The following is a 57,671-nucleotide window of genomic DNA, read 5'->3' as shown; positions in this document are numbered from 1 at the left end:
TCAAGACAAGGAGAAGGGAATTTTGTAAAGAGTAACTTTGAAAATAATTTATTCGAGCCATTATCAATAATGTTTATACTTGAGAAAAGTGACCCTATGGATATATTAGAGCTTAGAAAAATAATAGAAAAAGAAACTGCTACTTTAGCAGCTACAAGAATATCGGAAGATGAGCTTGCTGAATTAAGAGATTTAATAGATAAATTTAAAAATCTTGATGAAGATGAAGAAATGGTAAAAGCTGATAGAGAATTTCATTATAAAATAGCTCAAGTTTCTAAAAATTTTTTAATCCTTAGCATATTAAATGCAATATCATCCTTGATGGAAATTTTTATAGAGAATGCTAGAAGAAATATATTAATAAATACAGATAATAAAGAATTATTAGTAAAGCAACATGAAGATATATATATAGCTTTAAGTGAACATGATCCACAAAAAGCTCTAAAGGCTATGAGCATACATTTAGACACTATAAATGAATACATGTCAAAATAAGAAAAACTAAGTGTGTTGTTATAAAAATAACAATGTACTTAGTTTTTTTATGCGAAATAATAAAATTTAAAATTTTCAGAAATAAATTATGTATGAATAATTCTTTAAATACAGGACTCAAAACATTGTTTTCTCTAATATGAAAATAATGTTAATATATTAACTATTATAGAAATATTTCGAATATTGTGATACTATTATAGCATAACTGGTAATACCATATTACCACAATACCAGTAAGGGGGATTAGAAATGAATGAATATTTATTATTTTTAGTTGCACTGATACCCATAGTTTGGCTTGTGATATCTTTAGGCGCGCTAAAAATGGAGGGGCACAAAACTTGTTTTCTTACTTTATTAATTACTTTAATACTGGCTATAGTTTTTTGGAAGATGCCTGCCTTAGATGCAGCAACTGCAGCATTGGAGGGAGTAGCTTTAGGACTTTGGCCAATAATGTTAGTTATCATAGCCGCAGTATTTACTTATAATGTATCTGTTCATACTAAAAGTATGGAACTAATAAAGAAAATGATGATAAATATTTCAACAGATAAAAGAATATTAGTTTTAATTTTAGCTTGGGGTTTTGGAGGCTTTTTAGAAGCCATAGCAGGTTTTGGAACCGCTGTAGCAATACCAGCTAGTATAATGGCTTCATTAGGCTTTGATCCAGTATTTGCTGCAATAATATGCTTAATTGCCAATACAACTCCTACAGCTTTTGGAGCTATAGGCATCCCTGTAAGTACTCTTGCTCAAATTACATCATTAGATGTTAATATTTTAAGTTATGCCGTTACAATTTTCTTAACTCCTCTCATAATACTCATTCCAATTATATTAGTGATGTTAACAGAAAAGAGCATAAAGGGAATAAAAGGTGTAGTAGCAATAACTTTGGTATCTGGAATAAGTTTTGCGATTCCTCAAATATTTATAGCCAAGCATATGGGGGCAGATCTTCCAGCTATTGTAGGGAGTGTATCCTCTATGATATGTACCATTATTATGGCAAAGGTATTTTATAAAGACAAATCTTCTCAAGGTGATAAAGATATTACATTTAAAAGTGTAGTATTAGCTTGGTTACCATTCATATTAGTATTTCTATTTATAATTTTTACTAGTCCATTATTTCCAAATATAAATAAATTTTTATCTACCATACAAACATCTTTATATATTTATACTGGGGAAGGAGCTAAACCCTTTACGTTTCCATGGTTGGCCACTCCTGGAACATTAATAATTATAGCTACTTTTATAGGTGGAGCTTTACAAGGAGCAAAATTTAAAGATATGTTTCACATTTTAATGAAAACCTTTAAACAGATGAGCAAGTCATTTATAACAATATTATCTATAGTAGCTTTAGCAAAGGTTATGGGATATAGCGGCATGATTAAATCTATAGCAACAATACTTGTAAAGGTAACAGGAAAATATTATCCGCTGATATCTCCTGTAATAGGTGCAATGGGTACTTTTGTTACAGGAAGTGACACCTCGTGTAATGTATTGTTTGGAGGTTTACAGGTAGAGGTGGCTAAAAGTTTAAATTTAAGTCCTTATTGGCTTGCAGCTGCAAATACCGGTGGAGCAACTGCTGGGAAAATGATATCTCCTCAAAGTATAGCCGTAGCCACAGCAGCTACAGGACTCATAGGTGCAGAAGGTAAAATTTTAAATAGAACATTTAAAATTTGTATATTCTATGTAGTTGTTTTAGGTTTAATAGCATATTTTGCTTCGCCATTAGTTAATATAATTTAAAAATAATTTAAGAGGTGATTGATTTGATGGAAATAAAAATACCTTATTGGAAAAAACATTTAAGTGTCAATATACCAGATAAAAATTTAGTGGCTATATTAGAATCTAAGGCAGATTCTTATATAGTGGAAAAAAGTCAACAGGAAATAGTTAATGAAGCATTGGATAATCCTATAGAAAGCCCTTTATTGGAGGATTTAGTAAAAGGGAAAAATGATATGGTTATTATAACCAGTGACCATACCCGACCTGTACCAAGTAAAATAACTATGCCTATATTACTAAGAAGAATTAGAGCAGTTAATCCAGATATAAAAATAAAAATACTTATAGCAACTGGATTTCATAGACCAACGACTAAAGAGGAACTCATAGATAAGTTTGGAGAAGATATTGTTAAAAATGAAGAAATAATTATGCATGTATCAACGGATAAAGATAGCATGATTAAAGTAGGCATACTTCCTTCAGGAGGAGAGCTGTATTTAAATAAAGTGGCAATGGAGAGTGAACTTTTAATAGCAGAAGGATTTATTGAATCACATTTCTTTGCGGGGTTTTCTGGAGGAAGAAAAAGTGTATTGCCAGGAATAGCAGCAGCTCAAACTATTATGGCAAATCATTGCTCTGATTTTATAGCAAACCCTAATGCTAGAACTGGAATTTTAAATAAAAATCCAATTCATGAAGACATGCTATATGCAGCTAAGGTGGCAAAGCTTGCTTTTATACTAAATGTAGTGATAGATAATGATAAAAAAGTAATACATGCAGTAGCAGGTCATAGTGAGTATGCTCACAAAAAGGGATGTGAATTTGTAGAGGAATTATCTACAGTAAAGAAGGTGGAAGCAGATATAGTAATTACAAGTAATGGAGGATATCCTTTAGACCAAAATGTATATCAATCTGTAAAGGGAATGACAGCAGCAGAAGCTACTTGTAATGAAGATGGAGTAATCATTATGGTTGCCTCTTGTAGCGACGGACATGGAGGGCAGGCTTTTTATGATAATCTAGCCAGTGCTAAATCTCCTAAAGAGGTTTTAGATAAGGTAGTTAAAATACCAAGAAATAAAACTATTCCAGATCAATGGGAGATTCAAATATTAGCAAGAATTTTAAATAAGTTTACTGTAATAATGGTTACAGATATGTGTGATCCAAATTTAATAAAGAGTATGCATATGCAACATGCATTTACTATGGAAGAAGCTTTAAAGAGAGCTTTTGAAATAAAAGGAGAAAATGCTAAAGTAACAGTTATTCCAGACGGGGTAGCAGTAATAGTTAAATAATATATTTTACTATAAATAGAGAAAATACAAAAATTATCGCAAAATTTATAATATAGGGGGTAATAAATATGAATATACTAGTGTGCATTAAACAGGTTCCAGGAACTTCAAAAGTAGAAGTTGACCCAGTTACAGGGGTGTTAAAGAGAGATGGTGTAGATTCAAAGATGAATCCCTATGATTTATATGCACTTGAAACTGCATTAATGCTTAAAGAACAACATGGTGGTCAGGTCAATGTAATAACTATGGGTCCTCCGCAAGCTGAAGAAGTGATTAAAGAAGCATATGCTATGGGGGCAGATAGGGGAGTTATTTTATCCGACAAAAGATTTGCAGGGGCAGATGTACTTGCGACTTCATATACCTTGTCTCAAGGTATAAAGAAGATGGATGAGTTTGATATTATAATTTGTGGAAAACAAACTACTGATGGAGATACAGCACAGGTTGGACCAGAGATAGCAGAATATTTAAATATACCTCATATCGCAAATGTATTAAGAATATTAGAAGTAAATGGGAAGTCAATAGTTGTAGAAATGGATATGCCAGATACTATAGAAGTTTCAGAAATTAAATTCCCTTGTTTGCTCACAGTAGAAAAAGATATTTTTGAGCCAAGGCTTCCTTCATATAAAAAGAAGAAAGACACGGAAAATAGAGAAATTAAATTTTATTCATTAGACAATTTTGAGGATAAAGATGAGAAAAAGTACGGGCTTAGCGGTTCTCCAACTCAAGTTGAAAGGATTTTTCCACCTGCTGTAAATGATCATAAAGAAATTTGGCAAGGAAGTGCAGAGGATTTAAGTGATAGGATATTTAAGGCGTTAAAAAAATCCAAATTCATATAGTTTAGAAGGGGGAATATACATGGGAAAATTAGTAATAAACCAGAACAAGCTAAATAATAAAATTATAAAAGAACTTATAGAAATATGTCCATTTAGAGCTTTTGAAGAAGATAATGGAAAACTTTCAATAAATGCTGCCTGCAAGATGTGTAAACTATGTGTAAAAAAAGGACCAGAAGGTGTGGTTGAATTTATAGAAGAGGAAGTTAAAACTATAGACAAAAGTAAATGGAAAGGTATCGCTGTTTATGTGGATCACATGAATGGAGAAATACATCCTGTTACTTTTGAACTCATAGGAAAAGCTAGAGAATTAGCAGGAAAAATAAATCATCCTGTCTATGCAGTGTTTATAGGGGCAGATATAAAAGAAAAGGCTGAAGAATTATTACATTATGGCATAGATGAAGTATTTGTATATGATAATAAAGAATTAAAGGATTTTAAAATAGAACCATATACAGTAGCTTTTGAAGATTTTATAAACAAAGTAAAACCTTCTTCTGTATTAGTGGGAGCAACTACAGTAGGAAGATCTTTAGCCCCTAGAGTAGCAGCTAGATTTAGAACTGGTCTTACAGCGGATTGTACAGTTTTAGATATGAAAGAAAATACTGATTTAGTCCAAATAAGACCAGCTTTTGGTGGCAATATAATGGCACAAATAATAACTCCAAATAATAGACCTCAATTCTGTACTGTAAGGTATAAAATAATGGATGCACCAGAGAGAACAAAAGAAAAAAAGGGGAAAATTACTTTGTGCAATATACATGAAACAAAATTAAATTCTAATGTGAATGTTTTAAAAGTAACTAAAAAAGAAAAAGAAGTTAGTATATCAGAAGCAGATGTAATTGTAGTAGCTGGAAGAGGAGTAAAATCAGAAAAAGATATGAATATGGTTGTGGAACTTGCAGACTTATTAGGAGGGCAAGTAGCCGCTACTAGGCCTCTAATAGAAGCAGGTTGGGTTGATGCAAAGAAACAAATAGGCTTAAGTGGCAGAACTGTAAAACCAAAGCTTATCATTACCTGTGGAGTATCTGGATCTGTTCAATTCGTGGCAGGAATGAATAACTCGGAACAAATATTTGCCATAAATAAAGATCCAAATTCTTCGATATTTGATGTAGCTCACTATGGAATAGTAGGAGACTTATATGAGATAGTACCTAAACTCATAGAAAATATAAAAGAACATGGAAAATTGGCTTAACAAGTAAAGGAGGATTTATTATGAAGAGCTGTAATAATTATAAAAGAATAGATAATAAGGATTTAGAGTTTTTAAAATCTATAGTTGGTAAAGATAGAATATTTATAGGTAATGATATAAGTGAAGATTTTAGCCATGATGAGCTTGGTGGCATAGAAAATATGCCTGAGGTTTTAGTGGAGGTTTTAATTACGGAAGAAGTCTCTAGAATAATGAAATATGCTTATGAAAATAATATACCGGTAGTTGCTAGAGGATCTGGCACAGGACTTGTTGGAGCGTCTGTTCCTATACATGGTGGAATAATGATAAATCTTTCACCTATGAATAAAATATTAGAGCTAGATGAAGAAAATTTAACTCTTACAGTAGAACCAGGAGTTTTGCTGATGGAAATAGCTAAATTTGTAGAAGAGAATGATCTTTTTTATCCACCAGATCCAGGGGAAAAATCCGCAACTATAGGAGGAAATATAAACACCAATGCTGGTGGAATGAGAGCAGTTAAATATGGAGTAACTAGAGATTATGTAAGAGGTCTTGAGGTAGTATTACCGGATGGCACTGTTATGGAACTTGGAGGGAAAGTTGTAAAGAACAGCTCAGGATATAGTTTAAAGGATTTAGTATGTGGTTCTGAAGGAACTTTAGCTATTATTACTAAGGCTATATTAAAACTTTTGCCACTACCTAAAAAATCTATAACCCTTTTGATACCTTTTGAAGATTTAAATAAGGCTATAGAAACTGTTCCTAAAATAATAAAATCAAAGTCTATTCCAACTTCCATAGAATTTATGGAAAGAGATGTTATTTTAGCAGCAGAAGAATTTTTGGGTAAAAAGTTCCCGGATAACTCAGCTCATGCATATTTAATATTAAATTTTGATGGAAATAGTAAAGAGGATATAGAAAGAGATTATGAAAATGTAGCACAAATATGTTTAGAAAATGGAGCTATAGATGTATTAATGGCAGATACCGATGAAAGAAAAGAAGCTATATGGTCTGCCAGAGGGGCTTTTTTAGAAGCTATAAAGGCTTCCACAACTGAAATAGACGAATGCGATGTATGTGTTCCAAGGAATGAAATAGCGGAGTTTATAAAGTATACCTATGAGCTTCAGGAGAGATTTAATGTACGTATCAAAAATTTTGGTCACGCAGGGGACGGAAATTTACACATATATATATTAAAGGATGATTTGTCAGAAGAACAATGGAAGGATAAACTAGATAAAGTATTCCAATGTATGTATGATAGAGCTAGAGAATTAAATGGACAAGTTTCAGGAGAACATGGTATAGGATTCGCAAAGAGACAGTATTTATTCCAGTCTATAGGAGAAGAACAAAGGGAGTTGATGAAGAGAGTAAAATTAGCATTTGATCCAAAAAATATATTAAATCCAGGAAAAGTATGTGAATAAAATTAAAAAAGGTAGATCACGTTGATCTACCTTTTATTTTATTACTGAACTTCTTTTAAAAGTTCTATACCAATTTTAATTCTTCTTAAAGATTCTTCTTTTCCTAGAATTTCAGCTATTTCAAATGCTCCACCTGGAGTAAACTGTTTTCCTGAAAGGGCAGTTCTAATAGGCCATAATACTACGCCGTTTTTTACCCCTAATTCAGCAACTAGGTTCATCATGCTATCATGAGTAGAATTAAAAGTCCATTCATTTAAGCCTTCTAATATAGGAAGAGCTTTTTCTAAGCTAATAAGTGAATTTTCATAAGTTGTCTTCATTTTCTTGTGAAGATAAAGTTCTGGAGAATACTCTGGTAATGCCTCGAAGAAATCTATATTACCAGGTATTTCAGATAATACTTCAGTTCTTGTATGAAGCAACTGACTTAATTTCATTAAGTCAATGTCTTTAGTTATAACTTTCTTATAGTATGGCAATGCCATGCTGTGGAAATCTTCTAAAGATAACATTCTTATATATTCACCATTCATCCATTTTAACTTAGTAATATCAAAAATAGCAGGAGCTTTATTGATATTCATATAATTAAATTCATCTTTTAATTCTTCTAGTGTAAAAATTTCTTGTGTAGTTCCAGGATTCCATCCAAGTAGGGCTATATAATTTAATATAGCGTTCTTAAGATATCCCATTGAAAGTAGATCTTCAAAGGAAGCATCTCCTTTTCTTTTACTTAATTTATTGTGGGCATCTCTCATTATTGGAGGACAATGTATGTATTTTGGAACTTCCCAGCCAAAAGCGTCATATAATCTATTGTATTTTGGAGAGGAGGATAAATATTCACTTCCTCTAACTACATGTGTTATATTCATTAAATGGTCATCCACAACGTTTGCAAAATTATATGTTGGAAAACCATCTGATTTTAGTAATACCATGTCATCTAATTCAGAATTATCTACAGTTATTCTTCCAAAAATTTCATCATCAAAAGAAGTAGTGCCTGTAGTAGGATTGTTCTGTCTTATTACATAAGGAATACCGGCTGCAATCTTCTCTTCAATTTCTTCTTTTGAAAGGTGAGAACAGTGCTTATCATATTTATGAGGTTTTCCCAAAGCTTCAGAATTTTCTCTTATCATATCTAATCTTTCTTTTGTACAGAAACAGTGATATGCTTCACCTTTATCTATAAGTTTTTGTGCGTACTCTAAATAAATAGATTTTCTTTCGCTTTGAATATAAGGACCTACAGGACCACCTATATCTGGACCTTCATCATGGTGAAGACCAGTTGTCTTTAGAGTATTATATATTATATCAAGGGCACCCTCTACCTGTCTCTCTTGGTCTGTATCCTCAATTCTTAATAGAAAATCTCCGCCATCGTGCTTAGCGATTAAATAGGCATACAGTGCTGTTCTCAAGTTACCAACATGCATATAACCAGTTGGACTTGGAGCGAACCTTGTTCTAATTTTGTTTCCTTCCATTTTTTCCACTCCCTATTATAAATATTTTAACCCTGAAAAGGGATATTAGGCTATTCTATAAAACAAAAACCTCTCATCCTGAAATCTTGGACGAAAGGTACGGTTACCAGATAATTCTATCATATAATACTGTGAATTACCTGTCAAGCAGATGTAACAAGTTTTTTCTAATCATCATATATAAACTTTGAAAAGGATATTTTATTAACATATATTATCCCAAAAAGAGAAAAATATTCTTCTAACTGTTTTTCATAGTGTTCTCTATATTTTTTAATAGAAGATCTTTATCCATGTTATCTATATTATCTAGAGAGTTTAATAAATCAAACAATTTCTCCTTCAAAGGACTTTTTTCTTCTTCCATACCAGGAATAAAAGTATCCCCGCTACTCATGATATAAGATTTATATCCTGTACTATCTAATAGCTCTTTAAAGCTCTTTTGGCATTCTTCTTCACCATGTACTAATAGAACTGCCTTTGGTTTTTTATTAAAGGCTTCAAGCCAATTTAATAAACCATTTCTATCAGCATGACCAGATAAACCAGGAAGATTATAAATTTTAGCATTGACAGCTATTTCTTCACCAAATATTTTTACTCTTTTTGTTCCATTCAGTATATTTCTTCCAAGGGTGCCTTCTGCTTGAAAACCTACGAAAACCACAGAGCTTTCTTTTCTCCATAAATTATGTTTTAAGTGATGCTTTATCCTTCCAGCTTCACACATGCCGCTAGCGGATATAATTATAGCATTACTTTGAATTTTATTTATCTTAGCAGACTCTTCAGGAGATTTTGTAAAAAACAATCCATCAAATTGGAATGGGTTATCTCCATCTTCTATCAGTTTTGTAGCTTCTTTATTATAATATTTAGTATATTTATTAAAAATTCTTGTAGATTCAGTAGCAAGAGGGCTATCTACATAAACTTTAATATTTTTTAAGATATCATTTTCTACAAGTTTGTTTAGAGCATAGATCACTTCCTGAGTTCTACCTACAGCAAAGGAAGGAATAATTACATTACCACCTTTTTTGAATGTAGATTTGATTATATCTACTAGCTCATTTAGGTTAGTATCGAATTTTTCATGGAGTCTATCACCATAGGTGGTTTCCAGGATAACATAGTCAGCTTCTTCGATAAAGGTAGGATCTTTTAATATAGGTAATCCTTTGTTGCCTAAATCACCAGAGTACACTAGTTTAATATCTTTTTCCCCTTCATTTATAAGTATTTCCACTATAGAAGAACCTAAAAGATGACCAGCATCTTTAAATCTAATCTTAAATCCATCGAACAATTCTACCCAATGGTTATAGGGATATCCTTTAAATAAATACATAGATAATTGTGCAATTTTTGCAGTGTACAGTGGCTCTACAGCACTCAAGCCCATTCTAATTCTTTTTCTGCTAGTCCATTCAGCTTCCATCTCATGAATACTGCCACTGTCTTCTAGCATTATACTGCATAGATCCTTAGTGCCTTCTGTACATAAAATGTCTCCTTTAAAGCCTTGTTTATAAAGTAAAGGAATTCTGCCACTATGATCTATATGAGCGTGGGAGAGAATAACATAATCTATATTTTTAGGGTTAAAGTTAAAGTTTTCGTTTCCTCTTTCTTTTTCATCTTTCCCTTGATATAGACCACAATCTAATAAAATGGTTTTATCTTTTACTTTAAGTAAATGACAGGAGCCTGTAACACATCCAGTAGCACCGTAAAACTCAAGCTTCATGATATAATCCCTCCTAATATAGTAGTATATATAAATTATATCACTATAGATAAAAAAATTAAAATTTCTATGGTATAATTTTACTATGTATTTATGAAAGTGATGTGAAAGATCTTATGAGTAGAAGTTTTAAATTTATTCATACGGGAGATATACATTTAGGCAATATAATGAATATCTCTGAAAAATCAGATAATAGTTTTAATAATATATTTGAAAGTTTTAGTTATATATGTAACTATGCTCAAAACAACAATGTGGATTTTATTCTTATATCGGGAGATTTATTTCATAGCAAAGGAAGGGACATAAGGGTAGATAAATTTTTTTACGATCAATGTAAGAATATAAGTCCTATAAAGGTATATGTTATATGTGGAAATCACGACCCAATGAAAAATAGATATGAGATATTTGAAGCTCCTTCTAATTTAATTTTTTTTAACAGTAATGCTCCTCAAGTAGAGGAGATATATAAGGATGAAAATATTATATGCAGAATCATTGGACAATCCTATCAAAATACCTTTGAAAAGAAAAAGATTCATCAAAAATACAAAGAGTATCTGGAGGAAGATGGTACTTTTAATATTGCTCTTTTACATACTCAGCTAGGAGATGATAACTATATTCCGTGCACAATAGGAGAGCTTAAAGAGATAGAGAATATAGATTACTGGGCATTAGGACATATTCATAAACCTCAAGTGTTAAACATAGAGAAGCCATTTATAGGCTATCCTGGAATACCACAAGGATGTGACTTTGGTGAGAGAGGTTCAGGAGGCTTTTATTTGACAGAAGTTAGCGAAAGAAAAATCTCTAATGTGAAATTCATCCACTGTTCCTCTGTAATTTGGGAGAGGATTAATTTAAATATAGATTTTAATAATGCCCCTAATAACATTGAAGAATTAGAGGATTTGATGATTAAAGCAGGAGAAGATTTTCTAGATAGATACAATAGCAATTTACAATTAGGAATGGAAGAAGAGGATGAAATTGAGAATAAGACTTTTATTGTAAGATGGATAATTGAAGGTAGGGGAGAGATACACAACTTAGTAAGGGAAAAAGAAGAATTTCTTATTTCATACCTTAAAGAATCTTTAAATAAGAGATTATTTTACAGTGGTTTTTCCATATGGACTGAGGAGATAAGTATAAATACTAAACCTGCATTAGATTATAATCTTTTAGAGAAGAATCCTTTTTATGAAGAAGTTAAAAGGATCTATGAATTATGCTTAAGAGATGAAGAAATTAAAAAAGATATAATAAAATCCTTAGGGAAAATTTGGAGCTATGGCAATGAAGAGTTTATAAATGATTATCAATTCTCTTTGCATGAAGAAGATTATTTAGAGTTGATAAAAAGGAGTTTAAATTTAATTGAAGAGAAACTTTTAGAAGGTAGTGAGTAAATTGTATATAAAAAGACTATATATTGGAGATTTTGGAATATATAAAAATGAAACTATTAAAGAGCTAAATAATGGATTGGTAGTAATAGGAGGAGCTAATAGAGCGGGAAAGTCTACTTTACTAAAAATACTTAAAAATTTACCCTATGGATTTGGTAAAGGAGAGGATTTACCACCGGCAAATGATAAGTATTATATAGAAACTACTATCAAAAAGGATAAGAATGCGTATAATTTAAAATTGGAAAGTTATAAGAAACCAATTATAACACCTAGTATAGAAGAGGATTTATATACTATAGATAAGTATACATATAATGAGTTATTTACTATAGACTTAGAACTTTTAAATAATAACTTAAAAGAAAGAAAAGATATACAAACCATATTATTAGGAGCTGGTTTTAAAGAGGTTTTAAAAGTTCCTAAAATAATTAGAGAGATAAAAAAAGAAGGAAATAAAATAGGAGGCATACAAGGAAACCCAAGTTCTAAACAGTTCAAGCCTTTTTTTAATGTAATCAATAGAGATATAAAAGATAGGGAGGAATCCTTAAAAGAAAAAGATATATATTTACAAATAAAAAAGGAACTAAAAGAATTAGAAGATAAAATTGAAGATAGTATTTTGAAAAAAGAAGAGAAGGAAAATAAGTTAACTAGATTAGAGACAATAGTAAATAATTATGATGATTATATCAGACTTAGGGAAATAGATGAAAAAATTAATAGAGATAAACACATATTAGATAATTATAATGGATTTTCTAAGGAAACCATTGAGGTATTAAAAAATGAATATGAAAAAATTAAGAATGAGTTGAAGGAAAAAACTCTAATTTATGAGAATTTATCCAAAGGAGAGCAGGTAAATAAAAAAAGTTTGTTGAATAACTTAAAAGAGTTAGAGTATTTAAATAAGGAGGTTTATGGACTAAGAGAACAAATAAAAAGCTACAGTACTTTAAAAAATGAAAATTACAATGAAGAAAAGAATATCATAAATTTAATCAATAATTTAAATAGCACATTAAAAGGAAATATGGACTATCTAATGAATTTAAAGTGTGATTATTTATGGATAGATGAATTGCGAAATCTAGATCAAAATTATAAAGAATTGAAAGATAAAAAAGATAGCAGTGGAAATCTAAAAAATAGAAATTTAATATATGTTTTTTTAATAATCATGACTACTTTTATTTCTTATTTATTTATGATAAGTGTAAATAATAATTTATATAAATTATTATTTATAATTGCTGAATTTTTACTAATAGGTTCATTTATTTATATAATAAATAGATTGAATCATAATAACGGAGAAGATTATAAAGAAATTGGAAACATAGAAAGCAAGTTTGAAGAATATAAAGGTATACTTAAATTAGAAAGAGAAGTAACACCGGAGGGTATGATTCAATATATAAAATCAACCTTGACTATTAAAGAAAGAATAAACAATTTTTTATTACAAGAAAAAAAGGCCCTACAACTTGAAGAAGAGATAGGGATAAAAAGAGAAAATATAGTAAAAAAAATAAATCAATGTTATATGGATGAAGATTTAAATTATAGTGAAATTAATTCAATAGATTATATTATAGAGAAATTAGAAAAATTGATTCAGTTAGGCTTTAAGCTGAAAGAGGTTGAAGTTTATTTAGGAAATTTAAATAGGTGTGAGGAAAAAATATTAAGATATTTAAATATAAGTAACCAGAATGTAAGAGTACAAGAAGTACTAGAAGAACATCGTAAAAATATCCAGTTGTACCATGAGCTTTTAGCATTAATAAATGAAAAGGATAAAATAATATATAAATTAAATTATTCATTTTTCAGAGAAGAACTACATGAGAAGGCTTATACTAATATAAATAATATATTCCAAGAAGAATTTAAAAATTATGGATCCATTGATGAAATGAAAAGAGAAGCAGAGGAGTTACTTCAATATAGTAAAAAGATAAAAATTACTATAGAAAGCCTAAAGGAAGAAAAAAATAAGTTGTCTCTAAAATTAGAAGGATTACAAAAATCCTCTATCTTAGAAAAAATAGAAACTCAAATTTCTAAAACTAGAAGTGATATGAAGCCTTTAGCTGAAAAATATGCACTATATAATTGTGCATCCTATATATTAGAAAGGGCTTATAATGATTTTATTGATAGATCTAAAGATGATATATTAAATGAAGCTAGTAATGTATTTTCTAAAATTACCGATGGTGAATATGATAAAATTCTCTTAGGAAATGATTTGTTAGATATGGATTTTAAATCTCACTCAAGTAATAATGATTTAGAAAATACAACAAGAGAGTTAAGTAGAGGTACAAGGGAACAACTATTTTTATCTATAAGGCTTAGCAGAATACTTAATTTAGATCCATTGCCTATTATAATTGACGATTCTTTAGTTAACTTTGATTCTTCAAGTCTAAAATCAACATTACATATTATAAAAGAGTTAAGCAAAAGAAACCAAGTTTTCCTTTTAACCTGTCATTCTAAGCTAATTGAATGTATTGAGGATTTAAGCATAGATAGTCAATATTTTATATTAGATAAAGGAAGTTTTACACCTACAGATGGAAAAACTTTAATCAACCATTTAAGCTAAGAAAAAGTTTTTATTATATAAAATATATATTAAGTGCAACTATAGTTTAGGGGGGATTCATTTGGAAAATAAAAAAAGCGCTCATGTATTAGCTATGCTATTGATGGTTTTATGGGGGCTATCCTATCTGAGTATAAAGCTGGTGGTAGAAGAAATAAATCCTGTATTATCTGCATTTTATAGGTTTTTATTAGCTTCAATTATTTTATTTGTATTTTTAAAAGTTAAATATCCAGAAGAGAAGATATTAAAAGAGGATAGATTAAAAGTTGCTTTAAGCGGTCTTTTTGGAGTTTCACTTTATTTTTACTTTGAAAATTACTCTGTGTTATTTACATCTGCATCAAATGTAGCGGTATTGATATCTTCAATACCAGTATTTACTCTCTTATCTCAAACGTTAATATTTAAGGAGAAGATGACACTAGGTAAAATGGGTGGAGCAGCTTTAAGTGTAATAGGTATATTTATAATAATTATATCTAAAGAAAAAGTAAGTTTCTTCTCAAGTGGAACTATTGGAGATATCATGGCATTGATGGCTGCTCTTTGTTGGGTGGTATATACAATTATAACAAGCAAGTTTAAGGGTAATTATAAAAGTATAACTATAACCACTTATCAAAACTTATGGGGATGTTTGTTTTTAAGTCCATCAATTTTTGTATTTAAAGTGAGCATGCCATCAACTAAAGTCATATTTAATATCATATATCTTTCAATATTTTGTTCTTGTATAGGTTATGCCATATATATATATTGTCTTAATAAATTAGGGGCCACCGTTATCACTACATATATAAACTTACAACCTATTGTAAGTTTAATTAGTGCTAAAGTGCTACTAAAGGAAAAAATAACCCTATGGCAAGTATTAGGTAGCTTAATAATAATAAGTGGAGTGCTTTTAGTTAGCTTTAGTGAAAAAATTAGCTTGAATAATTTGGAAGAAGTGATATAGTATTAATATATTTATTTTAGGAGGGATAATTCATGGCAGATCAAAGACTAAATAAATTAGCCAAGCTGTTAGTAAATTACTCAACAGAAGTGAAAACTGGAGATTTTGTATTGGTTCAATGTGAAGAAGTATGCATACCTTGGATGGCAGAAGTGGTAAAGGAAGCATTAAAAGCTGGAGCTCATGTAGAAACACTAATAGATTCAGCAGAAGTGGATAATATTAAATTAAAATATGCATCAAAAGAACAGCTAGAAGAGGAGAAATTTATTCAAAAACAAGCTATAGAAAAGGCAGATGTATGGTTAACCGCTTGGGGAACGGTAAATACTAAAATAAACTCTAATGTAGATTCAGATAAGATAAAATCTTCATCAAAAGGAAGCTCAAGCTGGAGAAAGATATACTCAGAAAGAATGGGAGATGGGTCATTAAGGTGGTGTGGAACTCAGTTTCCTACTAATGCAGACGCTCAAGAGGGATCTATGAGTTTAGATGAATATCAGGAATTTGTATATGGAGCTGGTCTTTTAGATAGTGATGATCCTGTGGAAGAATGGAAAAAAATAAGCAGAGAACAGGAAAGATGGATAAAATATTTAGATAATAAAAAAGAGCTACACATATTATCTGAAGGTACAGATATAAAGGTAAAAATAGAAGGAAGAAAGTGGATTAATTGTGATGGTAAAGTAAATTTCCCTGATGGTGAAATATTTACTTCTCCTGTGGAAAACGGAATAGACGGATACATAACTTTTAGTTTTCCAGGTATATATGCTGGAAAAGAAATTGAAGGAATAAAGTTAAAAGTAGAGAAAGGTAAAGTTGTAGAAGCTACAGCGGATAAAGGAGAAGATTTATTAAAATCATTGCTTTTGACAGATGAGGGAGCTTCATATTTTGGGGAAGTTGCCATTGGCACAAATTATGGAATAAAACAATTTACTAGAAATATGCTTTTTGATGAAAAAATAGGTGGTACAATTCATATGGCTATAGGGGATTCTATGCCTGAAGCTGGTGGAAGAAATAGAAGTACAATTCATTGGGATATGTTATGTAATATGAGAAATGGCGGAAAGCTATATGCCGATGGTGAATTATTCTATGAAAATGGAGAATTTATTTATGAAATATTGGAAAAGTATAATCTATAAAAAATAAAGGAAGCACATGCTTCCTTTATTTTTATAGATAATTAGATTTTCTTTTTCTTCTTTTACGTTTAGTAATACTTCTTGTAATAGATGCAATCAATAGGATGAATATTATCAAACCTATGAAAGCCCCTATGTATAGTATTAAATTAGACTTTAATATTGCTCCTTTTGATATGTTTGTATAAAGCTTATATTCTTTTACGGCTCCTCTTTCTTTTAAATTTAATGTTCCTATACTAGTATTTTCATTTATTTTCCAAGGATTTACTTTATCTAATTTAACTTCTTCCTTAGCTTCTTTTTTATTTACTTCATTGTCATAATAAAGTACATCTTCTTTTAAAATTAAAGGAACTTCAATTTCCTTGTTTGGACCAAAGAAAATCAATGGTTTGTAATTAAGCTTTTCAGTTTTTATAGTTGTATCTTTTTTGTGAAGACTAGTTTTTGTGGCTTTAAAGCTCCAGTCTATAATCTCTTTCATGTCTTCGAATACAAAAGAATCTTGACTATCATAAACAGAGTTTAGCACAACTCCAAGTATTTTTCGCCCATCTCTCTCATACATGGCTACAAGACATCTTCCGGCCTTTGAAGTATACCCAGTTTTTCCACCTACATTCCCATCTTCACCTACAAGTTTATTTCTATTCTCGATAATAAAAATTGTACCTTTAGAAGTTTTAATTGTACTATTTGTCTTATTCATAGATTCTTTTACCCAAGAATTTTTAAAGGCTTCTCTTCCTATAACAGTTAAATCGTAGGCAGTAGTATAGTGATCAGGATCATGTAATCCATTAGGAGTAATAAAATGAGTATTCTTCAACCCTAAGCTCTTTATTTTGCTGTTCATAGCTTCAGCAAACTTTTCACTATTACCTGATACGTTATCAGCAATCATGTAGGCTATATCGTTACCTGAGAACAGAAGTAGTCCGTCCATAACATCCTCAGCAGTCATAGTTTCATTAACGTCTATTGAATGTAAATTTAGATTTAGAGAGTACTCAGGTTGAGATTTTGCGGATTCTGTATATTTAAGTGCATCTCCCTTATCGAATTTTTCTGCAAGTAGTAAGGCTGTTAATAATTTAGTTGTACTTGCAGGGTACATCTTGCTATCTACAGATTTAGCATAGATTATTTCACCTGTATCCATATCAATTGTAATAGCAGATTTTCCATAAATATTAGGTTTATCATCAGCTGCAAACGCAGAGGTGCAAAATGAAAATATTAATACAATTGTTAATAATAATGAAGTACATCTCTTTTTCAAAGTTCATCTCTCCAATTTCTTTATGTTTTATTTTCAGTATTTTATCCATTAAAGTATAACATGGGGAAGGTGTTTTTACAAATGAAGAAAATATTAAATTTAAAAATAATAATTGATATAATTTTTGATATAATATAATTTGAAGTATATAGTTTTGGTGGTGAATATATGTTAAATAATATCATGTCCATTTTTGCTAAGAGAAATAAAGGAATAATAGGAGATTATGAAAAGAGTTCAGTAATAATTTTTTTGATATCAGACAATGAGAATTTAGAAGTTCTATTTCAAGTAAGAGCTTTTAATTTACAACATCAACCAGGAGATATATCTTTCCCTGGTGGAAGGATTGAAAAGGGAGAAAGTGAAGAGGAAGCTGCAATTAGAGAAGCCATTGAAGAGTTGAATATAAAAAGGGAAGATTTTAAGATGATAGGAGAAATGGATTCTTTAGTAACTCATTATAATAGAATAATATATCCATTTATTGCATTGCTCAATAAAAATGAAATAAATCCTAGTAAAGATGAAGTGGACCATGTATTTACTGTACCACTTCAATATTTCTTAGAAAATGAACCAGAGGTTTATGAAATAAAAATTACACCTCAAGTACCTGAAAATTTCCCATATCATTTAATAGTGGGAGGAAGAGATTATAAATTTAGTAAAGCAAATGTGAAACAATACTTTTACCAATATAAAGGGTATGTCATATGGGGAATGACAGCTCAAATTATTAAATCCTTTGTAGATATTATAAAAAATGAAAAATTAAAAGATTATAATGTTAGAAAATGAAAATAAAGAGTGAAGAGCGTAGATATAAATTTACATTTGATAAATTTATATCTTACTATTCTTCACTCTTTATTATATAAATTTTTAGCTAAATTAAAATGTTTTTTTCTTTGGCATAAATAAGATAATGGATGCTGCTACTACAGCTATATAGACAAAAGGAAAAATTATTGATATTAAACCAGTAGTGTACAAAAACTTGAAAAATGCAAATAGTGTGATGGAAATAACAGTCCAACCTAAAGATAGGTATTCCATCCTTTTGTTTTTTTCAGTCCATAAGTCAGCATCTTTCATCTTGCCAACTATTTTATTTCTATCTTTACTTTCGGGAGCAGATTTAATGGATAGCATTTTAAAGTATACATAGGAAATAATTGCTATTAGACCTACTCCAAGAAAAAAATAAGAAATAGATATCCTAGTTATATTCATACAAATCACCTCATGATTTTTATTAATATTATGTACTTATTCTTATACTAAAATCTAAATTTATACATATTCATTAAATCGTAAAAATTTAATGAATTATCAAAATATATATTCATTTTTCCTCTAGAGTAATGTATAATATGGGTAATAAATAACTTTATATTATTAAGCTTGGGGAAGGGGTTGTTTTCCATGACAGAATGTCCTTTTTTATCTTCATATGATGATAAGGTGGAGTGTTTTGCAGATTGTGCACTATTTAATTACAAAGATAATAATGGGTTATGTCCATTTAAGTCATTAGAAGCATATAATATAGAGAAGATGGAATATTATGATAGTGCTCTAGATGATATAGATTTAAAATTTATAAAAAGCTCCTACTTAGAAGGGAAAAATGAATATCTTTAAACAATAAAAAAAGGCAGTTAACTGCCTTTTATTGTTCATCGTCATATATGCTAGAGTATTTATTTATCAAATTATGTTTTACGGACCATAATTTAGAGGATAAATCTACATAATAATTGTGAGGATTTTCAAATCTCAAAACTTCATGCCATAATTTTTCGCTTTCTTTCTCTGCAACTTTGCTTATTTCTAATACGTCAGGAGAATCATAAACTAAGTTGCCCTTATCAAATATTTTAACCATTAAGTCTTTAGCATAGAAGTTTCTAACCTTCTTTTTCTTCCAAGTGAATACTGGATCAAATAGAGTTAGAGGCTTATTTTCATCTATGATCTCATCATTTAAGGTTATTAAATCAGCAATTGCTTTATTCGTTTCCTTATCAAAAATTCTATAAACCTTTTTAAAACCTGGGTTAGTTATTTTTTCTTCGTTTTCGCTGATTTTAATTTTGGGAATTATGGTGTCTTTATCTTCTATTGCAACTAATTTATAAACTCCACCAAAAACTGGTTCGGATTTAGCGGTTATTAATCTTTCTCCCACTCCAAAACCATCGATTGTAGCTCCTTGTCTCAATACAGATCTTATTATGTACTCATCTAGAGAATTTGAAACTATAATTTTAACATCTTCGTAGCCTGCTTCATCTAACATTTCTCTACATTTTTTTGATAAATAAGTTATATCACCACTATCTATTCTTATACCCTTAGGTCTATATCCTTTAGGTTTTAAAATATTATCAAAAACCTTTATGGCATTAGGCAACCCTGATTTTAAAACATTATAAGTATCTATTAATAACACACAATTGTCTGGATATACTTTTGCCCATGTTTCAAAAGCTTCATATTCCGTAGGGAAGAGCTGAACCCAACTGTGAGCCATGGTACCTGCAGAAGGAACTCCAAACATTTGCTCAGCTATAGTGCAAGCTGTTGAATTACATCCGCCAATTATTGCAGCACGAGCACCGTAGATAGCTCCATCATACCCTTGAGCTCTTCTTGAACCGAATTCCATAACAGATCTACCATCAGCCGCTCTACATATTCTATTTGCTTTTGTAGCAATTAAAGTTTGATGATTAATAGATAGCAAAATCATGGTTTCAACAAATTGTGCCTGTATTATAGGACCTCTTACTGTTACTAGAGGTTCATTAGGGAATACCGGATTTCCCTCTGGTATAGCCCAAACATCGCAACAAAATTTAAAATCCTTTAAATAATTCAAAAATTCTTCTGAAAAAATATTTTTACTTCTTAAATATTCAATATCTTCACTTGTGAAAGATAGATTGTTTAAGTATTCAATAAGTTGCTGTAGACCAGCCATAATGCAGTAACCACCACCATCGGGTACTCTTCTAAAAAACATATCAAAATATGCTATTTTATTTTCTATTCCGCTTGAAAAGTATCCGTTACCCATAGTTAGCTCATAAAAATCTACCAACATAGTGAGATTTCTTTCGTTACGAACATTAAAATTCTTAATGTATTCCATATCAATTTCTCCTTGTTAAATAAATTTAAAGTTATTAATATTTTAAACCTTAGTTGGTATTATTACAAGAATAAATGAGATGAATTAAAATTTTGTACTTGAGAATAATATATTATTGATATGAAACTTTATGAAATAAATAAAGCGTAGTATAAAAAAATAAATCTCAATCTATAATATGCATATAATGTTTTGGATACATAAATAATTGACATATTTAATATATGTGTTATACTATATATTAAGCTATTCATTAATTCCAAAATAGTAGGAGGTAAAAAATATGATAGCTTTTAAAACGATGTGGGATGATGTAGAAAATATTATTTCAAAAGATGAAATAAAAGATGTTTATATTATTGAAAAGTATAGAGATGGATTTGTTGTTGAAGATAATTTAACTAACTACTTTGTCGGCAAGCAAGACTTTGTAAACTTTTGGTGTAATATGCTATATTTCAATGAGATATGTTTAGATGATTTAAATATAAAGGAAGAGCCCAATTTTAAGTATGTATGTGCGGTTATAAAACAATTACCATACATAAAAGTAAACTCAGATACAATTAGCTTTATGGAATAGTTTGTTGAATAAATAAAAAAAATGGTATATAATTTAAAATAATAAGCTCATATTCTAAGAATATGAGCTTTTAAATTGTAGTAAAGAGGTAGGAGAATTATGATAAGTGCAAATATAGATCCAAAAGATATGATATTTGCTTTGGATATAGGAACAAAATCTGTTATTGGTGCATTAGGAGTTGTTAAGGATAAGAAACTCTATATTCATGATGAGGTATATGTTGAGCATGAAGAAAGGGCTATGATTGATGGACAAATTCATGATATATCTCTAGTTGCTAGTGCAGTTGATAAAGTAAAAAAAGAATTAGAAGAAAAATCTAATATTGAATTAACAAAAGTTGCAATAGCAGCAGCAGGTAGGTTTTTAAAAACCATGACTGTAAAATCAGAGATCTATATAGATGAGAATAGAGATATAGATAAGGATGTTATAAGAAGTTTAGAATTAACTGCGGTAAAAAAGGCAGAAGATTTATTAGGTGAAGATGAAAATGGAAAACTATATTGTGTGGGATATAGTATCGTAAATTACTATTTAAATGGATATGTTATAGGAAATTTACTTTCCCAGAAAGGTAACAATATAGGAGTAGAAGTAATTGCAACCTTTCTTCCCAAAGCCGTTATAGATAGTCTCTATTCAGTGATGGATAAAGTAAATCTAGAAATTATAAGTTTAACCTTAGAGCCAATTGCAGCCATTGAAGCAGCTATTCCTAAGAATTTAAGACTATTAAATTTAGCTTTAGTAGATATTGGTGCGGGAACTTCTGATATTGCTATAAGTAGTAAAGATACTGTTGTAGCTTATGGCATGGTTTCCGTGGCGGGAGATGAAGTAACAGAGGTTATTGCTCAAAACTGTCTACTACCTTTCAATGGGGCTGAGAGAGTAAAAAAGGCTGCAAGCGGAGATGAGACTATAAAATATGCAGATATACTGGGGATGGAAAATGAAATAAGTCCAGAAGAAATAAAAAAAATAATTGAACCCATGGTAACAAAAATTGGAGATGAGATAGGGGAAAAGATACTAGAATTAAATGGGGGTAAATCTCCTAATGCAGTATTTTTAGTTGGAGGAGGAGCTCATACACCAGGTATCAAGGAAGCTTTATCTCAAAAATTAAATATTCCACTGCAAAGGATTGGTATAAAAGGAAGAGAAGGCGTAGATAACTGCATATGCAATGATAATAGTTTAGGAAGCGTAGGGGTGACTGTTTTAGGAATAGCATTAATTGCTATAAAAGAATTGGGATATGATTTTATTAACGTTATTTTAAATGGAGATGTAATAAGTCTTTTTAACTCACATAAGCATACTGTCATGGATGTGTTATTACAGGCTGGCATAAATCCTAAGATGCTCATAGGTAAAAACGGTAAAAATATTAGATTTATGCTTAATGAAATAAAAAGAGTGGCCTTTGGAACTCTTGCCACTAATGCAGAGGTATGGATTAATGGCAAAAAAGAAACTATTGATTGTGAAGTTAGAGAGGGACAAAATATCCAAATTAACTTTGCAAAGGATGGTAAAGATGCATCCCCAAAAATTATGGAATATATAAATCAACTATATTCTACTACTTTTTATTTAAATGATATAGTTCATACATTAGAACCTATATGCATAATCAATGGTAATCAAGTAACCATTGAAGAAGAGATAAAAGATGGGGATGAAGTGGAAATTATAAATCTATTAACCCTTGGAGATTTTATTAATTATTTTGAAATGGCTGGATACGAATATTATCTAAATGGAGAAATTTTAAAGGATAATTACGTAATAAAAGAGGGAGATAGAATATATAGAAGGAAGATTGAAAATAATAAAGAAGAGGCTATAGCGAAAGAAGAGTTAATAAAAGAAGATTTAACAAAGGAAGAACCAATAAATAATGAAGTTTTTAATGAAATAGAAGTTATAGTAAATGGGAAAGAAATATTATTAAAAGGTAAAGAAAAATACGTTTTTGTAGATATATTTGATCATATAGATATGGATTTAACTAAACTTCAAGGTAACCTAGTTTTAAAGCTAAATGGAGAGAATGCTCAATATCATACTATATTAAATGCTGGAGATAATATAGAAGCCAGATGGGAGAGTTGATATGAATTTCTATAGTGAAGCGTTAAAAATAAAAGATAGATTAATTCACTGGAGAAGAGAATTTCATATGTATCCTGAATTGGGGTACGAAGAAAAGATGACCTCAAGAATAATAAAAAACCTTTTGGAAGAGAATGGTATTGAATATATAGAAACTGCCCACACTGGAATATGTGCATTAATTAAAGGAAATGGAGATAAAACTGTAGGTATTAGAGCTGACATGGATGCTCTTCCACTGAATGATAGTAAAAATTGTAATTATGCATCTAAAGTGAAAGGCAAAATGCATGCCTGTGGACACGATGCTCATACTGCTATGCTCATGGGAGCAGCTCTATTATTGAATAATTTCAAGGAATCTTTAAATGGAAATGTAAAATTATTCTTTGAACCAGCGGAAGAAACCACTGGTGGAGCTAAAGTTATGATTGAAGAAGGGGTATTAGAAAATCCGCATGTGGATGCAATAATAGGGTTACATGTGGATGAAAATATACCCTGTGGTAAAGTTGGTATAAAAAGAGGAGTTGTAAATGCATCCTCAAATCCATTTACCATTAAAATATTAGGTAAGGGAGCTCATGGAGCTAGACCACAGGACTCAATAGACCCTATTTACATTGCAAGTAGCATAGTTATGAATATTCAATCTATAATTAGCAGGGAATTATCTCCTGTTGAGCCGGGAGTAATAACAATAGGAACTATCCATGGAGGAACAGCTCAAAATATTATACCAGAAGAAGTAATTATTTCTGGCATAATAAGAACTATGAAGGCTGAAGATAGAGAATATGTAGTAAAAAGATTTAAAGATATAGTAGAAGGAATAACTAATTCTTTAAGAGGTAAGTGTATCATTAAAGTTGACGAAAGCTATCCTTGCTTATACAATGACGAGAGTATGTATAATTTATTTATTAATACTTCTTTAAAGTTGTTAAAGGAAGAAGATGTAATAAAATTACTAAATCCTAGTATGGGTGTTGAAAGTTTTGCCTACTTTTCTAATGAGAGACCATCGATTTTTTATTATTTAGGAATTAGAAATGAAGAGAAAGGCATAACAAACCCTGCGCATAGTAGTCTATTTGATATAGATGAAGATAGCTTATCTTTAGGAGTTGCTTTACATTGCCAATTAGCAAAGGATTATTTAGATGCAGAATAAATTAAGGAGTGTTTATATGAAAATAGAAATAGGAAACAACGAAGCAGGGCAAAGACTAGATAAATTTTTAAGAAAATGGTTAAAGGATGTTCCATTAAGTCTTATATATAAGAGTATAAGAAAAGGTGATGTAAAGGTTAATGGGAAAAAATCTAAAGAAAAGTATTCCTTAGAAATTGGAGATGTGGTTGAGGTTCGAGAGGTAGTATCAAATAGGAAACCTCAAATAAATTTTATTAAGGTAGAGGATTCAGGTAAAATAAAGATAACTTACGAAGATGAAAATATGATTATAGTTGAAAAATGGCCGGGAATTTTAGTTCATTCCGATAGTAAAAAAGGGGAACCTACCCTTACAGATTATGTACTTTCTTATTTATATGATAAGGGAGACTATTTACCTGAAAATGAGGTTACTTTTACTCCAGCTTCATGTAATAGGCTTGATAGAAACACTTCGGGAGTAGTTATATTTGGGAAAAATTTTGAAGCTTTAAAACTATTAAATGAAATGGTTAGAGAGAGGAAAATAAAAAAATATTATTTAGCATTAATACGTGGCAAACTTAAAAATGGAAAATATGAAGCATATATATCAAAAGATGAAGATAAAAACATATCAGCTGTTTCTTTAGACAAGAAAAAAGATAGTAAAAAAATTGCAATGGAAGTAAAGACAGTTCAAACTTGTGGAACCTATTCTTTAATAGAAGTGCATTTAATTACGGGAAGAAGTCATCAGATTAGAGCTCATTTAAGCTTTTTAGGAAACCCTATAGTTGGAGATAGTAAATATGGAGAGGGTAAAATCAATAGTTTCTTTTTCAATAGATATGGTGTAGACTATCAATATCTATATGCATATAAATTAATTTTTAAAGATTGTCCTGAAAAATTAATTTATATGGAAAATAAAACAATTGCAGAATCCCTTCCACCAGTATTAAAGAAGATAAAAAATGACGTATTTAAGTTTTAATTAAGGAGATTAACGATGAGTGACGGATCAACTACTAAAGGTTTTGCGGTGTTGTCCGCTGCTGGTATGATAGCAAAGGTATTATCTCTACTATACATACCTTTTTTAAAAGGAATTATAACAGATGAAGGGTATGGCGTATATGGAGCGGCGTATTCTGTGTATGTATTCATATATGTTATAACTAATGCTGGGATACCAGTTGCTATTTCAAAGCTTATTTCTGAATTAACTGCGGTAAAGAACTATAAAGATGCATTAAAAAGTTTTAAATTATCAAGATTTATATTGCTAATAATTGGAATTTTAATGACGGTTCTTATGATGATTTTTGCAAAACCTTTGTCCAAGCTAGTTCATTATGAGAATGCATACTTATCCATACTTGCATTATCACCAGCTATATTATTTACCTCTGTAGCTTCAGCTTATAGAGGATATTTTCAAGGATGGGGCAATATGGTGCCTACGGCAATGTCACAAGTTATTGAGCAATTTGCAAATGCTATTTTTTCATTAGTATTTGCTTCAATTCTTATTAAATATGGAGTAGAAGCTGGATGTGCTGGAGCAACAATAGGCACATCTTTAGGAGCCTTTTTTTCTGCTATCTATTTAATGTTTTATTATGAGAGAAATAAAAGAATTAAAGTACCAAAAGGATATAGTGAACTTGAAATAAAAAGACATTCTACAAAAGAGATTGTAAAAAAAATAGCAAACTATGGTATACCAATTACTATATGTGTGGGTATGACTTATGCAGGAAATTTAATTGACGTAGCTAATACTAAAGTAAGGTTGATGGCAGGAGGATTGCCAGATGCTTATGCATCAACTTTATATGGATATCTAGTAAAGTATCAGCAATTGATAAATGTACCTATAGCAATAGTGACTTCTTTAGCTGTTGCAATTTTGCCAGCTATCGCTAGTGCAGCAGCGGTAAACAATAGAAAGCAAGTGAAAAGTAAAATAATGTATGCTTTTAGAGTGTGTTTCTTAGTTGCTATACCATCTGCTTTTGGATTATCAATACTAAGCAACCAAGTTTTTTATATGTTAAAGTTTGGTGAAGGAGCATTTTTAATGACTTACGGTTCTATAGTATTAGTGCTAATGTCAATTATGCAAATTCAAACTACAATTTTACAGAGTGTAGGAAAACTTTATACGGCAACAATTTACTCTGTTATTGGAATAATATTTAAAATAGTAGCAAACTATTATTTAATTGCTATTCCAAGCATAAATATATTAGGAGCTGTTTATGGAAGTATAATTGGATACATAATACCAATATTATTAAATGGAAGAATGATAAAGAAAACTCTAAATGTAAAATTAAAACTATACAGAGGGGCAGTAAAGCCAATAATATCATCGCTGTTTATGAGTGGTATGGTATATGCTTCTTTTAACTTGTCATTTATGATACTTAAATTTATAGGCAGTGGATATATAAGAAATGCGGTGGCTACGCTCATATCTATAATAATTGGGATATATTCATATATATTTGCCCTTATATTAACAGGTGGAATAAAGGAAGAAGATTTTGAAATTATTCCATCGAAACTAAGGAGGTTTATACCTCAATTTATAATGAAGAGAGTAAGATAATTTAGATAGATAAAAGTGAATAGGATATCCTATTCACTTTTATCTATTATTAATTTACACAAATATAATTGGGAAAAGCCAAAAACCACTATAAATAAATATTTTAAAATTCCTAAACTATTTGGTAATAAATTTTTTAGCATATTTAATAAAAAGTACATTAAAATTGAAGTTAGAATAATTATAAGAAATTTATTTGTATCAAAATCTAAATGTATTTTATTATTTATTTCTTTTAGATTTAGTACAAGGGTAGTAATTGAGGTTATTATTACCGTAAATCCATATCCGTATATATTAACTTTAGGAATTCCTACTAATATATATAATAAAATAATCTCCATTATTGAAACTATTAAAGAATTTTTTAACAAAGCTCCTTGTCTTCCTAAACCATTTAATATGCCGAAGGTTGTAGCTGATGTATATACAAAAGGAGCGGTAAAAGATGCTAATAGAATAAACTGAGCTAAATCATTTCGCTTAAAAATAATACTTCCTAAAGCATCTGGTATTGTAGAACATATAATTAATGTGGATAAACCTAACGTAAAGCTAATTCTAAAAACATTTCTAATCCTCTCTTCTGTCTCCCAATGGTTCTTGTTTACTAAGCTTTGAGATAAATCAGGAATAAGAACGATAGATATAGAATTAATAACTACCATGGGGAAGAAAACTACACTCATACTCATACCAGATAGTTTACCTATTAAGGAAAGAGCTGAACTATAGTCTAGACCTGAAGAAATCAATCTTCTAGGTATAATAAGCGTCGATATTGTAGATAGTGCAGTAGATAAAAAACCATTTAAAGATAGAGGAATTGACATTATTAATACATTAAATAATAATTGGGCTCGCCCTTCTGTTCTTCCCCTGTAGAAATAATTATTCTTACAACTAAATTTGTAAAATATATAAAGAAAAAGTGCGCTAATAAATTCTCCAAAGGCAAGTGCGATATAAGCAGATGTAACGGTGCTCGCTATTTCTTTTGATGGTAAAATAGTCGTTACGCTTATTATTATTACAATTCTTAAAGCTTTTTCTAATATATCAATTATTGCAGGAATAGATACCTTTGATATTCCATAAAAAAACCCCTTTAATATAGAAGAAAAGGCAACAAAAATCATAGCAGGGCATATAACTTTTAGTGAATTTATTGACCTCATATCTTTAATAATATTTTTGCTAATGTAGCTTGAACTAAAAAAAACTAAAAGGACTACAATTAATGACCATATCATATCAAATATTAAAGTTATATGTACGGTTTTTTTTAAGTTGGTGAAATCTTTTTTACTCCAGTATTCAGCTGCTACTTTAGATACAGCAGTAACCATACCACCACATATAAGGCATATAAAAAGATTATATATAGGCATTACAAGTCCGTATAATCCCATCCCTTCTGGCCCTAACTTTAAAGAAAGAATTATTGAAAATGTAAAACCAAATATACCAGTAATTAGGTTTGATACTATTAAAATAAAGGAGTCTCTAAAAAAACTGTCTTTTTTCATTATTGATTCCCTCTAATATTATTAACATTAATTAATATTCCTTAAAAGTATCTATTATTACAATATATCTATAGTGAAGAATTAATAATTATGGTATATAATTTATTTTTTAACATATTAATACCTGATTTATCAAATGGGAATATTGAGAAAAATTTAACTAGTGAAATGCAAAATAAATTTCAATAAAATTTTATAGATTTAACTTTAGATATTTAAAAACTGTAATAAATAATGTATAATTTTATAAAAATTATTTATTATAATAAGGAAGCTTATAGTTACTTTTTACAAAAAAGGAGATAGTTATTGAAATGGATAATAATAAAATAGAAAAAACCTATGGCAGTGCATTAAGAGGTATATTTTATGCTGTTAACCCATTAAAGAAAAAATTTTTAAAAACTTATTGTACAGTTCATAAGTTTATAATGATTCAATCCTTAGAACTATTAAAAAATGATGGTTATGAAGAAGAATATAATTTTTTCAAAGAATATATATCATATATAAATGAAGGTACAACATGGGCAGATCAGGATTTTAAGAGTTCTAATCATTTTTTTCATTTTAGTAAAGGAAGGGGTCTTTATGGATTTTCCAATGCATTAATTGAATGTAAAAAATACTATGATAAATCTTTATCATACTTGAAAGAAAATAATATGCCTAAAGCGATGTTTTACTTTGGAGCTGCCTGTCATTTAATACAGGATGTTACTGTTCCTCAACATGTTAATAATAAACTATTAAAAAGTCATAGAAGATTTGAATTATGGATTATAAGTAGATTATTAAGTGACTATTCTTTTATAGCGGATAGTGGAGTTGTTAGATACAAGACTTTGGATAATTATATTATTAACAATGCTTTTTTAGCTAATAATACTTATTTAAAGAATTTAAGCAATAGAAACATTGAGGAAAGGTATTCCTCAATTGCTTGTACTATATTAAAAGCAGCTCAAAAAACTACCGCAGGTTTTATGGTGGATTTTTATGAAGTTATAAAAGAAAATAATAATTAATATAAAAGTCCTCTGCCTTTAGAGGATTTTTATATTTTTAAAAGAATTAATAATATAAAAGGCGGTGATTTTTATTTGGTTAAAGAAGCATTAATAGATTTAAGTAATGAAAAAATCCAAGGGAATATTTTAGATATTGGAATTAAGAACTATGGTGTAATATACAATGTAAGTAAACACTTTAGTGGAAATTTTGATGTTAATTATATAGATGAGAGGAAAGATGATGTAGATATAGAAGAAAATTATTATGATTGCTGTACACTGTTTTTTACATTAAGCAGTATGCTTCTTAAAACTAGCAAAGAGAGCTTATTTAAAGATATATATAAATATCTTAAAGAGGAGGGAAGTATATATATATGGGATATAGACAAGAAATACAATAAATTTTTCCATTCTAAAATAAAAATTAAACTTCCCGATAATAATATAAAAGAAATAAATATTAAAGATTATAATATATTTAGGGATAATTCAAAAGATAATATATTAAAGCTATTAAACCATTACTTTATAATAACAGATTCACTAGAAAGGGATGGTTTATATTTTATTAAAGCAAAAAAACGAGAATCTTATTAGGAGGAAAAAATGAAAATATTATTAACAGCACTAAATGCAAAATATATACATAGTAATTTAGCAGTAAGATATCTAAAAGCTTTTACAGAAGACCTATCTTATGATTGTAAGATTAAGGAGTTTTCTATAAATGATAATATGGAGAGGATAGTTCAAAATATAATTGAAGAAAAACCAGATATAGTAGGATTTTCATGTTATATCTGGAATATAGAATTTGTTGAAAGAGTTACAACACTTATAAAATTAATAAATAAAGACATATTAATACTTTTTGGTGGACCAGAAGTGTCTTATGACCCAAGATATTATTTAGAAAGAGGATACTGTGATTATTTAATCACGGGAGAAGGAGAGGAAACCTATAGAGAATTTGTTGAACATATTATAAGGCAAAAGTCTAAGGGTGAAGCATTAAATTTAAATATTAACAAAGTAAAAGGTATATACTATAAAGAGGATTCTTCTATATTTACCGGAAATAGAGAACTAATGGACGTAAATAAAGTAGCTTTTCCTTATAAACCTGAAGACAATTTAGATAATAAGATTGTCTATTATGAAGCATCTAGGGGGTGCCCGTTTAATTGCAAGTACTGCCTATCTTCAACCATAAGAGGAGTAAGGTTTTTAAATATTAATAGAGTAAAGAATGAATTGGAATTTTTTATAGATAAAAAAGTCAGGTTAGTTAAATTTGTTGATAGAACATTTAATTGTAATAGAGAATTTGCAATGGAAATATGGAGTTTTTTAATAAATGAAGATACTGAAACTACATTTCATTTTGAAATATCTGCAGATATTTTAACAAAGGAGGAAATAGAGCTCTTATCTAAAGCGTCTGTTGGAAAATTTCAATTTGAAGTAGGAGTGCAAACTACAAATGATGAAGTGTTAAAAAACATTAATAGAGAAGTAAATTTTAAAGATATAAAAGAAAAGGTCGATGAATTAATAAAAGTAAAAAATATTAAACAACACTTGGATCTTATTGCAGGACTTCCAGGGGAGAGTTATCAATCTTTTATTAAATCATTTAACGATCTGTACTCAATTGAACCAGAAGAAATCCAGCTAGGATTTTTAAAGTTATTAAAGGGTTCTCAAATGAGGGAAGAAGCATCTATGTGGGGAATGGTTTACTCTCCATATCCACCATATGAAATATTGAGAAATAACCATATATCCTATGAAGAAATAGTTCAATTGAAAAGAGTTGAGGAAATGGTAGATAAATACTATAATTCTGGTAAATTCAGAACTATTGTTAAATATTTTATTGATAAATTTAAAACTCCATATGATTTTTATCATTCTCTTGGAGAATTTTTTTATACAAAGGGATATATGTCTAGGAATATATCATCCTCTGATTATTACAAAGTATTCTTGGAATTTAACAATGAAATTTTAAAAAATGACAGCTATGACCTTAAAGAAATAATAAAATTTGATTATTTATTATTTAACAAGAAAAGATGGCTTCCGAGTTTTCTAGAAAGGGAAGAAAACAAAAATTTTAATAAAGAGATTATGAAGTTAGCTGTGGATGAAGGAATTGTTAATAAGGATAAGATGAATAATTATCATATAGAAAAATTTAATATAGATATACTTCAATATATTGAAAAATCAATAGTTGTAACAGGGGATTATTATATATTGTTTTGCGAAAATAATAAATATTTATGCAGAAATTTAAATTTTCTTATTGAAAAATGCTGTAGATGATTTATAATGTATATTAAAAATGTATAAAATAAAAAAGTCTTACAATTGGGAATTTTAATAATAATTTATTGATTATGATAGATTATAAGTATTATAATGATTTTATAAATATTATTTAATCTTATTTAAATTTTAAAATTTTAATAAGCAAATATTTACAACTTGTTGGTTGTGTAAGGAGGTGTTATTTTGGCCATAGAAGCTTTAAACAGCATAAAAGATGCTGAAACCAAAGGAGAAGAAATAATAAAAGCTGCTCAGCAAGAAAGCAAAGATATTATTAAGAATGCAGAAATCAAATCTATTGCAGAGTACAAGAGAATAATCGATGAAGCTAACTCATTAGCTAACAACATGGTATCAGAAGCCTTAAAAAAAGGTGAGGAAGAGGGCGAAAGAATAAAGGAGGGAGCTGAAAAAGATATAAGTGATATTATAAATATACCTGATGATAAAATGGAGAAAGCTATAAATTTAATAGTTGAGAGGATAGTGAAATAATATGGCTATAGTTAAAATGAATAAGTTCTCTCTGCTTGTATTTAAATCAGTAAAAGATGAATTACTTCAAAGATTTCAAGGTTTTTCTAAAGTTCAATTTATCAACTTAGGTGAAGATATAGTCACTAAAGAAGATGTTGATTATGTTAAAGCATATACTGATACTACTAGTGTAACTGAATTAGAAAGTAGTCAATCTAAAGTGAAGTTCTCAATAGATACAATAAGTAAATATTGGTCGCCAAAAAGTAGTATAAAAGATAAGCTTAAAGAAAAACCAAACTTTTCTTATAAAGAATTAAAGATTTTTGAAAAAAATTCTGATTGGGAAAATGTTTATAACGTATTAAGAAGCAAAGAGGACAGGCTAAATTCCATAAATAATGAAATATCTAAGCTAATGGCAGACATTGATATATTAAAGCCGTGGAAAAGTTTAGATGCGCCATTAAGGGAATTGGATTCTGTTAAGACAGTAGCTAGTTTCTTAGGAACTATACCAAGAAATTTAAAGGATAGTTTCAGAGAAGAAATAGAAAGTAGTGTTAAAGAATGTTATTTAGAAAACATTAGCGAAGCTCAAGAGGAACTGAACATACTCCTTTTAGTTTATAAAGATAAAATAGAAGAAGTAGAGGAAATACTAAGAAAATATGGCTTTGCTAGAGCTAATTTAGCTTACAAGGATTCTCCTAAAGAGATAATATCCGATTATGAAGGGAAAATTATTTCCCTAAAGGAAGAAAAATCTAGATTGATTGAAGAAATCAAGTCCTTAGGTAATAAAGACGATAAGTTAGAGAATTTAAAAATAGTTTATGAGTACTTAGGAAACGAACTTGAAAAGGCTAAAGTTAGTGAGAATTTTTTAAATACAGATAAAGTTTTTGTAATCAATGGATGGGTTCCAGAAGAAGAAAAGGTGGAGTTTGAAAAGGTTATAAAAACTGTAACGGGGGATTATCATATAAGTTTTACAGAACCATCAGAAGAAGATGATGTTCCTATAATGCTTAAAAATAATTCTGCAATACAACCTTTTGAATCTATAACATCCATGTATAGTTTGCCAAAATACAATGAAATTGATCCGACGCCATTATTAATGCCTTTTTACTTAATATTTTTCGGTATGATGTTGTCTGACGCTGGTTATGGACTATTAATGCTAGTAGCAACTACATTGGCTTTAAAATTTGTACCACTAGAAAAAGAAACCAGAAACTTTGTAAGACTATTCTTTTATTTGAGTTTACCTACAATTTTCTGGGGAATTATGTACGGTAGTTTTTTTACCGGCGCTATAGATATTCCAGCTGTATGGATTAAACCAGAAGATAATGCTAACTTTATTCTTTTAGTATCCATAGGCTTTGGCTTGATACATGTGTTTGTTGGATTAGGAATAAAAGCTTATTTATTAATTAAAAATAAACTTTATTTAGATGCCTTTTATGATGTAGGACTTTGGTATATCACTTTAGTTACTGTAATTCTTTACCTTGGTGGAAGTTTTGCAAATATAGAAGCTCTGCAAGGAAGCATGAATATAATCAAGTATATTATGTTTGCTGGTATGATAGGACTTGTATTAACCCAAGGAAGGGAAAACAAAGGAATTGGTGCAAAACTAGGTGCAGGACTATATGGGCTATATGGAATAACTGGTTATATAGGAGACTTGGTTTCTTATTCAAGACTTATGGCTCTTGGATTAGCTACAGGATTTATAGGTGGAGCATTAAATCTAATTATTAGTTTTTTAGGAAATGGAGTAAAGGCTTGGATATTTGGACCATTAATATTTATCATAGGTCATGTATTTAATCTACTGATAAATGTGTTAGGTGCTTATGTTCATACTTCAAGATTACAGTATGTTGAGTACTTTGGTAAGTTCTATGAAGGGGGAGGAAAACCATTCACTCCTTTCAAACATATAAATAAAACTATAAAAATAAAAGCAGAATGAGGAGGAATTTTATTATGAATACTTTTTTTAGTTTCTTTTTAGAAAATGGTGGAATGGTATTGGCAGCATTAGGAGTAGCACTAGCTACTATATTGCCAGGAATTGGTTCAGCAAAAGGGGTTGGCTTAGTTGGTGAAGCTGCTTCAGGATTACTTACTGAGGAGCCAGAGAAGTTTGGTAAGGCTCTTATATTGGAATTGCTTCCTGGTACACAGGGATTATATGGATTCGTTATCGCATTTATGGCTTTAGGTAAGATAACACCAGGTTTAGATTTAGGTGCTGGATTTGGAGTAATGCTTGCATGTTTACCGGTTGCTTTTGTAGGCTGGAAATCAGCAATTTCCCAGGCTAAAACAGCTGCATCAGCAGTAGCTATACTTGCTAAGAAACCAGAACACAATACTAAGGGTATAGTTCTTACAGTTATGGTTGAAACTTATGCTCTTTTAGGATTCGTTATGTCAGTATTGATGTTGAGATAATCCCTGAAAAATATTGGTTAAGGGAGTGGAATATATGTCTAGTTTAGATAACATGACAGCAAGAATAATAAGAGAAGCTGAGGAAAAAGCCAATCAGATTATTAAGGGTGCTAAGGAAGAAGAAATAAAAATAATCAATGGAAAAATTAATGATGCAAATATAAAAAAAGAAGAGATATTAAAAAAATCGGAGTTAGAGAGCGTTAGCAAAAAAGAAAGAATAATTTCTAATGCCCATCTCCAAGTAAGAAATAAAAAATTAGAAACAAAGCAAGAGGTAATCGAGAAAATATACAATAAAACTTTAGAAAAATTAGGAAGATTACCTGAAGATAAATACTTAAACTTTGTTAAAAACAGTTTATTATCATTAAGTATTGACGGAGATGAAGAAATTATTCTATCAAATACAGAAAGCCTTATTAATAATGATTTTATAAATAAAATAAATGAAGAATTAATTAAAAAAGGTAAAACTGGTGAAATAAAAATTAGTGAAGAAAGAAGAGATTTTAAAGGTGGATTTATACTCTACAAAAATGGTATTGAGATAAATAATACCTTTGAAGCATTGATTTTATCAATAAAGGATGAACTAGAGCCTAGTATAATAGAAACGGTATTTGGTTAGGAGGTTAGTTAAATGGAAGGTTTACAGTTTACCCATGCCATTTCAAGAATTAGGGTACTTGAGACTAAACTCCTTGATAAAGCAAAATTAGATAGGATGATTGATAGCTCATCTGCAGAGGATGCCTTAAAAATACTAGGAGAAACAGAGTATTCAAATTATATGTCTAGTATTAAAAGACCGGAGGATTATGAAGAACTATTAGGAGGGGAACTAATAAGGTTATATCAATTGATGTATAGCTTATCCCCTGTTAAAGAATTAGTTGATATTATGTCTATAAAGTACGATTATCATAATCTGAAGGTTATGATAAAAGGAAAACTTCTTAATAAAGATTTATCACATTTACTTATTCCTGTTGGATTAATAAATTCTAATAAGTTAAAACAAATGTTTGATAATGAAAACTTTAAAGAGCTTACGAATTATATGATTGAAGGAATAGAAAAAGTTAATAAATCCTTTGAAGAAGACGGGGATCCTCAAAAGATAGATATTATATTAGACGGCTTTATGTACAAGGAGATGCTCCATAGAGCTAATGAAATAGGAGATGATTTTTTATCAAGTTATTTTAAAATGATTATTGACCTGACTAATATTAAGACGCTTTTAAGAGTGAAGAAACAAAATAAAGGCAGAAGATTTATGGAAGAGGTTTTAATAGAAGGTGGAACCATACTAAAAAAAGACTTGATTAGTTATGAAAATGAGTCTGTGGATAGTATAGCTAATAAGCTTTCATATACTTCCTATGAAAAAATATTAAGATTAGGTCTTGAAAGTTATGGAGATAATGGCAATATAAGTTATTTTGAAAAATTAACTGATAATTATATTATGGATTATATTAAGAAAGCTAAATATGTTAGCTTTGGTATAGAACCTTTATTAGGTTATATAATGGCTAAAGAAAATGAAATCAAGACAGTAAGAATAATAATGGTTGGAAAATTAAATAACATAGCACCAGAAGTTATTAGAGAAAGGTTGCGTGATGTCTATGTATAAGATAGGAGTTGTTGGAGATAAAGATTCCGTACTTGCTTTTAAAGCTCTAGGAATAGATGTATATCCTGTAAATGATGTAGAAGAAGCAAGAAAAACTGTAGACACTATGGCAGCTAGAAAATATGGTGTTATATTTATAACCGAACAGGTAGCACAAGATTTAGAAGAGACAATAGAGAGGTATAATAGAGAAATGCTTCCTGCCATTATACTCATTCCAAGCAATCAAGGAACATTAAATATTGGAATGAAGAGAATTAGCGATAACGTTGAAAAAGCTGTTGGAGTGAATATTTTATAGGAAGGTAGGTAGGTGTACTTGAAGACTGGAAGAGTAGTTAAAGTTTCAGGACCTTTAGTTATGGCTGAAGGAATGGAAGAAGCTAACCTTTTCGACGTTGTAAGAGTTGGTGATCAACGTCTAATAGGTGAAATTATAGAAATGAGAGGCGATAAAGCTTCTATCCAGGTTTATGAGGAAACACAAGGTCTTGGACCAGGAGCTCCAGTTGTTACTACAGGAGCGCCTTTAAGTGTAGAATTAGGTCCCGGCTTAATAGAATCAATGTTCGATGGAATACAAAGACCTTTAGATGCAATTGAAAAAGTTGCAGGAGATTTTATATCAAGAGGTGTTGAGGTACCTTCATTGAATAGAGAAAAAATTTGGCACTTTACTCCTACTATAAATGTAGGTGATGAAGTAGAGGCTGGAGATATAATTGGAGTAGTTCAAGAAACTTCAATTATTGAACATAAAATTATGATTCCCTATGGCGTTAAAGGAAAGATACTTTCAATAAACGAAGGTGACTTTACTGTAGTGGATAAGATTGGTGAATTAGAAACAGAAAAAGGAACAGTTGACTTAACCATGATGCAAAAGTGGCCAGTTAGAAGAGGTAGACACTATTCTAGAAAACTTAGCCCTGTTGAACCGATGGTTACTGGCCAAAGAGTAATTGATACGCTTTTTCCAGTAACAAAAGGTGGAGTTGCCTGTGTTCCAGGTCCTTTTGGAAGTGGAAAGACTGTTGTACAGCACCAGTTAGCAAAGTGGGCAGACGCTCAGATGGTTGTTTATATAGGCTGTGGAGAACGTGGTAATGAAATGACAGACGTTTTAAATGAGTTCCCAGAATTAAAGGACCCAAAAACTGGAGAACCATTGATGAAGAGAACTGTACTTATTGCTAATACATCTAACATGCCTGTTGCAGCGAGAGAAGCTTCTATCTATACAGGAATTGCTATAGCGGAGTATTTTAGAGATATGGGATATTCTGTAGCCTTAATGGCAGACTCAACTTCCCGTTGGGCAGAAGCCTTAAGAGAAATGTCAGGAAGACTTGAGGAAATGCCTGGTGAAGAAGGATATCCAGCATACCTTGGCTCAAGATTAGCAGATTTCTATGAAAGAGCTGGTAAAGTTGTATGTCTAGGAAAAGATGGCAGAGAAGGAGCTATTACTGCAATTGGAGCAGTTTCCCCTCCAGGTGGAGACTTATCAGAACCAGTAACTCAGGCAACACTTAGAATAGTTAAAGTTTTCTGGGGATTGGATGCTCAATTGGCGTATAGAAGACACTTCCCAGCTATAAATTGGTTAAATTCATATTCACTGTACGTTGATAAAACAGGGGAATGGATGAATGAAAACATTGCTCAGGATTGGAGCGATTTGAGAATAAAAGCTATGGCACTTCTTCAAGAAGAAGCTAACCTTGAAGAAATTGTAAGGTTGGTTGGTATTGATGCACTATCCGAAGAAGATAGATTGAAACTTGAAGTTGCAAAATCAATAAGAGAAGACTATTTACAGCAAAATGCTTTCCATGATGTAGATACTTATGCTTCTTTAGGCAAACAATATAAAATGTTAAAATTAGTTCTTAAATTTGGAGATGAGGCATCAAGAGCTCTAAAGGCTGGAGTTTATCTAAAAGATATATTAAACATGGAAATCAGAGATAGAATAGCTAGATCTAAATATATATCTGAAGAAAGCATAGAAAATATAGATAGAGTTTCTGAAGAACTTGAAAAGGACATTGATGATCTTATCAGCAAAGGGGGGATAATGAATGCTTAAGGAATACAGAACAGTAAGAGAAGTTGTAGGACCATTAATGGTTGTTGATGGAGTAGAAAATGTAAAGTATGATGAACTAGTTGAAATAGAAATCCAAACTGGAGAAATCAGAAGAGGTAGAGTACTGGAAATAAATGAAGATAAAGCTCTTGTTCAGTTATTTGAGGGTTCTGCTGGAATAAACTTAAAAGGAAGTAAGGCTAAATTTTTAGGTAAACCGTTAGAAATTGGTGTTTCAGAAGACATGTTAGGAAGAGTTTTTGACGGTCTTGGAAGACCTAAGGATAATGGTCCTAAAATAATTCCAGAAAAAAGAATGGATATTAACGGTGAGCCTATAAATCCAGTGGCTAGAAACTATCCATCAGAATTTATTCAGACTGGAGTTTCGGCAATTGATGGACTAAACACTTTAGTTAGAGGGCAAAAACTACCTGTGTTCTCAGGTTCAGGTTTACCACATGCTCAGTTAGCGGCTCAAATTGCAAGGCAAGCAAGGGTTTTAGGTTCTGATTCTAAGTTCGCTGTTGTATTTGCTGCAATAGGTATAACTTTTGAAGAAGCTCAATTCTTTATTGATGACTTTACGAGAACTGGGGCTATAGACAGATCTGTTCTGTTTATGAACTTAGCAAATGACCCTGCTATAGAAAGAATTGCAACACCAAGAATGGCTTTAACTACAGCAGAGTACCTAGCTTATCAAAAAGGAATGCACGTACTTGTTATTATGACTGACCTAACAAATTATTGTGAAGCATTGCGTGAAGTTTCCGCAGCAAGAAAAGAAGTTCCAGGAAGACGTGGATATCCAGGATATCTATATACAGACCTTTCAACTCTATATGAAAGAGCGGGAAGAATCAAAGGCAGAGAAGGTTCTATAACACAGATACCTATACTTACAATGCCGGAAGACGATAAAACACATCCGATTCCAGACTTAACAGGTTACATTACAGAAGGTCAGATAATTTTAAGCAGAGAACTATATAGAAAAGGCATAATGCCGCCTATAGATGTTCTGCCTTCCCTATCAAGATTAAAAGATAAGGGTATAGGAAAAGGAAAAACTAGGGAAGACCATGCGGACACAATGAACCAGTTATTTGCTGGATATGCACAGGGTAAGCAAGCAAAAGAATTAGCAGTTATACTTGGAGAGTCTGCCCTTTCCGATGCAGATAAGCAGTACGCAAAATTTGCTGAAGCCTTCGAAAAAGAATATGTTTCACAAGGGTTTACAGCAAATAGAACTATAGAAGAAACATTAAATTTAGGATGGAAGCTGTTATCTATTTTACCTCGTACTGAGCTCAAGAGAATTAGGGATGAATATTTGGAAAAATATCTTCCTGAAACACCTAATGAAAATTAAAGGGATGATTGTTTATGAGATTAAATGTTAATCCAACAAGAATGGAGCTCACCAAGCTTAAGAAAAGGCTAGTAACGGCTACCAGAGGACATAAGCTTTTAAAGGATAAGCAAGATGAATTAATGAGAAGATTCATTGATTTAATAAAATATAACAATGAACTTAGAAAAAGCGTAGAGGAAGAGTTGCAAAAATCTTTAAAGGATTTTGTTATGGCTAGAGCTTTAATGTCATCGGAATTCCTTGAAGAGGCTATAGTCTTCCCAAAAGAAAGCATTTCTCTTGAAGTTGAAAGAAAAAACATTATGAGTGTTAATGTGCCTGTAATGAAGTTTAAAAGAAAGATGGAAGAAGATGAAGGCAGTATATATCCTTATGGTTTTGTAAACACCTCAGGAGAATTGGATACTGCCATAGAAAAATTATATGGTACATTACCTAAACTATTAGAACTTGCTGAAGTTGAAAAGTCTTGCCAGCTCATGGCAGATGAGATTGAAAAGACTAGAAGGCGAGTTAATGCTCTAGAGTATATGACAATACCTCAATTGCAAGAAACTATAAAATACATCGTAATGAAATTAGATGAAAATGAAAGAGGTAATTTAACTAGATTAATGAAAGTTAAGAGCATGATGAAGGAAAAAGAAGGTCTATAGTTTAAAGCCGAGAAGTATATTCTCGGCTTTTGCTATTTAATTAAAAAAATAATTCAGAAAATTATTACAAGATGTATTGACAAATATTTAACAATAATATATAATAAAATCAACAAGAAAATCAATGAGAAAATATATAAAAAATTGTATGCGGGAGGGGTTAGCATGAAAAATACTAAAGTAAATTCATGTATGATGGGAGAAAGTATATTTAAAATAGGAGACTGTACAGCATTAGCTCAAGGATGGGGATTATATAGGGATAAAATGACATTAGAAGAATGTACAAGCTTGAGAATAATGGAATTATATTACACTGATGGAGAAGAGAGCTGTTTGCCAAAATTTAGGGCAGTAGTAAAAACAAATAAAGATAGATTAGTAGATATGGGCCTAGAAGATTTAAAAGAAGTAAGAAATTGTGCTGAGAATCGTGAAGAACTTAACAAAGTTGGATATGATTTTGACACTGGAAGTATATATTGCAAAGGATATGAGATCGATGATGGTATATGGAAATTCTTTAATATTGGATTAGAAGGTAATATTAACTACACACATAGTTATTAATTTAAAGAATATAGGTTCAGAATATTTTAAAAGTATTCTGAACCTATATTCTTCTTTACAAAGAACTTAAATGAGTGTATACTACTGTATATACATTAGTATGTACGGAGGTGTTCTCATGAACAGTATTAAAAAAATAACTTACACAGCTTTATTAACTGCTCTAGCAGTAGTTATACCCATAGCCTTCGGCTTTTTATCCATTCAATTAGGGCCATTCTCAGCTACATTAGCTTCTCATGTGCCATTATTTATAGCCATATTATTAGGACCAGGGCCAGCAGCCATGGTAGGCATAGGGTCAGGTTTAGGATTTCTAATAACCAAAGGATCATATATAGCAGCAAGAGCTTTTATGCATACTTTTGTGGGAATAGTCGGTGGATTATTAGTCAAGAAAGGTGTCTCTTATAGAAATATGGTAATAATAACTGCCCCTATACATGGAATATTAGAAGCGATTATAGTAATTCCTTTTGGAATAACTTTAGACAAAATTTTAATAACGGTAGGATTGGGATCTATATTACATCATATTGTAGATGGTTTAATAGCTTTCGTGGTTGTACAAGCTTTATATAGAGCATTAAATATATCCTTGATAAAGGAAATTTAAAATAAATCTCTGGTGATTAAAAAACCAGAGATTTATTTATTATAAATATAATTCATATGGTTAAAATATAAATGAAATTATTTAAAATGAAGTTATTTAAAATGCTGGAAATATATATTATAATTATTTTAATAGACAAATTTATGTAGGAAGGATAGGAGGACTTAAAGTGGGAAGTATAAAATTAAAAGATAATATATATTGGGTTGGCGTAAAGAATCCGGAACTGAGAGTTTTTGATATTATAATGGAAACTAGAAATGGCACTACTTATAATGCTTATGTTATCAATGATGAAAAAGTAGCTGTTTTAGATGCTGTTAAAGATGGATTTTACGAAGAATTTTTAGGAAATTTAAAGGAAGTAATCGGAGACAAAAAGATTGATTACTTAATAGTTCATCATACAGAATTAGATCATACTGGAATAATTTCAAAGTTTATTGAAGATTATCCGGAGATTCAAATAATCTGTTCAAGAGCTGCTAGTATTTATCTAAAGGATATATTAAATAAAGAAGCCAATATAATAGTGGCAGCAGAAGATATTTCTTTAGGGGAGACTACTCTTAAATTTATAACAGCTCCCAATCTACATTGGCCGGATACCATGTTTACATATGTAAAGGAAAGAGATATGTTATTTACTTGTGACTTCTTAGGATGCCATTATTGCCCTAAGGATAACGTAATAACAGGCGCTAATGAAGATTATGAAGAAGAGATGATATATTACTACAATACAATTATGGGGCCTTTTTCAAAGTTTGTTTTAGCTGGTTTAAATAAAATTAAAGACTTGAAGTTTGATTTAGTGGCTACAAGTCATGGTCCAATACACAATAAAGAAAATATAGCTAAGTATACGGAAATGTATAAAAAATTTGCTACAGAGGCTCAAAATTTAGAAGATTGCATACCGGTATTTTACATATCTGCTTATGGAAATACTGAAACAATGGCACATTACATATGTGATAAATTAGGAGAACGTGGAATAGAGAGTACAGCCATAGAAATAACTTCTATAGGTGAAGAGAAAGCTGCTTCAATTATTGATAAATCTAAAGGGTTTTTAGTTGGATCTCCAACAATAAATCAAGATTCAGTAAAACCAGCCTGGGACTTATTAGCTACTGTAAATCCTATAGTAAATAGGGGGAAGGCATCAGGTGCTTTTGGTTCATATGGATGGAGCGGAGAAGGTGTTCCTATGATGACCGAAAGGTTAAAATCATTAAAACTTTCCGTGGTAGATGAGGGATTAAAGTTTAAATTTGTTCCTAATGAAGAAAAATTCGAAAAAGCAGATGAATTTATAGAAAAATTTATTTCACTATTACAAATATAAATAAAATTGGAGGGTTAAAAATGGATAAAAATAAAATAATTAACTTACTATTAGATAGGAATGTAAGCGAAATAGAAGAGATAGAATGGGAAAATAAAGATTTATGCTTGTTAAGAATGTACTATGAATTTGATGATGATGAAATAGAAGCCGCTAAAGCCTATGAAAAGGAAGAAAAAGATGAACAGGAAGATGAGGATTTATTTAAGTCATACTTATATGATTTGGCATTAGATACAGTTTCAGAGATTATTGAAGAGATAGTTGATGATTTGGAAATAGATTGCCAATTTTCATCCTATGAAATAGATGAAGAATGTGATTATGCTGAATTTGCTGCAGTGTTCTATGAAAATGGTAAAGATGTAGATTTAGATTTAATATTAGATAAAATAGATCAATAATCTTATGAAGAAGGATGTTATGATGTTATAATGAAGACTTTGATTTTTTATTCCTCGCCAAACAAAAATGGCAATACCTATAAACTGATGAATGAATTTGTTAAAGGATTAGGAACAGAAGTGGAAATAGTTGATGTATTTAAAGCTAATATAAAGCCATGCATCGATTGTAAGTATTGCTATAAGGTAGAAGCTTGCTCTATTAAGGATGATATGACGGATATTTATAAAAAAATCAATAATAGTGATTTAATTGTAATAACTACTCCGATGTACTTTGCTTCAGTGCCAGGTCCTTTAAAAAATCTTATCGATAGGTTGCAAGTTTATTGGAGTAAAAAGTATATTAGAAAAGATAGAAATAATATAAGGATGAAAAAGGGCGTCTCTATAATTACTGGAGGTACTTATTGGGAAGGAATGTTTGGGCCTATTGATGAAACATTAAAATTAGCTTTTGGAGCTATGGATGCTAAAATAGAAGGGGAACTCCGCGCAATAAATACAGATGAAAATCCAGTTGAGAGAGATGAAGAAATATTAAAGGCTGCATACAACTTAGGAAAAAAATTTAGATAAATTAAATAGATTTCCATTGAAAAAAATAATAGTTATGTTATAATTAAAGTGATCCTGAGGTGATCGTCAGACTTATTCGTTCAACCTACATAATGTATAAGGGATCTTCTAAATTTAGTTCAATGTCAGGCTTCTGACGCTAATATATTTAGCTAAAGGTAGTAGGCAGAAGGCTAGTGCGAGGAACCCACCTGCGAGAGTGCGGGTGTGAAATGATAAGTGCAACGACATATTGGGATATATATTTTTAGTAGAATAATAAGCTGAAAGTTTAAAACTTTCAGCTTTTTTTATTTTATTATTTTAAAAGTATAACTGACACTTTTGTTTTAATATGATATAATAATTAAGTGATTTATAGGAATTAGAGTAGACTATATAATATATAGTATTATAATTTTACTTTTATAGTTCATTTAGGAGGTATATATATGATTTATCAAGATATAGCAATGGGATTAGTTAGGGTTACAGAAGCAGCAGCACTTCGTTCAGCTAAGTACATGGGAAGAGGAGATAAGATAGCAGCAGACCAAGCGGCAGTTGACGGAATGGAAAAAGCTTTTGCATTGATGCCAATAAAAGGTAAAGTAGTTATTGGAGAAGGAGAAATGGACAACGCTCCTATGCTCTACATAGGCCAAGAGGTAGGTTTATGGAAAGATGGAATGATGGAGATGGATATTGCTGTAGATCCATTAGATGGCACAGTTTTGATTGCGAAAGGACTACCTAATGCAATTGCTGTTGTAGCAATGGGACCAAAGGGAAGCTTACTACACGCTCCAGATATGTACATGAAAAAGATAGCTGTAGGTGCAGCAGCTAAAGGTGCTATAAACATCAATAAATCTAATAAAGATAATATAATTAACGTAGCCATGGCATTAAATAAAGATGTATCAGAATTGACTGTAATTGTACAAGAAAGAGAAAGACATGAAGGTATAATAAGAGATGCTAGGGAAGTTGGAGCAAGAGTAAAACTATTTTCAGAAGGGGATATTGCTGCTGTACTAGCTTGTGGTTTTGATGGGACAGGCATAGATTTAATGATAGGTACTGGTGGAGCGCCAGAAGGAGTTATTGCGGCAGCTGCTATAAAGTGTATGGGTGGAGATATGCAAGCACAGTTAGTTCCACAGTCAGAAGAAGAAATAATTAGATGTAAAAACATGGGTATCTGCGATGTAAATAAAGTATTATATATAGATGATTTAGTAAAAAGTGACGATGTATATTTTGCAGCTACAGGAATTACCGATTGTGATTTATTAAAAGGTGTAGTCTATGGGAAAAATAATTGTGCAAACACAAACTCAGTGGTAATGCGTTCTAAAACAGGTACAATTAGATTTGTAACGGCAGATCATTTACTTACAAAAAGTAATTTGGTTTAATAATTAATAATTAATAATTAATAATTAATAATTAATAGTGAGAAATTAAGAGTATGGCTTGGAAGCCCTACTCTTTTTGTGAATAAAAGAAAATTTTGTCAAACGAAATTTTTGCATTTTTATTCTTCGTTTTTTACGTATTAAAATGTTATAATAAGGTACACGATCTACTAGGAGGATATATATGGCGATTATTGTTGAAGATTTAATAAAAGATTTTAAATTAGAGGTGATTACTAAAGGTAGAGAAAGTATAAATATAACAATAAATGATATAAATAGACCTGGGCTTCAATTTTCAGGTTTTTATAGCTATTTTGCAAATGAAAGAGTACAACTCATTGGTAAAGCAGAATGGAGTTTTTTAGATGTAATGCCAAAAGAATTAAGAAACAAAAGACTTAAGAAGTTTTTTCAGTTTGAAACTCCTTGTGTGATTATAACTAGGGGATTAGAACCCCATAAAGAATTGCTAGAAAATGCAGCTAAGCATGGGAGATGGGTTCTTAGAACAGAAGATGTATCCACAAGATTTATAAATAAATTGACAAATTACCTTGATGAAAAGCTTGCACCTGAAACAAGACTTCATGGAGTGCTTGTGGATGTGCATGGTATAGGAATATTAATAACAGGAGAAAGTGGAATTGGTAAAAGTGAAACTGCATTAGAACTCATAAAGAGAGGACATAGGTTAGTAGCTGATGATGCTGTAGACATAAAAGAAATTGAAGGTAAATTACTGGGAAGATCACCCTATGTTACTTCAGGGATGATGGAGGTTAGGGGCATGGGGATAATTGATGTACCTGCTCTTTATGGGTTAAGCTCTGTATTGGATGTAAAAACTATAGGACTTGTCATACATTTAGAACAATGGAAGCAAGACACAACCTATGATAGACTAGGTATAGATGGAGAAACTACGCAAATATTAAATGTGCCTATAAGAAAAATTACCCTTCCAATAAGACCAGGAAGAAACATAGCAATAATAATAGAAACTGCAGCGGTGAATTATAGATATAGTTTAAATTCAGATACTACTCCTGTAGATACAATAACAACAAGAATGAATGAAGAAGAATTAAGGAGGATAAAGTATGGAGAATAAGAAGGAATTAAGAAATAAAGTAATTGCTTTAAGGGATAGTTTATCTTTAGATACCAGGAGAAAATATGATGAAGAAATTTATAATAGGGTTATAAAGAGTAAATATTATAAAGAGTCAAAGTCTTTATTTATTTTTGTTAGCTACAAGACAGAAGTAGACACACATAAGATAATTAAAAAAGCATTAGAGGATGGTAAAAGAGTTTCAGTGCCGAAAATAAAGAACAAGGATGAAGGTATGTATCTTGTAGAAATAAAAAACTTTGATGAATTAGAAATGGGCAATTATGGCATATTAGAGCCAGCACACGACAATGTAATGAATAAAGATGAGATAGACTTAATCTTAGCACCAGGAGTTGCTTTTGATAAAACTGGAGGGAGATTAGGATATGGTGGGGGCTTTTATGACAAATTTATTAGCTCTTTAAAAAATAATATACCAATAGTTGCGTTAGCTTATAGCATTCAATTTATTAATAAAGTTCCCAGAAATGAATTTGATATGATGGTAAATGACATAATAACAAATGGGTGATGTTTATAATGAAAATTCTTGATATTAACAATAACTTCAATTTAATAGAAGATAATGAAATGAATGATAAAGGACAATACTGGATATGGTGTTATGTAGATGAACTAGAAGATATAAAAACCAGGTTTTCTATAAGAGAAGATAATATAATGGATTGTAAGGAGTTTAATAAATCTACAAAAATTGAATATTATGAAGAGTATATTTTTGTAGTATTTAATATATTGGAGTATTATAACGAAGGAGTTCATTCCAGAGAATTATATATTTTTTTGAGTAATAATTTCATTATAACCGCATTTAAAGAAGAACTAGACTTACTCAATAATCTAGTTAAAGATATAAAAAGTTACAAGAACTGTTCTATGCTTAGAGAAAATCCATCTACAACTATAATTTTTTACTATATTATAGATAGAATAATAGTAAAAAATTATAATGTAATCTCTGTCATAGAGGAAGAGGGAGACAAAATAGAGCTTAGAATATTAAAAAATCCTAAGCATGAACTGTTAGTTCAATTAATACATCTTAGGAGACAGTTATATAAACTAAGAAAATATTTAAATCCTCTTAGGTACATAGGAGATAGTTTACAAAATGATAATTCTATTATTGAAGAAAAATATATCAAGCATTTTCAAGGATTAAATAATAAAATTGACAAATTAATGCTTTCCTTAGACAGTTTATATGGAGATATAGCTTTGGTTAGAGAGGCTTATGAAGCCGAAATAGCAAATAAGACGAATGATTTAATGAAGATATTTACTATTATAGCTACTATATTTCTTCCTCTTAATTTAATTACAAGTATGTATGGAATGAATGTTAAGAACATTCCTTTTTCAGACCATAAGTACGGATATTATTTAGTGGTGATTTTTATGGTATCTATATCTGTTTTATTGATAAGGTTTTTTAAAAATAAAAATTGGTTATGAAAATAAACTGTATAACTGAGAGTATCTATGATAAAATATAGTAAAATTGTTAGGTGGAGGTGAAAATGCTCTGTTTTACCAACTAGAGCAAAGTATATGGAAGAAATCAAAAAAAATTTAGTGAAAAAATATGAGTATGCATGGGATAAATATTCTGAAGAAGATTTAAAAAAGGTTTTTGCATTAAGTGAAAGATATAAAGAATTTATGTCAAAATGCAAAACAGAAAGAGAATGTGTAAAAGAATTTGTGCGTATAGCTGAAAATAACGGTTATAAAAATATTGAGGAATATATTAATAAAGGCCAGAAGTTAAAAGCTGGAGATAAAATATATGCTAACAATAAGGATAAAACTTTAGCATTATTTTTAATAGGAGAAGAGTCAATACAAAATGGAATGAATATATTAGGAGCTCACGTAGACTCACCAAGACTAGATTTAAAACAAAATCCTCTATATGAAGATGGGGATTTAGCTTTATTAGAAACTCATTATTATGGTGGAGTGAAAAAATATCAATGGGTTACAATACCACTAGCTATTCATGGTGTAGTAGTAAAAAAGGATGGAACTGTTGTAGATATTGTAGTAGGTGAGGATGAAAATGATCCAGTAATTGGTATATCAGATTTATTAATTCATTTAGCTGGAGATCAGATGGAAAAGAAAATGTCAAAGGCTATTGAAGGAGAAGATTTGAATATATTAATTGGTAGTATACCAGCCAAAGATAAAGACACAAAGGATAGAGTAAAACTTAATGTATTAAGACTATTAAACGAAAAATATGGCATAGAAGAAGAGGATTTTGTATCAGCAGAACTAGAGGTTGTTCCAGCAGGAAAGGCTAGAGACTATGGTCTGGATAGAAGTATGGTTATGGCCTATGGACATGATGATAGAGTGTGCTCATATACTTCTTTTGAAGCTATGGTATCTTTAAATAGTTCAAAGAAAACTTCAGTTACTTTGTTAGTGGATAAAGAGGAGATAGGGAGTGTAGGTGCTACTGGAATGCATTCAAAATTCTTTGAAAATACAGTGGCTGAAATCATTGCTTTAAGTGAGGATTATTGCGAATTAAAGTTAAAGAGGGCTTTAGCTAATTCAAAAATGTTATCTTCAGATGTAAGTGCAGCTTATGATCCAAACTTCCCATCAGTAATGGAGAAGAAAAATGCTGCATACTTTGGAAAAGGACTTGTTTTTAATAAATACACTGGAGCAAGAGGTAAATCTGGATGTAATGATGCAAATCCTGAATTTATAGCTGAATTAAGAAATATAATGGGAAAACACGATGTAACATGGCAGACAGCAGAATTAGGAAAAGTAGATCAAGGCGGCGGAGGAACTATAGCTTATATATTAGCTGAATATGGCATGGAAGTTATAGATTGTGGAGTAGCGCTTCAAAATATGCACGCACCTTGGGAAATTGCTAGTAAAGCAGATATATATGAGGCCATGAGAGGGTACTTTGCATTCCTATTAGAAGCATAAACAAAAGCTAAGCTATATCCTAAAAAAGGATATAGCTTTTAATATTTTCCTGAAAAAATATAATTGCATAAATAAAATAGATTATATGAAAGGGGTATATTACTCATATCAATATAGTCCATCTCTTCATTGCCATCCCAAGGATGTATTGTTACATATTTGCTGTTATAAACATTTATAACATACTTATCCTTATTAAAAGTTAGTATCATTTTATAAGCGGATTTTCCATCAAGATCATTAGGCTTTTTAGTAAAAGACTTTTCATTTAAGGCTTTAGTAAAATTCCCTAGGATATAAAAATCATCAACATTTAAATCCTTTTCTTTATAAAGATTCATATCGAATATAGAACACATGTAATCATCTTCCGTATTAATTAGCCCTATTAAGTTTGAGGTATAGTAATTATTTGTTTTCTTGCTTTCTGATAAATAACTGCAGGATGTAAATAATATTAATATGCATGCAAGCATCAAATAGAATTTATTTTTCAAAACTTATCACCCTAATAATAAAATATTTATATATAAACAATATGAAATATAAAAAATAATATTCATATTTTTATATTAAGAATTGATTTAATAAGAATTGATTGATATAATTTATACGGGGTATGGGTATGATAAATATAGGAGTGATTATTTAATGGAAAAGGATAAAGTAAAAAAAGACATACAAAATAGATTAAAAAGAATTGAGGGCCAAGTAAAAGGCATTGAGAAAATGGTGGATAATGGTGCAGAGTGTAAGGATATTCTTATACAAATAGCTGCAATTAGATCTGCTATCAATAAAGTAGGAACCTTAATATTTGAGAATTATGCAACGAAATGTTTCATGGAAGATGAAAATAACAATTGCGAAAGTAAAGTAGAGGATTTAGTAAATACCCTCACAATGTTTATAAAATAGTTTTATTTAGTTAACAATGGATGGCGATGGCTTTAAATTTACACTATTAATGAAGAGTTTTCTCCAGAGTAAATATTTTTAAAATAATAAATGGAATTTTAAAATAAAATTCCATTTATTATTTTTCTCTCTAAATTTCATAGTTACAATAAGCAAAGTTACTTTTTTATTTTGCGTTTTTTATATTTAATAAGCTTTGTTATTGAAGATACGAGAACTAATGCAATTGCTATGGCCCCGGCAGTTGTTAAAGTATTTAATCCCATTTCTAAAGCTTTATTTACATCTCCTCTAGTAAATTCTAACATTGTGTAATACATTCCTCCGCCAGGGACTAATGGAAGTATACCAGATATAATAAAGGTGGTTACTGGTGCCTTTAAAGCTCTTGCGGTTATTTCAGAGTAAATAGCGGTAGATAAGGCTCCATTAAAAATCGATAAGGTATTTGACATATTGCTATGAATGGAAATAAGATAAAAAAACCAGCTTATTCCTCCACCTATGGCTGCGAAAAATAAGTTTCTTCCTTTAATATTAAATATTACGCTAAATGCAAGGGTGGCAATAAAAGAATAAAATGAAAATAAAAGAACATCATAAATCATATAGAGGCTCCCCCAAAGAACTTAATCCATATAGTAAAAATTAACCCGCTTCCAACAGCAATAGCCACAGCTATTAAAAATGCTTCTGAAGCTCTAGATGTGCCTGCTAATAAATCACCTGCTAAAGTATCTCTTATAGCATTAGTTATTGCTAATCCAGGCACAAGTAGCATTAAAGAACCAATTACTATTTTGTCAGTATTATTAGCAAGACCTAAGGTGGTACTGAGTAGAGCTATAAGTGAAGAAGTAGCACCACCAATTGCATTTATAAAAAAGCTATTAGTATCAATTCTATCAATGATTATACGTATACATTCTATAACGAAACCAATAAATAAAGATACAAAAAAATCCTTCAATGTTCCGCCAAAGACCAAGGTAAAAAATCCTGCAGCCATTGAAGAGGAGAAGATGAGTGTTTTATTATTATATCTAGCACTATGTTTGATTTCTTCTAGTACACCTTCTACATAATCTAAATCTAGCTTCTCACTACTTATCCTTCTAGAAAGGTCATTAATTCTAGCTATCTTATCTAAATCTACAGTTCTTCTATTAATCCTTACTATCTTTGTCATTACATAATCTTTATTGTCTGTTACAGACATAATAATTCCAGTAGGTGTAACAAAGCTTTGGGCGCTTTGTATTTCGTAGGAAGTGCATATCCTTGTTAAAGTTTCTTCAACCCTATATATTTCTGCGCCACTTTGTAACATTATTTCACCAGCATATGTAGCCAAATGAAGCACTCTATTGTAATCCATAGTTAAAACTCCACTTCTTTACTATATATTTCCTATGTATTATACCATAATTTATATGTATAATTAAACATATAACACTTATTTTTAAAAATAAATATTGCAAATTTCGGTGTTAAATAAAGGATTTAATAGATAATTGTAGAATGGTATATAGGTTGAAATATAATTCAATATATTATAGTATATTAATTAAAAATATTGAAAAACTCTTGACATGCTTGCCATAACAATTTAATATTGATGATGGGCGTACTATTAAATCTACCTATGATTTTATTAGTATTTATTGTATAAATAAATAGATTGGAGGGTCTTTATGGAATTATTAACATTTAAGAATGGAGTACATCCTCCTCATGGTAAACACTATACTGAGAATAAACCAATAGAAGAGTATTTGCCAAAAGGAGACCTAACTATTCCTATGTCACAGCATATAGGGGCACCTGCTGAACCTATAGTTAAGAAAGGTGACAAAGTATTGGTAGGACAAAAGATAGGAGAAGCAAAAGGGTTCATCTCTGCAAATGTACACTCAAGTGTTTCTGGTATTGTTAAAAATGTGTCAGAAATTGTACTATTTAACGGTATTAAGTCAATGGCTGTAATAATAGAAAATGATGGACAATACGAAGAAGTAGAAAGCACAAAGAGAAACTGGACAAGCTTATCCAAAGAAGAAATTATAAATATTGTTAAAGAGGCTGGTATAGTTGGTATGGGTGGTGCTACATTCCCGACACATGTAAAACTTGCTCCACCACCAGAAAAGAAAATTGACACTATAGTTGTTAACGCAGCTGAGTGTGAGCCTTATTTAACTTGTGACCATAGAATGATGCTTGAAAAGACTCAAGAAATAGTTGAAGGATTAAAAATAGTTTTAAAATTATTTCCAGAAGCAAAGGGTTATATTGGAATAGAAGATAATAAGCCTAATGCTATTCAAGCTATGAAAGAAGCTATAAAGGGTATTTCAAATATTGAAGTTAAAGCAGTTAAAACTAAATATCCTCAAGGAGCTGAAAAACAATTAATTTATGCAATCACTAAAAGAGAAGTTCCATCTGGAAAACTTCCAGCAGATGTAGGATGTGTAGTTCAAAATGTTGATACTATATATGAAATTTACAATGCGATTGTAAACGGTAAACCTTTAACTACTAGGGTTGTTACTGTAACTGGTGATGCTATAAAAGAACCTAAAAATTTAAGATTTAAGATTGGTACATCAGTAAGAGAATTAGTTGAAGCAGCAGGCGGATTCGTTGAAGATCCAATGAAGGTTATTTCTGGCGGACCAATGATGGGAATGGCTATGTATTCATTAGATGTTCCATCTACTAAAGGAACTTCAGGAATACTTTGTTTAACTAAAAAAGTAGCTGAAGCTGAAGAAGAGTCTAATTGCATAAACTGTGGAAAGTGCTTGCAAGTATGCCCAATGGGACTAATGCCAACAAAGCTTGCTACATGTGCTGCAATTAGAGATTACGATACATTTGATAAATGTAGCGGAAGAGATTGTATTGAATGCGGATGTTGTTCATTTGTATGTCCAGCAAGACGTCATTTATTACAAAGAATACGTTCAGGAAAAAAAGTAGTGTGTAAAAGATAATAAAAAACTAACTTTGAAGAGGTGAATTTTAAATGTCTCAAACAACTAATTATACTGTCTCATCATCTCCACATATTCGTGCTAAAGATACAACAAAATCCGTAATGAGAGATGTTGTAATAGCGTTGCTACCAGCAACAGCTGCTTCTATTTATTTCTTTAAATTAGAAGCATTATTAGTAATTTTAGTTTCAGTTCTATCTTGTGTAGGAACTGAATACATTTGGCAAAAGGCATTAAAAAGAAAGGTTACTATTGGTGATTTAAGTGCTGTTGTAACAGGCTTACTTTTAGCTTTTAACTTACCACCATCAGTTCCACTATGGATACCAGTTATAGGTGGAGCTTTTGCAATTATTATAGCTAAACAATTCTTTGGTGGATTAGGACAAAATATAGTTAACCCTGCATTAATAGCAAGAGCGTTCTTACTTGCATCATGGCCAACACCAATGACTACATGGACATTAGATGGAGTAACAACAGCTACACCACTTGCAGCATTAAAAGCAGGAACACAGGCTCCTGGATTAATGGATGTATTTTTAGGAAATGTTGGAGGATGTCTTGGAGAAACTTCAGCATTAGCATTAATTATAGGTGGAGCATATTTGATATTTAAGCATGTAATAGATTGGAGAATTCCAGTTACTTATATTGGAACAACATTTATAATAACAGCCATAGCTGGAAGAGCTGGTAATCCACTATATGAATTATTTGCAGGTGGTTTAATGCTAGGAGCCTTCTTTATGGCTACAGACTATGCAACATCACCTATAACACCACTAGGAAGAATTATATTTGGAGTAGGCTGTGGAGCTTTAACAGGTATTATTCGTATATTTGGTGGTTACCCAGAAGGAGTATCTTATTCAATTTTAATAATGAACTTATTTGTTCCATTAATTGAAAGATGGACAGCTCCAAAAATTTTTGGGAAGGTGAAATAAATGGAAAAGGAATCCGGAGTAAAATTAAGTGTTAGATTAGGATTAATTTTATTAACAATAGCAGCAATCTGTGGACTACTTTTAGGTTGGGTTAGCGGAGTTACAAAGGATCCTATTGAGGTTCAACAAAAGAAAACTTTAGATGAAGCTAATGCAGCAATATTACCTTTAGGGAAAGAGTTTACTATTAGAGAAGATATTAAAGGTGAAGGTGGAGTTCTAGAAGTTACTGAAGGAAAAGATGGATCAGATTTAAAGGGGTATACAATAAAAGTTGCTCCAAAAGGATATGCTGGAGCTATAGAAATGATGGTTGGAATATCTGCTGAAGGTAAAGTTACAGGTATAAAGATATTAAACCATTCAGAAACTCCAGGTCTAGGCGCTAAGGCAACAGAACCATCCTTCTCAGATCAATATAAGGACAAACCAGTAACAGAATTAGAAGTTGTAAAAGGCACAGCAACAGCAGATAATCAAATTTCTGCAATTACAGGTGCAACAATAACTTCAAAAGCTGTTACAGGCGGGGTTAATGAAGCTATTAAGTTTTATGACTCTAAATTGAAGGGAGGCAATTAATAATGGGAGTAGTTCGCGAAAGACTATATAACGGTATTATTAAAGAAAATGCAACTTTCGTACAAGTACTTGGTATGTGTCCAACTTTAGCTGTTACCACGAGTGCTATAAATGGATTTGGTATGGGATTATCAGCAACAGTTGTTTTAATTGGTTCAAACGTAATAATATCACTGCTTAAAAAGGTAATTCCAGATGAAATACGTATACCAGCATATATAACAATCATTGCAACACTAGTTACAGTACTTGAATTCATGCTTAAAGCATATTTACCAGCTTTAAATAAATCATTAGGTATATTTATTCCTCTTATAGTTGTTAACTGTATCATATTAGGTAGAGCAGAAGCCTATGCAAATAAAAACAATGTATTTGCATCTCTATTTGATGCTATAGGTCAAGGTTTAGGTTTCACTTTATCATTAACAGCACTAGGAATTATTAGAGAGCTACTAGGAACTGGTAAAGTTTTTGGAATGCAGATTATGCCTGATGCATACCAACCAGCATTAATAATGATATTAGCACCAGGTGGTTTCTTTACACTAGGTATCTTAATGGCTATCTTAAATGCTAGAAAATTAAAGAAAGCTAAAGCAAACTAGTTTTTTGAAGATGCCTTAGTTTAAAAAAGAAAGGTGGATAAAGGAAAAAATGAAGATTTTCACTATATTTTTAAGTGCCCTATTAGTTAATAACTTCGTTTTATCAAGATTCCTTGGAATATGTCCATTCCTTGGAGTTTCTAAAAAAGTTGAAACGGCAACTGGTATGGGAGCAGCAGTTACATTTGTTATGGCTCTTGCTTCATTAATGACTTTTTTAGTTGAAACATTTATATTAGTACCATTAAAGATTGAATACTTATCAACACTAGCGTTTATATTAGTTATCGCATCCTTAGTTCAGTTTGTTGAAATGGTTATTAAAAAGGTGAGTCCAGATCTATACAAAGCTCTTGGTATTTACTTACCACTTATAACAACAAACTGTGCAGTTCTTGGGGTTGCAGTTATAAATAGTAATGAAAAATATGGTTTAATTGAATCTGTTGTAAATGCCACTGGTGCAGCTTTAGGTTTTACACTTGCACTTGTGCTTTTAGCAGGAATTAGAGAAAAATTAGAAACAAATGAGTATATTCCAGAAGCGATAAAAGGCTTACCACTAAGCTTGGTAACAGCAGGATTAATGGCAATAGCTTTCTTAGGTTTCCAGGGCTTGATTTAGTTAGGAGGTGTTAGCATGGAATTATTATATCCAGTATTAAGTTTAGGTGGATTAGGTGTAGTATTCGGTCTACTATTAGGATATGCTTCAAAGAAATTTGCTGTTGAAGTTGACCCAAGAATACCTCAGGTTAGAGAATCATTACCAGGAGCTAACTGTGGTGGTTGTGGATTTGCTGGTTGTGACGCCTTTGCAGATGCAGTTGTAAATGAAGGTGCCCCAATAAGCGGATGTCCAGTTGGTGGAGCAGGTTGTGCAGCAAAGATAGCTGAAATTATGGGTGTAACAGCAGATACATCAGAACCTAAAAAAGCATATGTTAAATGTAATGGTACATGTAGTCAAGCAAAAGAAAAATATAAATACTATGGTGCTATGACTTGTACTGATGCAGCTAATATACCAGGAGAAGGTTCAAAAGAATGTAAATATGGATGTTTAGGATTAGGAACATGCGTATCAGCGTGTCCGTTTGATGCAATAACAATCGAAGATGGAATAGCTGTAATCGATGAGGAGACATGTACAGGATGTGCTCAGTGTATAGCTGTTTGTCCAAAGAGCGTTATTGAACTAACACCAATATCAAAGAGAGTACGTGTTACATGTAACTCTAGAGATAAAGGTGTTGCTGTTAAGAATTCTTGTTCTGTTGGATGTATTTCATGTACATTATGTGTAAGAAATTGTCCAGAACAGGCTATAACAATGGTAAATAATTTAGCTACAATTGATTATGACAAATGTACACAATGTGGAATTTGTGTATCAAAATGTCCAACAAAGGCAATTAATAATTTGAACGGAAAAGTAGAAGTTCAAGAAGCAGCTAAAAATTAATAATAAAAAAGCGTGGTTAATGATATGATACTTCCAAAGTAGACAGTCTAATTAATTAAAATTTAGATTATCTAC

Annotated in this window: 55 protein-coding genes and 1 other RNA gene (1 of these 56 running past the window's edge); 47 read left to right on the top strand and 9 right to left on the bottom strand. The window is 30.5% G+C overall.

What is annotated here, in order from left to right:
- The 6 genes from RYO54_RS14190 to RYO54_RS14165 form a co-directional block, all read left to right on the top strand.
- Positions 1-501, top strand: partial view of a FadR/GntR family transcriptional regulator gene (locus RYO54_RS14190; protein WP_315120056.1) — the 3' portion only. It extends 192 nt beyond the left edge of the window; the window shows 501 of its 693 coding nt (coding positions 193-693); its start codon lies off the left edge, out of view; its stop codon occupies positions 499-501.
- 252 nt (positions 502-753) lie between these two features.
- The gene (locus tag RYO54_RS14185) at positions 754-2,280 is read left to right on the top strand and encodes an L-lactate permease (protein WP_315120054.1); all 1,527 of its coding nucleotides are present in this window, start codon (positions 754-756) and stop codon (positions 2,278-2,280) included.
- A gap of 23 nt (positions 2,281-2,303) precedes the next feature.
- Entirely contained in the window at positions 2,304-3,578 is a 1,275-nt protein-coding gene (gene larA, locus RYO54_RS14180) for a nickel-dependent lactate racemase (protein ID WP_315120051.1), read from the top strand.
- Between the two features lie 68 nt (positions 3,579-3,646).
- Complete coding sequence (locus tag RYO54_RS14175) at positions 3,647-4,435, top strand: electron transfer flavoprotein subunit beta/FixA family protein (RefSeq protein ID WP_315120048.1); 789 nt, start codon at positions 3,647-3,649, stop codon at positions 4,433-4,435.
- A 19-nt stretch (positions 4,436-4,454) separates the two neighbouring features.
- Entirely contained in the window at positions 4,455-5,654 is a 1,200-nt protein-coding gene (locus RYO54_RS14170; RefSeq protein WP_315120046.1) for an FAD-binding protein, read from the top strand.
- 20 nt (positions 5,655-5,674) lie between these two features.
- Complete coding sequence (locus tag RYO54_RS14165) at positions 5,675-7,084, top strand: FAD-binding oxidoreductase (RefSeq protein ID WP_315120043.1); 1,410 nt, start codon at positions 5,675-5,677, stop codon at positions 7,082-7,084.
- A gap of 41 nt (positions 7,085-7,125) precedes the next feature.
- Here RYO54_RS14165 and gltX read toward each other — a convergent pair whose 3' ends face one another.
- Both gltX and RYO54_RS14155 read right to left on the bottom strand, forming a co-directional pair.
- On the bottom strand, positions 7,126-8,586 hold the full coding sequence (gene gltX, locus RYO54_RS14160; protein WP_315120040.1) for a glutamate--tRNA ligase: 1,461 nt from the start codon (positions 8,584-8,586) through the stop codon (positions 7,126-7,128).
- Positions 8,587-8,827: 241 nt separating this feature from the next.
- Positions 8,828-10,339, bottom strand: coding sequence for an MBL fold metallo-hydrolase (locus RYO54_RS14155; protein WP_315120037.1), 1,512 nt, complete (start codon positions 10,337-10,339; stop codon positions 8,828-8,830).
- 116 nt (positions 10,340-10,455) lie between these two features.
- On the opposite strand from RYO54_RS14155, the gene RYO54_RS14150 reads away from it, so the two are divergent.
- The 4 genes from RYO54_RS14150 (at position 10,456) to RYO54_RS14135 (ending at position 16,510) form a co-directional block, all read left to right on the top strand.
- A complete protein-coding gene (locus tag RYO54_RS14150) occupies positions 10,456-11,763 on the top strand; it encodes a DNA repair exonuclease (RefSeq protein WP_315120034.1) in 1,308 nt (435 codons plus the stop codon).
- A complete protein-coding gene (locus RYO54_RS14145; RefSeq protein WP_315120030.1) occupies positions 11,756-14,389 on the top strand; it encodes an AAA family ATPase in 2,634 nt (877 codons plus the stop codon). Before RYO54_RS14150 ends, RYO54_RS14145 begins: the two co-directional genes overlap by 8 nt.
- A gap of 61 nt (positions 14,390-14,450) precedes the next feature.
- A complete protein-coding gene (locus tag RYO54_RS14140) occupies positions 14,451-15,350 on the top strand; it encodes a DMT family transporter (RefSeq protein WP_315120029.1) in 900 nt (299 codons plus the stop codon).
- A gap of 32 nt (positions 15,351-15,382) precedes the next feature.
- A complete protein-coding gene (locus RYO54_RS14135) occupies positions 15,383-16,510 on the top strand; it encodes an aminopeptidase (protein ID WP_315120026.1) in 1,128 nt (375 codons plus the stop codon).
- 31 nt (positions 16,511-16,541) lie between these two features.
- Here RYO54_RS14135 and RYO54_RS14130 read toward each other — a convergent pair whose 3' ends face one another.
- The gene (locus tag RYO54_RS14130; protein WP_315120025.1) at positions 16,542-17,795 is read right to left on the bottom strand and encodes a D-alanyl-D-alanine carboxypeptidase family protein; all 1,254 of its coding nucleotides are present in this window, start codon (positions 17,793-17,795) and stop codon (positions 16,542-16,544) included.
- A 168-nt stretch (positions 17,796-17,963) separates the two neighbouring features.
- Between RYO54_RS14130 and RYO54_RS14125 the strand changes: the two genes are divergently transcribed.
- Positions 17,964-18,596 (top strand): CoA pyrophosphatase, encoded by a 633-nt coding sequence (locus RYO54_RS14125; RefSeq protein ID WP_315120022.1) that lies wholly within the window; start codon positions 17,964-17,966, stop codon positions 18,594-18,596.
- Between the two features lie 93 nt (positions 18,597-18,689).
- Here RYO54_RS14125 and RYO54_RS14120 read toward each other — a convergent pair whose 3' ends face one another.
- Positions 18,690-19,031 carry a hypothetical protein gene (locus RYO54_RS14120; RefSeq protein WP_315120020.1) on the bottom strand — a complete coding sequence of 114 codons (342 nt, stop codon included), beginning with the start codon at positions 19,029-19,031 and terminating at the stop codon, positions 18,690-18,692.
- Positions 19,032-19,223: 192 nt separating this feature from the next.
- On the opposite strand from RYO54_RS14120, the gene RYO54_RS14115 reads away from it, so the two are divergent.
- Complete coding sequence (locus RYO54_RS14115; protein WP_315120017.1) at positions 19,224-19,442, top strand: hypothetical protein; 219 nt, start codon at positions 19,224-19,226, stop codon at positions 19,440-19,442.
- A gap of 28 nt (positions 19,443-19,470) precedes the next feature.
- Here the strand turns inward: RYO54_RS14115 and RYO54_RS14110 are convergent, their stop codons facing one another.
- Positions 19,471-20,955, bottom strand: coding sequence for a nicotinate phosphoribosyltransferase (locus RYO54_RS14110; RefSeq protein ID WP_315120014.1), 1,485 nt, complete (start codon positions 20,953-20,955; stop codon positions 19,471-19,473).
- A gap of 283 nt (positions 20,956-21,238) precedes the next feature.
- On the opposite strand from RYO54_RS14110, the gene RYO54_RS14105 reads away from it, so the two are divergent.
- The 5 genes from RYO54_RS14105 (at position 21,239) to RYO54_RS14085 (ending at position 27,441) form a co-directional block, all read left to right on the top strand.
- Positions 21,239-21,538 (top strand): hypothetical protein, encoded by a 300-nt coding sequence (locus RYO54_RS14105; RefSeq protein WP_315120012.1) that lies wholly within the window; start codon positions 21,239-21,241, stop codon positions 21,536-21,538.
- Positions 21,539-21,637: 99 nt separating this feature from the next.
- Complete coding sequence (locus RYO54_RS14100) at positions 21,638-23,665, top strand: cell division protein FtsA (RefSeq protein ID WP_315120009.1); 2,028 nt, start codon at positions 21,638-21,640, stop codon at positions 23,663-23,665.
- 1 nt (position 23,666) lies between these two features.
- Positions 23,667-24,839, top strand: coding sequence for an amidohydrolase (locus RYO54_RS14095; RefSeq protein ID WP_315120006.1), 1,173 nt, complete (start codon positions 23,667-23,669; stop codon positions 24,837-24,839).
- Positions 24,840-24,855: 16 nt separating this feature from the next.
- Complete coding sequence (locus tag RYO54_RS14090; protein WP_315120004.1) at positions 24,856-25,818, top strand: RluA family pseudouridine synthase; 963 nt, start codon at positions 24,856-24,858, stop codon at positions 25,816-25,818.
- Between the two features lie 15 nt (positions 25,819-25,833).
- Complete coding sequence (locus RYO54_RS14085; RefSeq protein WP_315120002.1) at positions 25,834-27,441, top strand: polysaccharide biosynthesis protein; 1,608 nt, start codon at positions 25,834-25,836, stop codon at positions 27,439-27,441.
- A 29-nt stretch (positions 27,442-27,470) separates the two neighbouring features.
- Here RYO54_RS14085 and spoVB read toward each other — a convergent pair whose 3' ends face one another.
- Positions 27,471-28,970 (bottom strand): stage V sporulation protein B, encoded by a 1,500-nt coding sequence (spoVB, locus tag RYO54_RS14080; RefSeq protein ID WP_315119999.1) that lies wholly within the window; start codon positions 28,968-28,970, stop codon positions 27,471-27,473.
- Between the two features lie 314 nt (positions 28,971-29,284).
- Here spoVB and RYO54_RS14075 point away from each other — a divergent pair, with 314 nt between their 5' ends.
- The 23 genes from RYO54_RS14075 (at position 29,285) to RYO54_RS13965 (ending at position 50,071) form a co-directional block, all read left to right on the top strand.
- A complete protein-coding gene (locus RYO54_RS14075; RefSeq protein WP_315119996.1) occupies positions 29,285-29,998 on the top strand; it encodes a phospholipase C in 714 nt (237 codons plus the stop codon).
- A 75-nt stretch (positions 29,999-30,073) separates the two neighbouring features.
- Positions 30,074-30,583 (top strand): class I SAM-dependent methyltransferase, encoded by a 510-nt coding sequence (locus RYO54_RS14070; protein WP_315119993.1) that lies wholly within the window; start codon positions 30,074-30,076, stop codon positions 30,581-30,583.
- A 9-nt stretch (positions 30,584-30,592) separates the two neighbouring features.
- Entirely contained in the window at positions 30,593-32,317 is a 1,725-nt protein-coding gene (locus tag RYO54_RS14065) for a DUF4080 domain-containing protein (protein ID WP_315119990.1), read from the top strand.
- 189 nt (positions 32,318-32,506) lie between these two features.
- Positions 32,507-32,818, top strand: coding sequence for an ATPase (locus tag RYO54_RS14060; protein ID WP_315119988.1), 312 nt, complete (start codon positions 32,507-32,509; stop codon positions 32,816-32,818).
- Position 32,819: 1 nt separating this feature from the next.
- On the top strand, positions 32,820-34,790 hold the full coding sequence (locus RYO54_RS14055) for a V-type ATP synthase subunit I (protein WP_315119985.1): 1,971 nt from the start codon (positions 32,820-32,822) through the stop codon (positions 34,788-34,790).
- A 14-nt stretch (positions 34,791-34,804) separates the two neighbouring features.
- Entirely contained in the window at positions 34,805-35,275 is a 471-nt protein-coding gene (locus RYO54_RS14050; protein ID WP_315119982.1) for a V-type ATP synthase subunit K, read from the top strand.
- Between the two features lie 34 nt (positions 35,276-35,309).
- Positions 35,310-35,906 carry a V-type ATP synthase subunit E family protein gene (locus tag RYO54_RS14045; RefSeq protein WP_315119979.1) on the top strand — a complete coding sequence of 199 codons (597 nt, stop codon included), beginning with the start codon at positions 35,310-35,312 and terminating at the stop codon, positions 35,904-35,906.
- Positions 35,907-35,918: 12 nt separating this feature from the next.
- Complete coding sequence (locus RYO54_RS14040; RefSeq protein WP_315119976.1) at positions 35,919-36,920, top strand: V-type ATP synthase subunit C; 1,002 nt, start codon at positions 35,919-35,921, stop codon at positions 36,918-36,920.
- The gene (locus RYO54_RS14035; RefSeq protein ID WP_315119974.1) at positions 36,913-37,221 is read left to right on the top strand and encodes a V-type ATP synthase subunit F; all 309 of its coding nucleotides are present in this window, start codon (positions 36,913-36,915) and stop codon (positions 37,219-37,221) included. The genes RYO54_RS14040 and RYO54_RS14035 overlap by 8 nt, the downstream gene beginning before the upstream one ends.
- A gap of 18 nt (positions 37,222-37,239) precedes the next feature.
- Entirely contained in the window at positions 37,240-39,012 is a 1,773-nt protein-coding gene (locus RYO54_RS14030; RefSeq protein ID WP_315119971.1) for a V-type ATP synthase subunit A, read from the top strand.
- Positions 39,005-40,390, top strand: coding sequence for a V-type ATP synthase subunit B (locus tag RYO54_RS14025; protein ID WP_315119969.1), 1,386 nt, complete (start codon positions 39,005-39,007; stop codon positions 40,388-40,390). The genes RYO54_RS14030 and RYO54_RS14025 overlap by 8 nt, the downstream gene beginning before the upstream one ends.
- A 14-nt stretch (positions 40,391-40,404) precedes the next feature.
- On the top strand, positions 40,405-41,049 hold the full coding sequence (locus RYO54_RS14020; RefSeq protein WP_216439415.1) for a V-type ATP synthase subunit D: 645 nt from the start codon (positions 40,405-40,407) through the stop codon (positions 41,047-41,049).
- A gap of 165 nt (positions 41,050-41,214) precedes the next feature.
- A complete protein-coding gene (locus RYO54_RS14015) occupies positions 41,215-41,619 on the top strand; it encodes a hypothetical protein (protein ID WP_315119964.1) in 405 nt (134 codons plus the stop codon).
- 118 nt (positions 41,620-41,737) lie between these two features.
- The gene (locus RYO54_RS14010; RefSeq protein ID WP_315119961.1) at positions 41,738-42,235 is read left to right on the top strand and encodes an ECF transporter S component; all 498 of its coding nucleotides are present in this window, start codon (positions 41,738-41,740) and stop codon (positions 42,233-42,235) included.
- 169 nt (positions 42,236-42,404) lie between these two features.
- Positions 42,405-43,586, top strand: coding sequence for an FprA family A-type flavoprotein (locus tag RYO54_RS14005; protein WP_315119959.1), 1,182 nt, complete (start codon positions 42,405-42,407; stop codon positions 43,584-43,586).
- A gap of 20 nt (positions 43,587-43,606) precedes the next feature.
- Complete coding sequence (locus tag RYO54_RS14000; protein WP_315119956.1) at positions 43,607-43,990, top strand: hypothetical protein; 384 nt, start codon at positions 43,607-43,609, stop codon at positions 43,988-43,990.
- Positions 43,991-44,020: 30 nt separating this feature from the next.
- Positions 44,021-44,569 carry a flavodoxin family protein gene (locus tag RYO54_RS13995; RefSeq protein WP_315119954.1) on the top strand — a complete coding sequence of 183 codons (549 nt, stop codon included), beginning with the start codon at positions 44,021-44,023 and terminating at the stop codon, positions 44,567-44,569.
- Between the two features lie 48 nt (positions 44,570-44,617).
- Positions 44,618-44,812: non-coding RNA, 6S RNA (gene ssrS, locus RYO54_RS13990), on the top strand.
- 188 nt (positions 44,813-45,000) lie between these two features.
- A complete protein-coding gene (glpX, locus tag RYO54_RS13985) occupies positions 45,001-45,969 on the top strand; it encodes a class II fructose-bisphosphatase (protein WP_315119951.1) in 969 nt (322 codons plus the stop codon).
- Between the two features lie 184 nt (positions 45,970-46,153).
- Complete coding sequence (gene hprK, locus RYO54_RS13980) at positions 46,154-47,083, top strand: HPr(Ser) kinase/phosphatase (RefSeq protein ID WP_315119949.1); 930 nt, start codon at positions 46,154-46,156, stop codon at positions 47,081-47,083.
- Positions 47,073-47,621, top strand: a complete 549-nt coding sequence (locus tag RYO54_RS13975; RefSeq protein WP_315119946.1) for a 5-formyltetrahydrofolate cyclo-ligase — start codon at positions 47,073-47,075, stop codon at positions 47,619-47,621. Before hprK ends, RYO54_RS13975 begins: the two co-directional genes overlap by 11 nt.
- Before the next feature lie 8 nt (positions 47,622-47,629).
- Complete coding sequence (locus tag RYO54_RS13970; protein WP_315119943.1) at positions 47,630-48,565, top strand: magnesium transporter CorA family protein; 936 nt, start codon at positions 47,630-47,632, stop codon at positions 48,563-48,565.
- A 96-nt stretch (positions 48,566-48,661) separates the two neighbouring features.
- Complete coding sequence (locus RYO54_RS13965; protein WP_315119940.1) at positions 48,662-50,071, top strand: aminopeptidase; 1,410 nt, start codon at positions 48,662-48,664, stop codon at positions 50,069-50,071.
- A gap of 38 nt (positions 50,072-50,109) precedes the next feature.
- Here RYO54_RS13965 and RYO54_RS13960 read toward each other — a convergent pair whose 3' ends face one another.
- A complete protein-coding gene (locus RYO54_RS13960) occupies positions 50,110-50,568 on the bottom strand; it encodes a DUF4883 family protein (protein ID WP_315119939.1) in 459 nt (152 codons plus the stop codon).
- A 154-nt stretch (positions 50,569-50,722) separates the two neighbouring features.
- On the opposite strand from RYO54_RS13960, the gene RYO54_RS13955 reads away from it, so the two are divergent.
- Positions 50,723-50,989: a metal-sensitive transcriptional regulator gene (locus RYO54_RS13955; RefSeq protein ID WP_315119936.1), complete on the top strand. Its 267-nt coding sequence runs from the start codon at positions 50,723-50,725 to the stop codon at positions 50,987-50,989.
- Between the two features lie 158 nt (positions 50,990-51,147).
- Here RYO54_RS13955 and RYO54_RS13950 read toward each other — a convergent pair whose 3' ends face one another.
- Both RYO54_RS13950 and RYO54_RS13945 read right to left on the bottom strand, forming a co-directional pair.
- Complete coding sequence (locus RYO54_RS13950; protein ID WP_315119933.1) at positions 51,148-51,597, bottom strand: threonine/serine exporter family protein; 450 nt, start codon at positions 51,595-51,597, stop codon at positions 51,148-51,150.
- Entirely contained in the window at positions 51,594-52,367 is a 774-nt protein-coding gene (locus tag RYO54_RS13945; RefSeq protein ID WP_315119931.1) for a threonine/serine exporter family protein, read from the bottom strand. Before RYO54_RS13945 ends, RYO54_RS13950 begins: the two co-directional genes overlap by 4 nt.
- Positions 52,368-52,683: 316 nt before the next feature.
- Here RYO54_RS13945 and rsxC point away from each other — a divergent pair, with 316 nt between their 5' ends.
- From rsxC to rnfB, 6 genes are read left to right on the top strand one after another with little or no spacing between them, the layout of a single operon-like run.
- A complete protein-coding gene (gene rsxC / locus RYO54_RS13940; protein ID WP_315119930.1) occupies positions 52,684-53,988 on the top strand; it encodes an electron transport complex subunit RsxC in 1,305 nt (434 codons plus the stop codon).
- A 32-nt stretch (positions 53,989-54,020) separates the two neighbouring features.
- Positions 54,021-54,941: an RnfABCDGE type electron transport complex subunit D gene (locus tag RYO54_RS13935; RefSeq protein ID WP_315119927.1), complete on the top strand. Its 921-nt coding sequence runs from the start codon at positions 54,021-54,023 to the stop codon at positions 54,939-54,941.
- Complete coding sequence (locus tag RYO54_RS13930; RefSeq protein ID WP_315119924.1) at positions 54,942-55,523, top strand: RnfABCDGE type electron transport complex subunit G; 582 nt, start codon at positions 54,942-54,944, stop codon at positions 55,521-55,523. It abuts the gene before it with no gap.
- A 2-nt stretch (positions 55,524-55,525) separates the two neighbouring features.
- The gene (locus RYO54_RS13925) at positions 55,526-56,131 is read left to right on the top strand and encodes an electron transport complex subunit E (RefSeq protein WP_315119921.1); all 606 of its coding nucleotides are present in this window, start codon (positions 55,526-55,528) and stop codon (positions 56,129-56,131) included.
- 49 nt (positions 56,132-56,180) lie between these two features.
- Positions 56,181-56,756 carry an electron transport complex subunit RsxA gene (gene rsxA / locus RYO54_RS13920; protein ID WP_315119919.1) on the top strand — a complete coding sequence of 192 codons (576 nt, stop codon included), beginning with the start codon at positions 56,181-56,183 and terminating at the stop codon, positions 56,754-56,756.
- Positions 56,757-56,771: 15 nt separating this feature from the next.
- On the top strand, positions 56,772-57,596 hold the full coding sequence (gene rnfB, locus RYO54_RS13915; protein WP_315119917.1) for an RnfABCDGE type electron transport complex subunit B: 825 nt from the start codon (positions 56,772-56,774) through the stop codon (positions 57,594-57,596).
- Positions 57,597-57,671 lie beyond the last annotated feature (75 nt).

It is taken from the genome of uncultured Clostridium sp., from assembly GCF_963515715.1.
Taxonomy (GTDB): domain Bacteria; phylum Bacillota; class Clostridia; order Clostridiales; family Clostridiaceae; genus Clostridium_AW.
The sequence above is the reverse complement of the archived record's forward strand: the minus strand, read 5'-3'. Positions and strand labels throughout refer to the sequence as shown.

Bases quoted from the DNA above. Each gene is read 5' to 3' on its own strand.
- RYO54_RS14185 (WP_315120054.1), top strand. From the start codon at position 754: ATGAATGAATATTTATTATTTTTAGTTGCACTGATACCCATAGTTTGG.
- RYO54_RS14175 (WP_315120048.1), top strand. From the start codon at position 3,647: ATGAATATACTAGTGTGCATTAAACAGGTTCCAGGAACTTCAAAAGTA.
- RYO54_RS14170 (WP_315120046.1), top strand. From the start codon at position 4,455: ATGGGAAAATTAGTAATAAACCAGAACAAGCTAAATAATAAAATTATA.
- RYO54_RS14165 (WP_315120043.1), top strand. From the start codon at position 5,675: ATGAAGAGCTGTAATAATTATAAAAGAATAGATAATAAGGATTTAGAG.
- gltX (WP_315120040.1), bottom strand. From the start codon at position 8,586: ATGGAAGGAAACAAAATTAGAACAAGGTTCGCTCCAAGTCCAACTGGT.
- RYO54_RS14155 (WP_315120037.1), bottom strand. From the start codon at position 10,339: ATGAAGCTTGAGTTTTACGGTGCTACTGGATGTGTTACAGGCTCCTGT.
- RYO54_RS14150 (WP_315120034.1), top strand. From the start codon at position 10,456: ATGAGTAGAAGTTTTAAATTTATTCATACGGGAGATATACATTTAGGC.
- RYO54_RS14135 (WP_315120026.1), top strand. From the start codon at position 15,383: ATGGCAGATCAAAGACTAAATAAATTAGCCAAGCTGTTAGTAAATTAC.
- RYO54_RS14125 (WP_315120022.1), top strand. From the start codon at position 17,964: ATGTTAAATAATATCATGTCCATTTTTGCTAAGAGAAATAAAGGAATA.
- RYO54_RS14120 (WP_315120020.1), bottom strand. From the start codon at position 19,031: ATGAATATAACTAGGATATCTATTTCTTATTTTTTTCTTGGAGTAGGT.
- RYO54_RS14115 (WP_315120017.1), top strand. From the start codon at position 19,224: ATGACAGAATGTCCTTTTTTATCTTCATATGATGATAAGGTGGAGTGT.
- RYO54_RS14110 (WP_315120014.1), bottom strand. From the start codon at position 20,955: ATGGAATACATTAAGAATTTTAATGTTCGTAACGAAAGAAATCTCACT.
- RYO54_RS14105 (WP_315120012.1), top strand. From the start codon at position 21,239: ATGATAGCTTTTAAAACGATGTGGGATGATGTAGAAAATATTATTTCA.
- RYO54_RS14100 (WP_315120009.1), top strand. From the start codon at position 21,638: ATGATAAGTGCAAATATAGATCCAAAAGATATGATATTTGCTTTGGAT.
- RYO54_RS14095 (WP_315120006.1), top strand. From the start codon at position 23,667: ATGAATTTCTATAGTGAAGCGTTAAAAATAAAAGATAGATTAATTCAC.
- RYO54_RS14090 (WP_315120004.1), top strand. From the start codon at position 24,856: ATGAAAATAGAAATAGGAAACAACGAAGCAGGGCAAAGACTAGATAAA.
- RYO54_RS14085 (WP_315120002.1), top strand. From the start codon at position 25,834: ATGAGTGACGGATCAACTACTAAAGGTTTTGCGGTGTTGTCCGCTGCT.
- spoVB (WP_315119999.1), bottom strand. From the start codon at position 28,970: ATGAAAAAAGACAGTTTTTTTAGAGACTCCTTTATTTTAATAGTATCA.
- RYO54_RS14075 (WP_315119996.1), top strand. From the start codon at position 29,285: ATGGATAATAATAAAATAGAAAAAACCTATGGCAGTGCATTAAGAGGT.
- RYO54_RS14065 (WP_315119990.1), top strand. From the start codon at position 30,593: ATGAAAATATTATTAACAGCACTAAATGCAAAATATATACATAGTAAT.
- RYO54_RS14055 (WP_315119985.1), top strand. From the start codon at position 32,820: ATGGCTATAGTTAAAATGAATAAGTTCTCTCTGCTTGTATTTAAATCA.
- RYO54_RS14050 (WP_315119982.1), top strand. From the start codon at position 34,805: ATGAATACTTTTTTTAGTTTCTTTTTAGAAAATGGTGGAATGGTATTG.
- RYO54_RS14045 (WP_315119979.1), top strand. From the start codon at position 35,310: ATGTCTAGTTTAGATAACATGACAGCAAGAATAATAAGAGAAGCTGAG.
- RYO54_RS14040 (WP_315119976.1), top strand. From the start codon at position 35,919: ATGGAAGGTTTACAGTTTACCCATGCCATTTCAAGAATTAGGGTACTT.
- RYO54_RS14035 (WP_315119974.1), top strand. From the start codon at position 36,913: ATGTATAAGATAGGAGTTGTTGGAGATAAAGATTCCGTACTTGCTTTT.
- RYO54_RS14025 (WP_315119969.1), top strand. From the start codon at position 39,005: ATGCTTAAGGAATACAGAACAGTAAGAGAAGTTGTAGGACCATTAATG.
- RYO54_RS14020 (WP_216439415.1), top strand. From the start codon at position 40,405: ATGAGATTAAATGTTAATCCAACAAGAATGGAGCTCACCAAGCTTAAG.
- RYO54_RS14015 (WP_315119964.1), top strand. From the start codon at position 41,215: ATGAAAAATACTAAAGTAAATTCATGTATGATGGGAGAAAGTATATTT.
- RYO54_RS14010 (WP_315119961.1), top strand. From the start codon at position 41,738: ATGAACAGTATTAAAAAAATAACTTACACAGCTTTATTAACTGCTCTA.
- RYO54_RS14000 (WP_315119956.1), top strand. From the start codon at position 43,607: ATGGATAAAAATAAAATAATTAACTTACTATTAGATAGGAATGTAAGC.
- RYO54_RS13995 (WP_315119954.1), top strand. From the start codon at position 44,021: ATGAAGACTTTGATTTTTTATTCCTCGCCAAACAAAAATGGCAATACC.
- glpX (WP_315119951.1), top strand. From the start codon at position 45,001: ATGATTTATCAAGATATAGCAATGGGATTAGTTAGGGTTACAGAAGCA.
- hprK (WP_315119949.1), top strand. From the start codon at position 46,154: ATGGCGATTATTGTTGAAGATTTAATAAAAGATTTTAAATTAGAGGTG.
- RYO54_RS13975 (WP_315119946.1), top strand. From the start codon at position 47,073: ATGGAGAATAAGAAGGAATTAAGAAATAAAGTAATTGCTTTAAGGGAT.
- RYO54_RS13970 (WP_315119943.1), top strand. From the start codon at position 47,630: ATGAAAATTCTTGATATTAACAATAACTTCAATTTAATAGAAGATAAT.
- RYO54_RS13965 (WP_315119940.1), top strand. From the start codon at position 48,662: ATGGAAGAAATCAAAAAAAATTTAGTGAAAAAATATGAGTATGCATGG.
- RYO54_RS13955 (WP_315119936.1), top strand. From the start codon at position 50,723: ATGGAAAAGGATAAAGTAAAAAAAGACATACAAAATAGATTAAAAAGA.
- RYO54_RS13950 (WP_315119933.1), bottom strand. From the start codon at position 51,597: ATGATTTATGATGTTCTTTTATTTTCATTTTATTCTTTTATTGCCACC.
- RYO54_RS13945 (WP_315119931.1), bottom strand. From the start codon at position 52,367: ATGGATTACAATAGAGTGCTTCATTTGGCTACATATGCTGGTGAAATA.
- rsxC (WP_315119930.1), top strand. From the start codon at position 52,684: ATGGAATTATTAACATTTAAGAATGGAGTACATCCTCCTCATGGTAAA.
- RYO54_RS13935 (WP_315119927.1), top strand. From the start codon at position 54,021: ATGTCTCAAACAACTAATTATACTGTCTCATCATCTCCACATATTCGT.
- RYO54_RS13930 (WP_315119924.1), top strand. From the start codon at position 54,942: ATGGAAAAGGAATCCGGAGTAAAATTAAGTGTTAGATTAGGATTAATT.
- RYO54_RS13925 (WP_315119921.1), top strand. From the start codon at position 55,526: ATGGGAGTAGTTCGCGAAAGACTATATAACGGTATTATTAAAGAAAAT.
- rsxA (WP_315119919.1), top strand. From the start codon at position 56,181: ATGAAGATTTTCACTATATTTTTAAGTGCCCTATTAGTTAATAACTTC.
- rnfB (WP_315119917.1), top strand. From the start codon at position 56,772: ATGGAATTATTATATCCAGTATTAAGTTTAGGTGGATTAGGTGTAGTA.